The organism is Acrocarpospora catenulata (assembly GCF_018476525.1).
Taxonomy (GTDB): Bacteria; Actinomycetota; Actinomycetes; order Streptosporangiales; family Streptosporangiaceae; genus Acrocarpospora; species Acrocarpospora catenulata.
Window position 1 is genome coordinate 1 of record NZ_JAHCST010000072.1, and the last position, 45,721, is coordinate 45,721.

A 45,721-nucleotide genomic window follows, 5' to 3' on the forward strand; every position below is an offset into this window, starting at 1 on the left:
GCGGGTGGGTGGGAGAAGCACGGTAATGACGATCTCCTGTACGGGAAGTCGTCGGTACCCCCGCCGGAGCACCCGTGCATGAACGCGGAACGACCCACCCCAGCGGTAGCCGGGTCTGACCGAAGGCCGGAACGGGGGGTGGCGGGGGACAAGTACGGCAGTCGTGGCCAGCCTTGGTGCGGGGTGGGTTGGTGGGTGGGTGGGGTGGCTATTCTGCCGGGGGCGTTGATGGAGGGGGAGCCGATGAAAGTGGAGTTGGTTGGGACTGGGGGGCCGGCGGGGTGGCCGGAGGTGGGGTGTGGGTGTGCTTCCTGTGGACGGGTGGTTGCGGCGCGTAAGCCGTTTTCGGTGGTTGTTGATGACAATGTGTCGCTTGTGGGGCACAGGCTGAGTCGGCGGGAGGATGGGGACTCGGTTGTGGGGCCGGATGGGGGGAGTCTGCTGTTCGCCAATGGGGGGCCGGGGAGTGAGGATCGGGGGGATCCCTACGACATCGTGTTGATTGATGTGCTGGAGCGGCCGGATCGGCTGGGGGATCTGCGGAGGCGGGGGCTGGTGGGTGAGGGTACCCAGGTGGTCGCGGTCGGGCTTGACCATCGGGTTGCTTCGGAGAGGGAACTTGAACGGCGGTTGGCGTTCTGGGGGGCGGTGGCCGTGCCGGACGGAACTGTCCTGCGGACCGGCGGCGAGCATTCCGGTGACCGGCATTCAGACGACCGGCATTCAGACGACTGGGCGATCCGGCGCGTTCCGCCAAGGCGGACCCTTCTGCTTGGTGGCTCCCGTTCCGGTAAGTCCGCCGAGGCCGAACTTCGCGTGGCCGCCGAACCTGATGTGACGTACGTCGCCACCGGCCCTTCAAGGGACGACGACCCCGACTGGGCCGCCCGCGTCAAGGCCCACCAGACCCGCCGTCCCGCACATTGGCGGACCCTCGAAACCACCGATCTGGCCACCGTCCTCACCACGGAAACCGGCGTCCTGCTCATCGATGCCATAGGCACCTGGCTGACCGCCGTCATCGACGCCGCCAACGCCTGGCCACCGAGCACTCCCGACTCCCCCTCCGGATCCTCCGTGGAAGACCACGAAGCCGCCATCCAGGCTGTCCGTCGCGAATGCGACGCCCTGATCGATGCCTGGCGCCAGACGACAGCCCGAGCGGTGGTGGCCGTATCCGACGAAGTGGGCCTCGGCCTGATCCCCCCGACCCCCGGCGGCCGTCTCTTCCGCGACCTCCTGGGCGACCTCAACCAATCCCTGGCCACGCAGTCCGAAGACGCCGCCCTGGTCGTCACCTCCCGCGTCATCCCCCTCCCAGCCTGACCCCTCACCGTCTGAGGGCTCCGCAAAGCAGGGATCCGCAGAACAGGGATCCGCAGAACAGGGATCCGCAGAACAGAGAGCTGCCCACGACCTTCAACCGCGCATGGCCGCTGAAGGAAACAAACGACTCATTGAAAGCCACACTCACCCCTTCCGGGGCATCTGAACGCTATGAGCCCAGATGTCACAACGGTAGGGACCGCTGATCAAAACGGGCGACCTCCCGACCGGCATCCACAGCTTCAACGCCCGCGCCAGCAGCGCGAAGGAGGCGATGTAGCCGATCACCACCAGCACCGACCAGCCCTTGTGCGCGAACCCGTCGTCGGAGACCTCTGGTCGGTATCCGCCTACTTGCGGCTGCGCTCCCTGCCTCAGCCCGATGCACGTCCGGGCCTCCAGCCCCTGTCCACCGGCCAGGTCACCGTACGCAATCGTGGGGGAATGCGATTCAGAGGCGTGCTTCAAGAGGTCTGGGCGGGTTGGCGGCTGGCCGTGGGGTTCTTAAGTGTGTGGCCGGTCCGGGTGGAGCGGGTCGATCGCCGGGTCGCGGGATGGGCCATGGGGTTGGCTCCCCTGGTCGGGCTGGGGATGGGAGCGCTCGGGGCGGCGGTGTTGGCAGGTGGGCGGGCAACGCTGAACGGCGGTCTGCTGGCCGCCGTGGCGGCACTGGGGGTGCTGGCGCTGGCCAGCCGGGGATTGCACCTCGACGGGTTGGCGGATCTGGCGGACGGTCTGGGCAGCAGGAAGGAGGCGGCGCGGGCGCTTGAGGTGATGCGTCAGTCCGATGTGGGGCCGTTCGGGGTGGTCACCCTGGTGTTCGTGGTGTTGGCGCAGGTGGCGGCGTTGACGGAGTTGGCGGATGACGCCGCGATTGTGCTGGTCGCGGCATGCGTCACGGGCCGGCTCGCGGTGACCTGGGCTTGTGTAAAGGGAGTACCGGCGGCCCGGAACGAAGGGCTGGGCGCGCTGGTGGCCGGTAGTGTGAACACGGCGGGTGCGGTGACCGCGACCGGTATCGCCGTCGGACTGATCGGCATGTCACGGGAAGCGGGCTACCACCTCGTTCTTGCGGTCTTCGCAGGCCTGGCAGCAGCCTGGGCGATGCGTCGCCACGCCGTACGGCGGCTGGGTGGTATCACTGGAGACGTGCTCGGCGCGCTGGTCGAGACGGCCACCACCACGGTCCTGGTCACCGCCGCCATACTGCTTACCTGATGTTGGACAGCCCTCAGCCGATTGGTAGGACGAACCCTCGTTTATGCGTACCGTGAAAGCACAGCTAGCATCGGCTCACGTGACCACAGTGCGCGTCAATGCATCTGACCCGGTCTCCATCGAGACCAGTGCTCTCGTTATCGGGATATACGCCTCCGCCGACGGCCCACACCCCGGCCCGGGAGCGGAGGGCGTCGACCAAGCCCTAAGCGGGCGACTCGGCCCCACCCTGACCGCGATGGGTTTCACCGGCAAGCCGGAAGAGATCGCGAAGATCCCGACCTTCGGCGCGCTACCCGCGCCCATTGTCGTGGCCGTCGGGCTCGGTGACGCCCCCGAGGGTGACCAACCCCTGGGGACGGAGGCGCTGCGCCGCGCCGCCGGGGCCGCGTCGCGCGCGCTGGCCGGCACGAACGAGGCCGCCTTCGCCCTGCCCGCCACCACCATCGCCGAGGTCGAGGCGGTCGCCCTGGGCGCCCTGCTCGGCGCCTACAGCTTCAGCAAGTACCAGACCAACGGTCAGAAGCGCCCCCCGGTGGCCGAGGTGAGCGTGCTGACCGCCGCCGAGGGCGCCGAGGCCGCGAGCCTGCGGGCGACCACCCTGGCCGAGGCGGTGAACCTGGTCCGCGACCTGGTGAACACCCCGCCCTCCGACCTGTGGCCGGCCCGGCTGGCCGAGATCGCCGAGGAGGTCGGCGGCAAGGCGGGCCTGACCGTGGAGGTGCTGGACGAGGTCGCCCTGAAGGAGGCCGGTTACGGTGGCATCGTGGGCGTCGGCCAGGGTTCGAGCAACCCGCCGCGCCTGGTCCGCCTGGCCTATACCCACCCGGAGGCCGACCGCAGGATCGCCTTCGTGGGCAAGGGCATCACCTTCGACTCCGGCGGTCTGTCGCTCAAGCCGGCCGCCTCGATGGACTGGATGAAGTCCGACATGGGCGGCGCGGGCGCCGTACTGGGCGCGCTGCTGGCGGTGGCCAGGACCGGCCTGAAGGTGAACGCGGTGGGTTACCTCTGCCTGGCCGAGAACATGCCCTCCGGCACCGCGCAGCGCCCCTCCGACGTGCTGCACACCTACTCGGGCAAGACCGTGGAGGTGCTGGACACCGACGCCGAGGGCCGCCTGGTCCTGATCGACGGCATCGCCCGCGCGACCGAGGACAACCCGGATCTGATCATCGACGTGGCCACCCTGACCGGCGCGCAGATCGTCGCGCTCGGCTGGCGGACCTGCGGGATCATGTCCAACGACGACGAGTTGCGGGCCGAGCTGGTGGGCGTGGCGCAGGAGCAGGGTGAGGGCGCCTGGGGCATGCCGCTGCCGGAGGAGCTGCGCAAGGGGCTGGACTCGCCGATCGCCGACATCGCCAACCTGCACCCGGAGCGCTGGGGCGGCATGCTGGCGGCCGGGATTTTCCTGCGCGAGTTCGTTCCGGAAGGCGTTCGCTGGGCACACGTCGATATGGCGGGCCCGGCCTTCAACAAGGGCGAACCCCATGGTTACACCCCGAAGGGCGGAACAGGGGCGCTCACCCGGACGTTGTTCGGCATCGCGGAGCGATACGCACGGTAGCCCGCGTCTGAACCACGATCTTCAGTGACAAGTGAAAAGATGCCGTTCACAACGGCAGTGAAATTCATTAGGGAGCTTTCCAGTGGCTGATGGCAGCGGCCCCTTCGACATCGTCGTCCTAGGTGGCGGTAGTGGTGGTTACGCCTGTGCCCTGCGGGCGGCGGAGCTCGGCATGAGCGTGGCCCTGATCGAGAAGAACAAGGTCGGCGGCACCTGCCTGCACAACGGGTGCATCCCCACCAAGGCCCTGCTGCACGCGGCGGAGCTGGCCGACCAGGCCCGGGAGGGTGAGGCGTTCGGTGTCAAGACCCGGTTCGACGGGATCGACGTGCCGGGCGTGCTCGCCTACAAGGACAAGGTGATCAGCGGGCTCTGGAAGGGCCTGCAGGGCCTGATCAAGAGCAAGAAGATCACCACGATTGAGGGCTTCGGCCGGGTCACCGGGCCGAACGAGGTCACCGTGGACGGGCAGGTCATCCAGGGCAGGAACCTGGTTTTGGCCACCGGGTCGTACGCGAAGTCGCTGCCCGGCCTGGAGATCGACGGCACCAAGGTGATCACCAGTGACCACGCCCTGGTGCTCGACCGGGTGCCCAGCTCCGTGGTGGTCCTGGGCGGCGGCGTGATCGGCGTCGAGTTCGCCAGCGTGTGGCGCTCGTTCGGGGCCGAGGTGACCATCGTCGAGGCGCTGCCGCACCTGCTGCCGCTGGAGGACGAGTCCAACTCCAAGCTGCTGGAGCGCGCCTTCCGGCGCCGGGGCATCAAGTACGAGCTGGGCGCCAGGTTCGAGAGCGTCAAGACCACCGACACCGGCGTGGTCGTCTCGCTGGCCAACGGCAAGACGCTGGACGCCGAGCTCCTGCTGGTCGCGGTGGGCCGCGGCCCGGTCTCCGCCGACCTGGGCTTCGAGGCGGCGGGCGTGGCCGTGGAGCGCGGCTTCGTCAAGGTCAACGAGCTCTGCCAGACCTCCGCCCCGGGGGTGTACGCGGTGGGCGACCTGATCGCGACCCCGCAGCTGGCGCACGTGGGCTTCGCCGAGGGCATCCTGGTGGCCGAGCACATCGCCGGCCTCAACCCGGCGGCGATCGACTACGACGGCGTGCCGCGGATCACCTACTCCGAGCCGGAGGTGGCCGCGGTCGGCCTCAGCAGCGCGCAGGCGCGCGAGCGCGGCTACGACGTGGTTGAGTTGACCTATAACCTGGCCGGCAACGGCCGGAGCAAGATCTTGCAGACCCAGGGCGAGGTCAAGGTCGTGGCCGAGCGGGACGGCCGCGTCCTGGGCGTGCACATGGTCGGCAGCCGGGTCGGCGAGCTCATCGCGGAGGCCCAGCTGATCTACAACTGGGAGGCGACGGCGGGTGACGTGGCGCAGCTCATCCACCCGCACCCGACTCAGTCCGAGGCTCTCGGCGAGGCCATGCTCGCGCTGGCCGGCAAGCCGCTGCACGTCCACAACTGACCGCCCGCATAGGAAAGACACATCATGCCTGTCTCCGTAACCATGCCCCAGCTCGGCGAGAGCGTGACCGAGGGCACCGTCACCCGATGGCTGAAGAAGGAGGGCGACCACGTCGAGGCCGACGAGCCACTGCTCGAAGTCTCCACCGACAAGGTCGACACCGAGATCCCGTCGCCGTCCGCGGGGTACCTGACGAAGATCATCGTGGCGGAGGACGAGACGGTGGAGGTGGGCGCCGAGCTGGCGGTCATCGACTCGGCCGGCGCGGCCCCCGCCGAGGCGCCCGCCCCGGCCGCCCAGCCGCAGCCGCAGCCCGAGCCGGAGCCCGCCCCGGCCCCGCCGATCTCCTCGATCCCGCAGCCGTCGCCGCAGCCGGCTCCCCAGGCCCCGCCTGCTCCGCCGGCCCCGCCGGCCCCGCAGCCGGTGTTCCGCCCGCAGACGGTCCCGGTCCCGCAGCAGGCCCCGGCGCCCACGTACACGCCGTCGCCGATCGCGACGACCCCGGCCGCCGAGCCGGCCCCGCTGCCGTCCACCGGCGAGAGCCCGTACGTGACGCCGCTGGTCCGCAAGCTGGCCGTCGAGCACGGCGTGAACCTGGAGACCCTCTCCGGCACCGGGGTGGGCGGCAGGATCCGCAAGCAGGACGTCATCGAGGCGGCCCGGGTGCAGCGCGAGCAGGCAGCGGCGGCCGCCGCCGCGGCGCCACCCGCCGTCCAGCAGCCGGTGAGCCAGCCGGCGCCGCAGGCGGCCGCTCCGGTGGCGGCGCCCGAGCCGGTCCAGGTGGACACCACGCTGCGCGGCAAGACCGAGAAGATGTCCCGCCTGCGGAAGGTGATCGCCGACCGCATGATGGACTCGCTGCACACCACCGCGCAGCTGACCACGGTGGTCGAGGTCGACGTGACCAAGATCGCCCGGCTCCGCCAGCGGGCCAAGGCCGCCTTCGAGGCGCGGGAGGGCGTGAAGCTGTCGTTCATGCCGTTCTTCGCGCTCGCCGCGGTGGAGGCGCTGAAGGTGCATCCCAAGCTGAACGCGGTCATCAACGACCAGACCAACGAGGTCACCTACCACGATGTCGAGAACCTCGGCATCGCGGTGGACACCGAGAAGGGTCTGATCGTGCCGGTGGTCAAGGGCGCGGGCGACCTGAACATCGCCGGGCTGGCCCGGAAGATCGCCGACCTGGCGGAGCGCACCCGGACCAACAAGATCAGCCCCGACGATATCGCGGGGGGCACCTTCACGCTGACCAACACCGGCAGCCGGGGCGCCCTGTTCGACACGCCGATCCTGAACAAGCCGCAGGTCGGCATGCTCGGCACCGGCGCGGTGGTGAAGCGCCCGGTCGTGGTGGACACCCCGGAGGGCGAGGTCATCGCGGTCCGTTCGACGGTCTTCCTGGCGCTGACCTACGACCACCGCCTGGTGGACGGCGCCGACGCCGCGCGGTTCCTCACCACGGTGAAGCGCCGCCTGGAGGAGGGCCTCTTCGAGGGCCAGCTCGGCCTGTAGCAGTTCGGCAGCAGAGGAGCCCCCGCCGCACGCCGGCGGGGGCTCCTCGCCGTTTCGGGGGGCATCCTCCCCGGGAGCCGGAGCCGAAGGAACTAGCGTGGGTGACATGACGATCGTGGTGACGGGTTCCTCGGGTCTGCTCGGCTCGGCTCTGGTGCGGTCGCTCACCGCCGACGACCTCCCGGTCCTCAGGCTGGTACGGCGTGAGCCCACCGGCCCCGGTGAGGCCTCCTGGGACCCGGACAGGGGTGTTCTCGACCCGGCGGTGCTGGAGGGCGCCTCGGCCGTGGTGCACCTGGCGGGCGCGGGGATCGGCGACCGGCGGTGGTCGGAGTCGTACAAGCGGCAGATCCTGGAGAGCCGGACGCACGGGACCGGCACGCTGGCCGCCACCATCGCCAAGATGACCACGCCGCCCCCGGTGCTGCTGTCGGCCTCGGCGGTGGGGTTCTACGGCGACACCGGGGACCGCGCCGTGGACGAGAAGGACGCGCAGGGCAAGGGCTTCCTGGCCGATGTGGTGGCCCAGTGGGAGGGCGCGACCGGCCCGGCCGCCGCTGCGGGGGTGCGGGTGGTCCGGATGCGGTCGGGCGTGGTGCTGAGCAGGTCGGGCGGGGCGCTGGCCAAGGTGCTGCCGATCTTCCGCCTGGGCATGGGGGCGCCGCTCGGCTCCGGCCGCCAGTACTTCTCCTGGATCTCCCTCCCCGACTGGGTGGCCGCCGTCCGCTTCCTCCTCACAAGAGACGATATTTCGGGACCGGTGAATCTCACCTCGCCCCAGCCGGTGACCAACGCCGAGTACACCAAGGCCATCGGCAGGGCCCTGAAGCGCGCAACCATGCCGATCCCCACCCCGGGCTTCGCCCTCCGCCTGGCTCTGGGCGAGTTCGCCGACGAGGGCGTGCTGATCGGCCAGCGGGTGCTCCCCCGCGTGCTCCTCGACGCGGGTTTCCCGTTCACCCAGCCCGCCCTGGACGACGCCCTGGCGGCCACCCTCGCCGCCTGACCCCAGGTTGGTGCCCCGGCATTCAGGGGCCTCGGGGCGGGATAGCGGCCCGCGGAGGGCCGGTGGGGTCGTAGGCTTGGGCACTCTTCTTACCTTCTGACGCGGGGAGTGCACGATGGGGCGGAGTGGGCAGTCGCATATCGTGGCGATCGGTGGCGGTTCGTTCCGCCCGACCGACCGGTACGGGTTCTTCGAGGCGACCCCGCTGTTGCGGTACGTCCTTGACCTGACCGGCCAGGACCGCCCGAAGCTGGGCCTGCTGGCCACCGCCTCGGGCGACGACGCCGACTGGCTGCTCAAGATGTACGGCGCGTTCCGCGACTGGGACGTCGAACTGAGCCACCTGACGGTCTTCCCGATGCCGAACGTGGCCGACCCCCGGGCCTGGATCCTGGAGCAGGACGCGATCTACGTGAGCGGCGGCAGCGTGGCCAACCTGGCCGCGCTCTGGCGGCTGCACGGGTACGACGAGGCGCTGGAGGAGGCCTGGCAGGCGGGGGTGGTGCTGGCGGGCCAGAGCGCGGGGGCGCTGATCTGGCACGTGGGCGGCAACACCGACTCCTTCGGGCCGACGCTGCGGCCGTGGGCGGAGGGTCTCGGGCTGCTGCCGTACTCGTGCGGGGTGCACTACGACTCCGACGAGCAGCGGCGCGCGTTGCTGCACGAGTCGGTGGCCTCGGGCGAGCTGCCGGACGGGTACGCGGCCGACGAGGGGGTCGCGCTGCACTACGTGGGCACCGAGTTCATCCAGGCGGTGAGCGTGGAGCCGGCCGGATACGCGTACAAGGTGGAAAGAGATGGGGCGGGTGGGGTGAAGGAGTTCCGTATCGAACCCCGGCAGCTCGCGTCTACCCTGGACCTGTGAGCAGGCTGGCGATCGTCCGACTAGGTGTCGATGTCCCCTACGAGCAGGCCTGGGCCCTGCAGCGGCTGGCGCACCGGCGGCGGGTGAGCGGGGAGCTGGGCGATCTGTGCCTGGTCATGGAGCACGCGCCGGTCTACACGGCGGGTAAGCGTACCCGGGGGCCCGAGCGGCCGAGCGACGGCACGCCGGTGATCGACGTGGACCGGGGCGGCAAGGTCACCTGGCACGGGCCGGGACAGCTGGTGGTCTACCCGATCGTCGGGGTCTCCGACGTCACCGCGTACGTGCGGCTGCTTGAGGACGTGCTCGTCCACACCTGTGCCGACATGGGGGTGGTGGCCGGGCGGGTGCCGGGCAGCGGCGGGGCGTGGGCGCGGGGCGACGCCGCCCTCGGGCTGCCCGACCGGCGGCTCGGCGCGATCGGCATCCGGGTCCGCAACGGGGTGAGCATGCATGGCTTCGCCCTGAACTGCGCCAACGATCTGAGCTGGTACACCCGGATCATGTCCGCCACCGACACCGGCGTGACCTCCCTGTCGGCCGAGACCGGCCGCCGGATCACCGCCGAGGAGGTCATGCCGTACGCGGAGAAGCGCCTGGGCGAGGCGCTCGGCGCGCAGCTGTACGACCTGTACGAGGAGGACCTGCACCCCTAGGGCAGCACCGAGCCGGTGAGCCGGCCGGTGGGGTGGTAGACGGCGCACATCACGTCGCGGTCGCCGTCGGCCCAGGTCTCCGCGGTCGGCATGATCGGGTAGTAGGCCAGATCCCGGCGGCTGCCCCGCCACAGCTTCGTGTAGCGGTCGCCGCAGCTCCGCCAGGCGAACGTGGTCAGCGCCGCCGGGTCGTACGGGCCGTCGGGCACGTGGGTGAAGCCGTAGGACTGGTTGTCGGCGCCCAGGGCGCAGGGCGTGTAGCGCACCAGGCGCTCGCCCGCCTCCGGCGAGTACGCCGGGTCGCTGAAGCACTCGCCGCCCTCGATCAGCAGGATGCCGCTCGTCTGGGCGGTGATGAAGGTCTCCGTCTTGACCGTGGGCTGGACGGGCGGCACCACGAAGAGCGCGCCGAGCGCGGCGACGGCGGGGAGCAGGCTCAGCGGGCGGGCCGCCGCCCGCGGTGTCGTCGCCATCCGTCTGCCTTTCCCCAGTTCACACACGATCCGTGGCCGATAGTAAGCGGCTTTTACCAAACTCCAGGCAAACATGGGATGACCGGTACATTGACGATCATGAGTTCACCTTTCCGCAAGTCAGGGGACAGGTGATCGTCAATGTTGCGTGGGTGAATTCGATGGCGTCCGCCTTGCACTCGCAGTGGACGAGATCGTTTGCTTGGAGAGAACTAAAAGTGAATGAGCCCAGGAAGCCGTGGCCGATCAAGTCCCGGCAGGCCAAGTTCGGTGCGATCGGCGCAGGTGCGCTGCTGCTCGCCGGCCTGGTGGTAGCCCCCGCCGCCATCAGCGCCGCCGCGCCGCCGAAGTACCCGGCCGCCGAGGTGCACAAGCCGACCCCGATTCCCGACCGACTCATCCTCATCCCCACCGCCACCCCGGCCACCAGCCAGCGCGTGTCGTGGCGGGCCGAGGCAGCCCAGGTTGACGCCCAGGCCCAGATCCTGGAGGCGCCACGCGCGCTCGGCCAGGTCGTGCCGGCCGCCGGTGCGGTGGCCACCGTCCAGGCCATCGCGAGCGTCCCGGTGAACACCACGCTCGGGTACGCCTCGACCTACCACACCGTCGAGTTCACCGGGCTGAAGCCGAACACCCGCTACACCTACCGGGTCGGCGACGGCACCAACTGGAGCGAGTGGGTCGACTTCACCACGGCCGCCGCCGCTTTCGAGCCGTTCTCCTTCATCTACTACGGTGACGCGCAGAACTACATCGACTCGGCCGTGCCGCGCGTGTTCCGCCAGGCGTTCGCCGACCGGCCGCAGGCCAAGGCGATCGTCAACGCCGGTGACCTCATCGACTCCGCCAACAGCGAGGAGCAGTGGGGCCAGTGGTTCAAGGCCGGCGGCTTCATCGACGGCCAGGTCAACAACATCTCGATCCCGGGCAACCACGAGTACAGCGGCGGCCTGTCCAACTTCTGGCGGCCGCAGTTCCCGTACCCGGACAACGGGCCCGGCAACGCCGAGCTCAAGCAGACCGTCTACAGCGTTGACTACCAGGGCGTGCGGTTCATCGGCCTGGACAGCAACGTCCAGAGCAACGCCACGCTGATGGCCGCGCAGACCGCGTGGCTGGAGGGCCTGCTCAAGGACAACCCGAACAAGTGGACCGTGGTGACCTTCCACCACCCCGTGTACTCCACCACCGGCACCCGGAACAACCCGAACGTGCGCGCCCAGTGGGCGCCGCTGTTCGAGAAGTACGGCGTGGACCTGGTCCTGCAGGGCCACGACCACTCCTACGGCCGGGGCAACCAGGTCGCGGCCCGCCAGTCGGCCACGGTGCACAACGGCGTGGCGTACGTCGTGTCGGTCTCCGGCGGCAAGATGTACGCGCTCAACAACGGCGAGAACTGGACGGGCAACGGCGCCGAGGTCATCAGCAGCAGCCAGAACACCCAGCTCTACCAGCTCATCGACGTCACCAAGGACGCCGTCACGTTCGAGGCCCGGTACGCCAACGGCGAGCACCACGACGGGTTCGTGATCCGCAAGAACGACAAGGGCGAGCGGACCGTCAACGAGCTGCGCACCCCCGAGAACACCGTGGGCGAGCAGGTCATCGTCGACAAGACCGAGGCCTGGAAGCAGGCCGAGATCAAGGTCTCGGCGTACGGCTACGACCCGGGCGAGAAGGTGGCCGTCTGGTGGCGTAAGCAGGCCGACAGCACCGACCGCGGCAAGGACGAGCAGCTGATCGGCTACGTGAACGCCGATGAGCTGGGCCGGGTCGTGGAGACCATCCGCGTGCCCGCCGCCACGCAGAAGGGCGACAGCTACGTGGTCTACCTGGACAGCCAGAACCAGAAGATCACCAGCCCCGCCATCACCGTGAGCAAGTGAACCACCCCGGATCACCCCTGAGCAGGTGATCCACCCCGGGTGAGGCCGTACCCATCGGCCTCACCCGGGTCTTCGCACAGGAGCCACCCCTTGATCCGCCGCTTTCTCGCACGCCTCGCCGTGCTGTTCATTGCCTCTGTTTTCGCCATGGCGGTCCCCTTACCGGCCACAGCGCATCCGTTCGGGGACCCGTCCACGGCCAGGGTCGGCGCCCAGGGCTCCCGGGTGACCATCGTCTGGCTGGCCGCCGCGGACGACTGGGTGGCGCTCGGCCGCAGGCTCGGTGCGTTCGAGGACCCGGCCGCGGGCGTCGACACCTCACTGACCGGCGAGCAGAAGCTCGCCCGGTCCACGGCGGTGCGCGACTACCTGCTGTCCAAGGTCGGGGTGACCCAGGCCGGACGTCCGTGCGCGGGCGAACTGGCGCCGCTGGAGCAGATACTCGACCAGGGCGCCCGGTTCAGCTTCGCGTGCGCGGAGCCCGTGGTGGACGTGGATGTGCGGATCAGCCTGCTGACCGACATGCACGAGGCGTACCGCACCGCGCTCACCGCCGAGGCACCCGCCACGCCCGCGCAGGCGATGCTCACCGCAACGACCGACACCCAGCGCCTGCGCTTCGACTCGGCCACGGGCGGCCTGTCCCTCGCGGTGCCCGCCGTCGCGCTGGTGGGCGTGCTCGGCGCGCTGGGCCTGTTCCTGGTACGCCACCGGAAGGCGGGCGCGGGCGCATGAACGGGACCACCGAGCAGGAGAACTACCTGATCACGCTGTTCGACGGCGCGGGCGCCTTCTGGCTGATGATGGCCGTCGCGCTGGGGGTGGGCGCGCTGCACGCGGTCGCGCCCGGGCACGGCAAGAGCGTCACGGCGGCGTACCTGATCGGGACACACGGCCGCTATCGGGACGCGGTGCGCCTGGGTGTGGTGGTGGCGCTGATGCACACGGTGTCGGTGCTCGCGCTCGCGCTGGCCTGGGCGGGCCTGACCAGCGGAGTCGTCGGGACCAAGGCCGTCACCAGCTGGTTGCAGGTGCTCGCGGGCGCGGTCGTGATCGGCGTCGGCGCGCACCTGACGTACCGGCATCTCCGCGACCGCCGGGCGCACGGGCATGGACACGGGCACGGCCACGGCCACGGCCACGGACATGGGCACGGCCACGATGAGCTGGTGGATCCGTGGTCGCGGCGGGGGCTCATCGCGCTCGCGCTGTCCGGCGGGCTGGTCCCCTCGCCGTCGGCGTTCATCGTGCTGGTGAGCGGACTGCTCACCGGGCGGGCGCTGGACGCCGTCGTGCTGGTGCTGGTGTTCGGCGCCGGGATGGCGATCACGCTGACCGGTGTCGGGGTGGTGACCGTGCGCGGCGCCGCGCTGCTGAGCCGCCGTACCTGGGACCTGCCCCTGATCCGCGCGGCCGCGTCCTGGACGCCCGCGCTGGCGGGTGTCGCGGTGGCCGCCGGGGGGTGCCTCTACCTGGCCACCGCCGTCACAGCGCTGGCTACCTGAGGGCCGCCGAAACCGCCACAATGGCGAGATGTCCCCCCTCGCGAGGATCGCGGCCTATGTCATCGCGATCGCCGTACACGCCTTCACTCTCGCGTTCGCCGGAACGGGTCTGCTGCTCATCCTGCTCAACCCGGGCTTCCTCCCGTTCTGGCTGCTGGGCGCCCTGCTCATCGGCATCGGTGTGCTCCTGCGTCCCCGCACCGCCCGCCTCTCCCCCGGCGCCGAGATCCTCTCCCGGGAATCCGCCCCCGCCCTGTACCGCCTGGCCGACCAGGTGGCCGAGGCTACCGGCGTGCCGCGACCGGAGGCGGTGGCGGTGCTCGACCTCGGCCTGGGGGCGGACTTTCGGCGGACCGGGCTCGACCGGCGGCCGGTGCTGACCATCGGCGTGCCGCTCTGGCTGGCGCTCAGCCCCGCCCAGCGGGTCGCCCTGCTGGCGAGGGCCTGCGCGAGCACCCGGACGGATCTGGGCGTGATCGTCGGCGGGGCGCTCACCACGCTGGGCGAGGTACGGGCCGCGCTGTTCGGCGGCGGGGTGAACTCCTCCCGGCAGCGGGCACACGAGGACATGGCGCTGACCCTGGGCGCGTGGGCGCCGGAGACCACCTATGACGCGGCCGGGCAGATGGGCAGGGGGCTGGGACGGCTGATCGGCTGGCCGGCGCTGCTGGCCGAGTGGGCGCTGCGCCGGTTGACCCGGGGGCGGCTGGCCCAGGAGGCCGAGCTGGCACGCCAGGCCGCCGAGCGGGTGGCGGGCCAGGCCGCGGTGCGCGAGCTGACCGCGCTGCTGGAGTCCCGTCGCTACCTGGCCCCGCTCCAGGCCGCCGCGCTGCGCGGCGAGGACCTCACGGCCATCCGCCGGGCCGCGCTGGACCGCGCGGAACTCCGGGAGCTCGAACGGGTCCCCGCACGCCCGGACCCCGCTCCCGCGCTGCCGTCCGCCGCGGCCGAGTCCGCGCGGGTGGATCAGGAGCTCCAGGCTGTGTACGCCCGTGCCGTGCAAGGGCTGGGGCTGCTCTCGTGAGCTCCGGTGGTTGACATAAGCTGGCGGGGTGAGCGTCGCACCTGAAGGCCGCAAGCTCCTCCGCCTGGAGGTTCGCAACAGCCAGACCCCCATCGAACGTAAGCCGCCGTGGATCAAGACCCGGCTCAGGACCGGGCCGGAGTACACGGAGCTGAAATCCCTGGTCCGCCGGGAGGGGCTGCACACCGTCTGCGAAGAAGCCGGGTGTCCCAACATCTACGAATGCTGGGAGGACCGCGAGGCGACCTTCCTGATCGGGGGCGACCAGTGCACCCGGCGGTGTGACTTCTGCCAGATCGACACCGGCAAGCCCAAGGAGTACGACACCGACGAGCCGCGCCGGGTGGCCGAGTCGGTCCAGCAGATGGGCCTGCGGTACGCGACGGTCACCGGTGTGGCCCGCGACGACCTGCCCGACGGGGGCGCCTGGCTCTACGCCGAGACCGCCCGCCAGATCCACGCCCTGCTCCCCGGCTGCGGCGTGGAGCTCCTGGTTCCCGACTTCAACGGCGACCGCGCCCAGCTGGAGGAGGTCTTCTCCGCCCGCCCCGAGGTCTTCGCCCACAACATCGAGACCGTCCCCCGCATCTTCCGCAGCATCCGCCCCGCGTTCCGCTACGACCGCTCCCTGTCGGTCCTCACCACGGCCCGCGAGGCCGGTCTGGTCACCAAGTCCAACCTCATCCTCGGCATGGGCGAAACCCGCGAGGAGATCGTCCAGGCCATGCACGACCTCCACAACGCCGGCTGCGACCTCCTCACCATCACCCAGTACCTGCGCCCCACCCCCCGCCACCACCCCGTGGACCGCTGGGTCAAGCCAGAAGAGTTCGTCGAACTCCAATCCGAAGCCGAATCCATCGGCTTCGCCGGCGTCCTCTCCGGCCCCCTGGTCCGCTCCTCCTACCGCGCGGGCCGCCTCTACCAGCAGGCCATCCAGCGACGCGCGACCACCACGTCCTGAGCGGTCGGGGGAATCAGGCGCTCTGCCGTGCCGCGCCGGTTCTGATCTGCTGGATCCGCTGTTTGGTCAGTCCGAGGAGCTCGCCGATGTCGGCGTCGGACAGGCCAAGCGCGTGAAGTTGGCTGATGCGGGCCCTGGCGGTACGGGTGTAGTCGTCGGCGATCGCGGCGGCCCTTCGCTGAAGCTCGGCGAAGGCCGCCAGATCCGCCTCCGTCACTCCTGGCAACGTGTAGTGGAAGACCGGGGCCGGCGGTACTTCGCGGTCCGAGAACAGGAACGGCAGTCCTTCGGCGATGTCGCCGTGCAACTCCTTCAGAGAACGCGCGGACATCCCCCCTGCCACGCCCTCCAGGCTGGCCAGCCAGAGCGGCCCGTTCTTGGTCACGTGCACATCAACGCGATCATTGACGGCCATCAGCCCTCCAGCCAGTCGTCGCCGAACAGATGCGCCAGCCCCTGCTCAAGGGCGGACACCAGGTACGGAGTCTCGCCAGGATAGAGGGGGACGATCGCACGTGCGGCCACTCGACCCTCTGCGTCCCAAAGCAAGAGGAAGCGTTGCCGCTTACCGGTCTCAGCCCAGTCGCAGCGCAACCCCTTCGCTCGGGCGAGCGCGACGATCCGATCACGAATCCCCGCGTACGAGTCTCGTTCTACCACACGCGGCAGACTATATCCCTTGTCTAACACCGACAACAGCTATTGTCACCAGTTTGATATGGAGGATGCCGATATAGGCGAAAAGATCCGCGTCCAGGGAGTCAGCGCGGGCCGTCAGGCTGTCTTGATCGCTCCGCCGTCGATGATGTGGTCGGCTCCGGTGGTGCTTGCCGCGAGTGGTGAAGCGAGGTAGGCGACCAGGGTGGCGACCTCTGCGGGTTCCACGAGGCGTCCTGTGGTCATGCCCATCGTGGCGGGTAGTCCGGCCACCAGTTGCTCCCGTGTCAGCCCGAGTGAGGCGGCGAGTTGGGCGCCGTAGCCGTCGGGTGACTCCCACATGGCGGTGCGCACCGGGCCGGGGGACACGGTGTTGACGCGAACGCCCGCAGGTCCGAACTCCTCCGCGAGGGCCTTTCCGAACGCCGTCAGGGCCGCCTTCGCCGTTGTGTAGGGAACTGGGCCGGCGTGCGGGATCCGGGCGGCGTTCGAGGAGACGTTGACGATGGTGCCGCCGCGCCGCAGCAGACTGGGCAACGCGGCCCGGGTCGTGCGAACCGCCGCGAACAGGTTCAGGCCGTAGATCTCCGCCCACTGCTCGTCGTCGAAGGACAGAAACCCGCCCAGCGCGTCGCCGTCACCCCCGCCGACGTTGTTGACGAGCAGGTCCAGCTCACCCAGCTCCGCCAGTGCCGCCGCGACCAGCCGCTCCGGCCCGGCGGGCGCCCCCAGGTCCACCGGGATCGCGATCGCCCCCAGCTCCGCAAGCTCCGGCGTCACCGTCCGCGCGGCCGCGACCACGCGCATGCCCTCGCCGCGCAGCGCCGCGACGGTGGCGAGCCCGATCCCCCTGCTGGCCCCGGTGACCACGGCGGTCCGCCCGCTCAGCTGCAGGTCCATTTCGCGCCTCCTCATTGCATCGTTAACGACGCGAAAAGGCTATAACTTGCGACATTAATGTCGCAAGTTCTTGGGATGCAGCTATCTCGATGTAGTGTTTTCAGGTGACAGCGCAGCACGAACGCCTCCGCATCGGCGGCAAGCCACTCCGCGCCGACGCGGAACGGACGGTGCACACGATCCTGGAGGCCGCCGAACGCGTGCTCCTGGTCGATCCCACGGCCACCATGGAGCAGATCGCCGAGGCCGCAGGTGTCGCCCGCACCACCGTGCACCGGCGCTTCGCCACGCGCGAGGCGCTGATCGACGCCCTGACCCGGTGGGCGACCGCGCAGTTCGCCGCCGCCGTCGACGGCGCGGTGTCCGACGCCGTGCCGCCGCTGGTCGTCCTCTACCGGGTGACCGCGGACGTGCTCCGTGTCAAGATCGGCTGGGGCTTCGCCATGGACCGGGCCGGGAGCTCCGCGGATCCGGAGATCTCCCGGGTGCACGCGGAGGTGCTGGCGGAGTGCGATCGGTTCCTCCGCCGTGCGCAGGCCACCGGGCTCCTGCGGTCCGACGTCGACATCGTGTGGGCGCGGCGCTGCTACTACGCGCTCATCCACGAGGCGACCAAGGGCGGAACCGCCGACGCGGACATCGACACCCTGACCACCCTGATCGTCGACACGCTGCTGCGGGGGTTCGGTACCGCCGCAGCTCAGTCAACGGGGAGTTAGTTCGATATACGACACTCCTGGCATCGGGAGGGGGAAGGTGAGGGTCACCGTTTCCCCTTCGATCGTTTGCGGGGGCGTGTAGAGGTCGAGGGTGTTGGCCGCGTGCAGCTCCGCCCACTGGTCGCCGTCTGGCCACGGGGTGTCGGCTGCCCAGGTGGACTGGATGTTGGAGTGGGTGTGGTCGATGCGGTGGTGGGTGAGGGTGTAGGGCGGGGTCAGTCCGGTCAGGGTCAAGGTGATGTCGCGGGTGAGGGTGGGGACGCCGCCCGCTTGGGATTGGTTGAGGGTGGTGTTCCAGATGAGGAGGGAGAGGGTGCCGTCGGGGTGGCGGGTCGGCCAGATTTCGAGGGCGGCGAGGTCGCCGGTGAGGGTGTGGTGGAGTTCGTGGGGGCCCAGGCGGTTGGCCAGGGAGAGGGCGAAGTAGCGGGGTTTGCGGAGGTTGCCGACGGTGAGGAGGCCGAAGCCGCCGTGGAAGAGGGCCGGGGGGCGGCCAAGCTCCTCGAAGTGGTCGGAAGCGACCCAGTGGGAGAGGGCGTCCAGGCGGCCGGCGGCTGAGCGCATGCCGTGCAGCAGGAAGGTGGCGCCGAAGGGGCCGTCGCCGATGCCGTGGAAGTGGGTGGGGGTGGGGCCCCATTCGGTCCACCAGATGGGGGTGCCGGTGCGGTCGTGGCGGGCCAGGGCGGGGCGCCAGTCCAGCGGGGCGTTGCCGTAGGTGTGGGTGGAGAGGAAGTCGAGCGGAGCGCCGGACTTGTCCACATGGTCGAGGAGTTCCTGGACCCAGCCGTTGGCGGCCGAGGACGGGCCGCCGACGCGGAGGCCGGGATGCACGTCCTTGACGGCGGCGGCGGTGACGTCGTAGAGGCGGAAGAACTCCTCGGGGGTGCCGCTCCAGAAGACCTCCAGGTTGGGTTCGTTCCAGACCTCGAAGGCCCAGTTGTCGATCAGTTCCTGGAGTCCGTACCGGTCGGCGAGGTGCTGGGTGAGGGCCCGGACCAGGTCACCCCACCGGTCGTAGTCCCTGGGCGGGGAGATGATCGCCTGGTAGCCGAAGACCGTCCTGGCAGGATCGGCGGCCAGGTCGCGGGGCATGAAGGAGAGTTCCACGATCGGGCGCAGGCCGATGGACATGATCCGGTCGTAGACCTCCTCGACCTTCCGGAAGTCGTGCACGGGCTCGCCGTCCACCTCGCGGTAGACGCCGAGGTCGTCGCCGAGGATGGCGTGCGCGCGGACCGTGCGCACGCCGAGTTCCTCCCGGACCAGGCGGAGCGCCGTCAGCAGTTCCTCACCGATCGGCCGCCCGCCGACGGTGTCGGTGGAGAGCAGGTGGGACAGGTGCTCCGACCCGATCATGTACGCCCACGGCCGCCCGGCGGCCCCGCTCACCCGGTCGGCCCGCACCTCGACGGTGACCTGCCCGCTCGTGTCGCCAGGCGTGACCGGAACGGGTTCGCAGAACGGCCCGGCCGAGTCCATCGTCGTGATCGCCGCCACCCGGTACCAGGCGGCGGGGTCGCCGGTGTCCACGTACCGGGTGCCGGGAACGGCGGGCACGTCCACGTCGGGCTGCCCGATCCCCTGGTACGGCCCGGCCTGCGCCGCCGCACGCTCCACCAGGTACCCGATCGCCCCCGGGACGGGATCCCAGGTCAGCGTGGCGTGCCCACGCCCGGACCAGGCCCGCAACCCACCGGGCGCGGGCAGCGCGGGCACCGGGGCCCCCGCCACCTCCCCGGACGGCCGGTAGACGCGGTTCAGCCAGTCACGACGGGCGGACTCGGCCGTGCTCATGATGTTTCTCCCCGAGTTGGTCGACTTCAGTTGGCGGGTGGGATGACGTTCCAGGACTCCTCCGCCAGCAGCGGCGCCAGCGCGTCGCGCACCTGCGGTGAGGCGAAGTAGCCGCGCAGCGCGTCCCGGCTCAGCGCGTTGCCCAGGGCGATCATGATCATGCCCTGGTCCAGCGCCAGGTACTGCTTGGCGACCTGGCCGCTGCGCACCGCGACGGCGTCGTAGAAGCCGCCGGGGCCGTAGGCGTCGAAGTCCTTCTTGATGTTGGCGAGGTTGGCGAGGGCGTGCTCCGGCGCGTACCGCAGGGCCAGGAAGGACGCGTGGGGGGTGACCACGCCGTCGCCGTAGGCGGAGGGTTCCGGTTTGCCGGGGCGGCAGCCCTCGAAGCCGTAGTCGACCGAGGTGCGCTCCTGGTCGGAGGTGTAGCCGTCGGTGTCCATGCCGATGGCGTCCACGCCGTACTCCCGGTAGCCCCCGGCCGGGTTGTTGCTGGGCGAGAAGCCCCAGTAGCCGTATTTCGCGTCGTTCAGGCCGTGTTCCCGCTGGGCGGCGACGTACACCGGGTGGTTGCGGCCCCAGCTTCGCGCGCCCCAGGTGTCCTCGGGCACGAGCTGCGGCACCATCAGGGCTTCGAACATGCTGCCGCCCCAGGTGGGGACCAGGCGCATGCCGCGGTAGCCGTACGTGCCCTCGAAGACGTTCACGCCCTGGTGAGTCTCCCAGGTCCCGACCGGCTTCTGCTCCGGCCACGACCAGTCACACGTATCCGGAAATGTCCGCCACATGCCGAAATAGTGGTTCTTGGGGAGCTGGCCGAGGGCGATGCCGACGTAGGAGGTGATCCGGGTCTCGGTCAGCGCGCCGTAGTGGTGGCAGGTGGAGTAGACCGTGGTGCCGGAGCCGTTGTAGTCGCTCGGCACCGAGCAGCCGGAGGGTTGCGCGGGCCAGAAGCCGCCGCGGAGCAGGCCGGTGTCCGGCTTGCCGGCCGGGTCGTAGTAGGAGCGGAAGTCCATGCTCGTGACCAGCGCGTTCGCCCGCGCGGCCACCTCGGGGACGGCCTTGCGGAGCATCATCAGGGCCGCCGCCAGCCAGCCGTTGTCCACGCTGGAGGCGAACGGCTCCACCGGGCTGCCGCTCTCCGGCCAGACCCGGACCAGGGCGAGGGTGTGCGGGTCGTACCAGTTGTAGAACTGGCCGGTCGGCGCGTGCCGCTCCAATCGCGAGACCGCGTCGAGCGCCCGGGTCACCCGGCTCAGCGCCTCCGGCCGCCGGATCAGCCCGATGTCGCGGGCGGCCACCGTGCTCCACAGGTAACTGGCGATGTTGGTGGGCGAGGTGACCTCGGCCCGGGTCCCGGGAGCCAGGGTGCCCTCGATCTTGTCGGCGGGGATGCCGGTGGCGGGGTCCACCATCGCGGTCATCGACCGCCAGGCGTCCTTTGCGTACGTCTCAAGGGTCTTCTTGGCAGGCGGCGCGGCGGCGGCCGGCTGGACGGGGAGCAGGGCGAAGGTGGCGGCCACGGCCGCCGCTAAACACTTGCGCATGATGGGTGTCCTGTTACTTGAGACCGGTGAAAGTGGTGCTCTGGACGAAGTAGCGCTGCAGGAACAGGAAGAGCACGAGGATCGGCGCCACGACCACCACGGCGCCCGCGATGAGCAGCCCGTACTGCGTGGCCTGGGCGTTGCTGAAGATCGCCAGGGCGACCGGCAGCGTGTACATGTCCTCGCTCTGCGCCACCACGGCCGGCCAGATGAACGCGTTCCACGAGGTGAAGAACGTGATCAGGCCGAGCGTGGCCAGCGCGGGCTTGCAGAGCGGCAGGACGATCTGGAAGAAGATCCGGAACTCCCGCGCGCCGTCCACCCGGGCGGCGTGCAGGAGCTCGTCCGGGATGTCGGCCATGAACTGGCGCATGAGGAAGATCCCCAGCGGCGTCACGATGGTCGGCAGGATGATCCCCAGGAACGTGTTGACCAGCCCGAACTTCGCGATCAGTACGAACTGCGGGATCATCACCACGATCGCCGGCACCATCAGCTGCACCAGCACCAGGGCGAACAGCACGTTCCGCCCCCGGAACCGCAGCTTGGCGAAGGCGTACCCGACCATCGAGCAGAAGAGCAGGTTGCCCGCCACGGCGGCCAGCGCGACCACCGCGCTGTTGAAGAACGCGGCGTCCATCTGGGTGCGCTCGAACAGCCCGGCGTAGTTGCCCAGCGTCCACTGCTCGGGCAGCAGGGTGGGCGGGTCGCGCCGGATCTCGCCCTCCGGCTTGAACGAGGCCAGCAGGGTCCACCCGAACGGGAACACCACCAGCACCAGACCGGCGGCCAGCCCGGCGTAGGTCCACATCCGGCGCGTCATCGCGACCTCCCCAGGCGGAACTGCAGGAAGGCCAGCGCCGCGATCACCGTGAACAGCACGGTGGCGGCCGCCCCGGCATACCCGAAATTTCCGGACCCGAACTGGTTGTAGATGGCCAGCGAGGCCGAGGTGGTCGCCCCCGCGGGACCACCTCGGGTCATCACCAGCGGTTCCTCCATGAACTGGGTGAACCCGATGGAGCTGTACACGGTGCAGAACAGCAGGGCGGGCCGGAGCATCGGCACGGTGACCCAGCGGAACCGCGCCCACCGCCCGGCGCCGTCCACCTCGGCCGCCTCGTACAGCTCCTTCGGGATGCCCTGCAGCGCGGCCAGCAGGATGATCATGTCGAAGCCGAAGCTGCGCCAGGCCGTCATCACGATGATCACCGGCAGCGCCAGCGTCTCGTCGGCCAGCCAGGAGGGCCCGTCCACGCCGACGGCCGCCAGCAGCTGGTTGACCGGCCCGGCCTCAGGATCGAGCAGGAAACGCCAGGCCACCGCGATGCCGATGATGCTCGTCACGTACGGCAGGTAGTAGCCCAGCCGGAAGAAGGCGGCCGGCAGCCGGGCGATGCCCGAGTTGAGGGCCACCGCCGCCGCCAGGCCGAGGCCGATGGTGAGCGGCAGCGTGGTCACCACGAACACCAGCGTGTTGACCGCCGCCCTGCGCATCAGCTCGTCGTCGAAGAGCCGCAGATAGTTGCGGAGCCCGACCAGCTCCACGCCCAGCGGGTTCCGCACGTCGGTGCTGCGCATGTCGGTGAAGCTCATGCCGAGCCCCACCAGCAGCGGCCCCGCCCAGAACACCGCGAAGACCACCACGAACGGCGTCACGAACAGCCAGCCGATCCCGGTCCCGCGGAGCGGCCGGGGCACCGTCCCCGCCGCCCGCCGCACTCCGGTCTCCGCGGTGGCCACCATCGTCAGGCCCCGGTCCCGATCGCCTCGGCCTGCGCCTGCATGGCCTTGGCCGCCTCCTGCGCCGTCTGCTTGCCCAGCGCGAGCTTCTCGATCTCGGTCTCCATCACCTTGGCCACCTGCTCCCAGGTCGGTACGGCAGGCGCCGACCTGGCGTCCTTGAGCTGCTCGCCGAAGACCTTCACCCGCTCGTCGGCGGTGAGCGCGGGCTCCTGCCAGGCCGCCTGCACGCTGGGCAGCGCGGCCACCTGCCCGAACCACTTGGCCTGCACCTTCGGGTCGGTCAGCCACTGGAGGAACTTCCAGGCCGCCTCCCGGTTCCTGGCGTTCTTGAAGACCACCATGTTGCTGCCGCCGATCAGGCTGGTCCCCCCGGCGGAGCCCTTCGGGTACGGCGCGACGGCGAACTTCTCCGCGAAGCCGTCCCCGCCCTCCTTCTCCATCGTGGAGATCATCCACGGGCCGGAGTAGAAGGCCCCGACCTCGCCCTTCACGAAGGTCTGCGGGAAGGCCCCGGTGGGCTGGTCGGTGGCGGCCAGGCCGTCCTTGAAGAAGGACGCGTAGTGGGTGAGCGCGGTCACCATCTCGGGGGTGTCCAGCGTCCACTTGCCGTCCGCGGCGATGTCGCCGCCGGCCTGCCAGACCAGGGGCGCCACCTCCTGCCAGGAGCCCTGCTTGAAGTTCTGCTCCACGCCGAGTCCGGCGCCCGCGCGGTCCTTCAGGGCCTGGACGAAGGAGGTGACCTCGTCCCAGGTGGCGGGGGCCTGGACGCCGGCCTTCTCGGCCAGGTCGGTGCGGTAGTAGAAGGCGCGGGTCTCCACGTACCAGGGCACGCCGTACGCGGTGCCGTCCACCTCGCCGGTGGCCCAGGCGCCGGGGAAGAAGGCGGCGCGGTCGATGAGGTTGCCGGGGGTGGGTTCCAGGGCGCCGGTCTTGGCCATCTCGCCCATCCAGGTGCTGCCCAGCATGGAGACGTCCGGGGTGGCGTTCCCGGCGATCGCGGCGGTGATCTTGTCGTGCGCGACGTCCCAGCCCAGCGGGGTCACCTTGACGGTGACGCCGGGGTTGGCCGCCTCGAACTCCTTGGCGAAGGCGCCGAGCGCCTCCCCCTCGGCGCCCATCGCCCAGACGGTGACCTCGCCGGACGCCTTGTTCAGATCCACGTCGGTGGCCTGCTCCGCGGGGCCCGCGGCGTCCCGGCCGCAGGCGGCGGCGAGCAGGCCCAGGGCGGTCAGGCCGATGACGAACCTCTTCACGCTTCCTCCAGGGGGTGCGAACCGCAGCTCGCCCGTACGACGAGCTCGGTGGGAATGACCTGCGAGCTTGGGGTGTCCCGGACGCCGTTGATCAGCTCGTCCAGGGCACGGGCCGCGCGGGCGCCGAGGTCGCGCATCGGCTGGCGCACGGTGGTCAGGGCCGGGCGGGCGTGCCGGGCGGCCATGATGTCGTCCCATCCGGTGACGGCCACGTCACCCGGGATGGACAGGCCGCGCTCCTCGGCGGCCAGGATCACGCCCAGCGCGACCTGGTCGTCGGCGCAGACGATGACGTCGGGGCGCGGGCCGGAGTGGTGGTGGGCAGAGAGCAGGTAGCGCCCGAGCGCGTAGCCGCCGTCCACGGTGAACTCGCACGGGGACGGCTCCGGCGGGGTGATGCCGTGCTCGGCCAGGACCCGGCCGATGGAGGTCCAGCGCTGGCTGATGTCGCCCTGGTCGTGGCCGCCGGCCAGGGCGAAGTTCCGGTAGCCGTGGCCGAGCAGGTGGGTGGCCAGCCGGGCGGCCGACTCGGTGTTCTCGCTGGCCACCACGTCGGCTCCGGCCACCGCGTCGCCCCGGGCGATCATGACCAGCGGCATGCCGGAGGCGGCGATCTCGGCCACCACCTCGTCCCGTACCGTCTGGCCGAAGATGACCATGCCGTCCACCCGGCCGGCCAGGTCCCGTACCAGGTCGGGGACGGCGGCGCGGCCCCGGGTGGACAGGACGATCACCGAACGGCCCAGCTCGGAGGCGACCTCCTCGTAGCCGAGCAGCACCTCCGCGAAGTACGGCCCCGACAGGTCGGGGAAGACGATGCCGTTGGCGGCGTGCCGCCCGGAGGCGAGCGAGACGCCCAGGCGGCTGGGGGTGAAACGCAGCTCCTCGACGGCGCGGAGCACCCGCTCCCGGGTCTTGGCGGCCACCGGCCCGGTGCCGCGCAGCGCCCGCGACACGGTGGCGATGGAGACCCCGGCCCGCTGCGCGACCTCGTAGATGGTCGCGCTCTCGTCACTGTTGGCCACGCTCGTCCGTCCTCCGGTCTGCCTATCGTGAGGGTGTAAGCGCTTCCACTCATCCCCGCCGGAAGTGGAAGCGCTTACACCATGGGATGCCCCCGAGTGTTACACCCCGGTTGCGCCGCTGTAAAGACCCGTCCTGGCGGCTGCCCCTACCCCGAACCAGGTCTCGTTTTCACGAATTGACCGAGGGATTTGTATCCTTCACGTCATGGCGAAAGACCCGGCGAACCCAGGCCGCATCAAGCAGATCCGGATGGTCGCGCAGATCATCAAGAAGGCCAATCCCAAGGGGATGCCGATCGTCTACGGGTCGGTCGTCGGCGTGCTCGTGCTCGCCGTGGTGCTCGGCCTGCTCCTCAACAGCGTGGTGTACGCGGTGATCCTGGGGATCCCGGTGGCCCTGCTGGTCGGCATGATCGTATTTGGCCAGCTGGCCCAGAAGGCGCAGTTCTCGCTGCTGCACGGCCAGCCCGGCGCCACCTACGCCATCCTCCAGGGCATGCGCGGGAACTGGTACGTCGAGGAGAAACCGGTCGCCGTCAACCGGGAACAGGACCTCGTCTTCCGGGTGGTGGGCTTCCCTGGCGTCATCCTCGTCTCCGAGGGGCCGGGCAACCGGGTGCAGCGCATGCTGGTGGCCGAGAAGAAGCGGGTCCAGCGGGTGGCCATCGACGTGCCCGTCTACGACGTCCAGTGCGGCGACGGGGAGGGTCAGGTCCCGATCGCCAAGCTCCAGCGGCACCTGATGAAGCTGCCGCGCAACCTCAAGAAGCCCGCCGTGTCGGAGATCAACAACCGCATGCGCGCGCTCACCCCGTCCATCCCGATGCCGAAGGGCCCGATGCCCAAGGGGGCGCGGATGCCCAAGACGCCCAAGGCGCCCAAGGCTCGCTGAGGCGTGTACCGGACCGAGGTCTCCCGAACCGAGACCGCCAGGGCCAACCGCGGCTGGTGGGACGGCGCCGCCGACGAGTACCAGGCCGAGCACGGCGCGTTCCTCCGTGACGACGGCTTCGTCTGGGGCCCCGAGGGGCTGGACGAGGCCGACGCCCGGCTGCTCGGCGAGGTCCGGGGGCGGCGGGTGCTGGAGGTGGGCGGCGGGGCCGGGCAGTGCGGGCGGTGGCTGACCGGGCAGGGCGCCCAGGTGGTGTCGGTGGATCTGTCCTTCCGGCAGTTGCAGCACGCCCGGCGGATCGATCAGGATTCCGCGGCTCCGCTGCCGCTGATACAGGCGGATGCCGAATATTTGCCGTTTTTGGCGGAAACTTTTGATCTGGCGTGTTCGGCGTACGGGGCGCTGCCGTTCGTCGCCGACGCGGGCGCCGTGCTGGGCGAGGTCGCGCGGGTGCTGCGGCCGGGCGGGCGCTTCGTCTTCTCGGTCAGCCATCCGGTGCGGTGGGCGTTTCCCGATGATCCGGGGCCGGCGGGGCTGACCGCCGACCGTTCCTACTTCGACCGCAGGCCGTACGTGGAGATGACGGGCGGGCAGGTGTCGTACGTGGAGCACCACCGCACGCTCGGGGACTGGGTCGGGCTGATCGTCGCGGCCGGGCTGCGGCTCACCGCGCTGACCGAGCCGGAGTGGCCGGCGGGCCACGACGGGATCTGGGGCGGCTGGAGCCCGCTGCGCGGCCGCCATCTGCCGGGCACGGCCGTCTTCTCCTGCGTCAGAGCCTGACCGCGACCGTCCCGGCCGCGCGGTCGTGCAGGCCCCGCTGGTCCCGGTCCCAGATCAGCGCCGGTACGGCCAGGCAGAGCAGGAACGTGCGGATCAGCACGGAGATCAGGGGCGGCTGCCGCCCGTCCAGCATGGCGATCCGGAAGCCGAACAGGCGCATGCCCAGGGTCGAGCCGAGCGTGCCGACCAGCAGCAGGTAGGCGCCGGCGAAGACCGCCAGGCCGACCCAGGACGCGTCCTGCGCGCTGACCCGGAACAGGCCCTGGGCGATCGCCCAAGTGCAGATCAGCCAGTCCACCACCAGCGCCCCGATACGGCGGCCGAACCGGGCCACCGAGCCGGCGCCCTCCTGCGGCAACCCCAGCCGCTGCCCGGGATAGCCCAGGTCAACTCCCGCGTACCGGGCTGCGTCCCGGGCCCCGCCAAGCCAGGTCTGCGTCCAACGTGGTTGCCGATCGTTCATACACTCAACGGTATCGGGAGCGGGCTCCGCCCTCTCCGGCGGGGAAAGTTCCGGTCAAAGTGTGCCGGAGGAACATCCGCGTGGATGGTGTCACTTCCCCGTCACGGTTAGCGTTGGACCGCTGTTCCCTTAACACGTGCGAAACAAACGAGACATGGCGCGGAAACGCCCAAGTCCTATTTTCAGTCTGCCAAGCCCATGCCCCTGGGAGGTTCGAGAGAGTGTTTAACTCCGCCGACGACGTCCTGAATTTCATCCGGGACGAAGGGGTGCAGTTCGTCGACGTCAGGTTCACCGACCTGCCGGGCACGACGCACCACTTCACCTTTCCCGTCGAAAACTTCGGCCCGAACGTCTTCTCCGACGGCCTCATGTTCGACGGCTCGTCCATCCGCGGTTTCCAGGCCATCCACGAGTCGGACATGCTGCTGCTGCCCGACCCGACCACGGCCGTCATCGACCCGTTCCGCAAGCACAAGACGCTGAACATCAACTTCTTCGTGCACGACCCGCTCACCGGCGAGGCCTACAGCCGCGACCCGCGTAACGTCGCGCGCAAGGCGGAGGAGTACCTCAAGGGCACCGGGATCGCGGACACGGTGTACTTCGGCCCCGAGGCCGAGTTCTACATCTTCGACGACGTGCGGTTCCAGACCAACCAGCACTCCAGCTTCTACTACATCGACTCGATCGAGGGCGCCTGGAACACCGGCACCGCGACCGAGGGGGGCAACCTCGGTTACAAGCCGCGGTACAAGGGCGGCTACTTCCCGGTCCCGCCGATGGACCACTTCACCGACCTGCGCTCGGAGATGGTCCGGCGGCTCATCGACGCCGGCATCGAGACCGAGATGCAGCACCACGAGGTGGGCACCGCCGGCCAGGCCGAGATCGACTTCAGGTTCGGCACGCTGCTGCAGACCGCCGACAAGCTGATGCTCTACAAGTACATCATCAAGAGCACGGCCCTGGAGTTCGGCCACACGGTCACCTTCATGCCCAAGCCGATCTTCGGTGACAACGGCTCGGGCATGCACTGCCACCAGTCGCTCTGGAAGGACGGCGAGCCGCTCTTCTACGACGAGGTCGGCTACGCGGGCCTGTCCGACATCGCCCGCTACTACATCGGCGGCCTGCTCAAGCACGCGCCGTCGCTGCTGGCCTTCACCAACCCGACGGTGAACTCCTACCACCGCCTGGTGCCCGGGTACGAGGCGCCGGTCAACCTGGTCTACTCGCAGCGGAACCGGTCGGCCTGCGTGCGCATCCCGATCACCGGCTCCAACCCGAAGGCCAAGCGCCTGGAGTTCCGGGTTCCGGACCCGTCCTGCAACCCGTACTTCGCCTTCGCGGCGCAGCTGATGGCGGGTCTGGACGGCATCCGCAACAAGATCGAGCCGCCGGAGCCGGTCGACAAGGACCTCTACGAGCTGCCGCCCGAGGAGGCCCGCCAGGTGCCGCAGGTGCCCGGCTCGCTGAGCGCGGTCCTGGACGCGCTGGAGGCCGACCACGACTACCTGCTCGAAGGCGGCGTCTTCACGCCGGACCTCATCGAGACGTGGATCGACTACAAGCGCACCAACGAGATCGACCCGATCCGGCTGCGCCCGCACCCGCACGAGTTCGAGCTCTACTACGACGTGTAACAGCGGGGTTTTCCGGCCTCGGCGATCTTCTCGTAGATGGGCGCTGACCTGGGGAAACCTTGTGGTTGGTTGTCGTTGTTTGTAGTTGCTGCGCAACGTCAACCGGAACAAGACCGGAACAGAACGGCCCGGCATCAAGACCGATGCCGGGCCGTTCTGCGCTGGTGGCGCCGCTGACAGCGCTTCCGCGATCGTCAGCTCACTGCCTGCCGAGCCAGTCGCCGCGCTCTGACGCCTCGGCACACGGTCTCGCACACGGGATGTCCCTACGGTCATGAGGCCCCGGCGAATGCCGGGTCTCATGCGCATCCAGAGGAACACCTGTGAGAAAATCCATCGTCCTGGTGGCCGCGCTGCTCGGCTCCCTGCTGACCATGACCCCGGCGCACGCCGTGGTCCCGCCGCCGAGCGACCCCCTGACGGCCAACACCGCGTCCGCCCAGCAGGTCGCGCTCTACTGGCTCCGCAGCAACGGCGCCATGATGCTGCAGGCCACCCCTTACGCCTTCCGCTCCACGGTCAACGGCGCCCGCCTCGCCGACAACCCGAGCACCCAGCCCGCCGGGAACCAACTCTCCGGCATGGGCCGGGTGTTCTTCATCGGCGCCGACAACCTGCCCCACTGGTGCACCGGCACCGCCGTCCAGAGCCAGTACCACAACGCCGTGCTCACGGCCGCCCACTGCCTGTACGACGCCGAGACCTCCGCCCTCCTCCTGCGGAACTGGGCCTTCGTCCCCGGCTACAGCGACGGTTCGGCGCCGAGCGGGTTGTACGTCGGCAAGTACGCCACCACCGTGGGCAATTTCCGTACCCTGCCGGACATCCGCTTCGACTACGCGTTCGCCAACGTCTACAACGGTGTGACCCAGGTACTGCCCGGCAAGCTCGTCGACCGGGGCCGTCTGGGCGCCAACATGCCGACCAGCGGGCTCGTGCTGGACCAGGGGTCCTACAAGACGGTCCGGATCTTCGGCTATCCGGCCGGCCCGCACCCCGACGGGAGCACCCCTTACGACGGCAAGACCCTCCAGGTCTCCATGGCCACCGAGGTCGGCTTCCACCGGATCGGCGCCGGCGGAATCGAGCTGCTGGGCGCCGACTCCCCGTTCACGGCACTGGGCTCGCCCGGCTCGCCGTGGGTGGAGGGTTATGACCCCGCCACGCGGACCGGCAGCGTGGCCGGCCTGACCTCGGCCGTCTCCAACACCGACGGCGACGGCCGCTACGACACCGCCGTGAGCCCCTTCTTCGACGGGACGACATGGGAGGTGTTCGAGAAGGCTTCAAACAACTGGAGCGGCACTATCGCCAACTGGCCGTAACGCGCGATCAAGGAATCGCCAGGTCAATGAGCCCGATAGATCACGTCTTTGTGGCCGCCGTCCCCGATTCGGGGGCGGCGGTTTCACATTTCTGGAATTGCCGGGGTTTTGGGGTAGGAATTCTCCGGCAGGTGGACGATTCTCAGGAATTCCGGGAGGAGCCAGAGGCGGGGGCCGCGGGCGGTGATCTTGCCGGTGAGGGCGGCGCGGAGTTTGCTGATTCGGCCGAAGAGCATCAGGTTGAGGGTGGGCGGGTCGAAGGAGAGGCGCACGTCGGCGCCCTGGCCGGTGTCCTCCAGGGTGACCCTGCGGTCGCGGAGGACGAAGGTGACCGGGGTGGTGTGCCTGGAGTGGAACTCGACCGCGATGCGACGGCCGGGGCGTTGCGGGCCCAGCAGCCCGCCCTGCTGCCGGCGGATCAGGCCGACCAGGAACAGCTCGAAGAAGAGCGCCGCGTCCGGGGCCGGAAGCTGCCAGCGGGCCTTGACGGCGCGGGCGATGTCCCAGCCGTGGATGAGCAGCTCGTTGACCAGATGGGCGAGCACTCCCGCGACGGGGACCTGCGAGCCGCCCAGCCACGGGATCGGGGAGGCGGGATCGGCCTGCTCGGTGACCTCCAGGATGCAGTCGACGTCGTCGGCCAGCATCTTGGTGAGCACCCGGGGGTCCCGCTCGGTGAACTGGCGGAGCATCAGCTCGTTCATCTCCGCGACGGTGTCCACGGTGGCGTTGTCGATCTGGCTCTCGGCCCTGGGGAACGGGTGGGGCACCTGGCCCGGTTGCAGGAGGGCGGTGTAGAGCGTGGCGATCGAGCGTACGTGGGCGACGGTGTCGGCGACGGTCCACTCCCGGGTGGCCGGCCGCCGGTCGGCGTCGGGCACCGAGGTGACGAGGTCGAGGAACCGGGCGGAGGTTCTCCGCAACGCGTCCCGGCTCTGCTGCCACTGGCCGACCGTGATCGTCCCCACCACGACGCACCTCCAGAAGTCCGCCTGACTGCTGAATGTTAACAATCTTCACTTAAGGCGGCATTACTGGAAAGTGCGGTTGAACAGGAGCAACAGCTCAGCGGTGAAGGTTTCAGAAACTTCTTGCAGGGCTATTTGGTGGCGGAGGTGGAGGTACGGGAGCGCAGGCCGGTTATGCGGCGGAACATGTCCCACCAGAAGGGGGCGCCGAAGAGGAGGGCCACCAGGGTGAGGAGGAAGCCCGGCCAGTGGCTGGGAGACCTCAGGCGATCCCACCAGTCACCGCCGGTCCAGGCCCAGGAGGGGCTGCCGGAGGCGGGGATGGTGGCGCTCACGGGGGCGTGACTGAAGATCTTGACGAAAGCGGGGGTGCTGAGGACCTCGGTCACGCAGGCATAGGTGTCCTGCTCGGGCGCGCACTGCTCCTTGAGGGGAGCCAGCGCCTGTTCCCCCTGATCCGCGAAGGCCGCGACCGCGCTGCGATAGGCGTTGTCGTTCAGCAGCGTCTTGCCGTACTCGAGGGCGTCCATGCTGAACAGCAGGGTGACGACCAGGCTGAGAATCCCCACCGCCCACCGGACGTACCGCCGGTAGAGCAACGTCAGCCGGGTCATCTCCCCGTCGAACCACGCCTCCATTCCCCTGCGGAACGCCTCCATGTCAACGGACGCGAGCCCCTGAGCACCCACGGCCACTGGGGCTTCTCCCTGGGCGGGTGCGGCGGGCTGAGCGGGGGCCGCCTGCGGCTGCGGCGGCAGGGTCCCGGCGTCCGGAAGGCTCGCTGGGGCTTCGGGTAGCGAGCCGCCGGACTTCTCCCAGACGGCGGCCATTGGCCGATACAGCGGGCTCTTGAGTGTCTGCAGGTCGCGGAGGAGCGGTTCCACCCCGCCGCGCTCGGTCGCGATCTCCAGCAGAGCCACCGAGAACCGCGACGGAGGGATCTCCGAGATGGTCGTCTTGCCCAGCTTGGACTCGTCGATCTCCTGAAGCCGTTCATGCAGCAGATCGGTGAGCGATTTTCCGTGGTCCCCGGAGTCCGCCTGCTCGGCCCCATGCGCCGGATCACTGATCGGCGCTTCTCCCCCGGCCAGCTCCCCCGCGGTGGGCTCGGACACTTCCGAGACGACCGTTCCGGACCCGCTTTCCGCGGCCTTCGCAGAGCCGGTCCCCGCTCTGGCGAATCCGACATCTGCCGGATCAACCCCCGCGGGCAACTGCTCCGGCACGAACACCGGCCGCTCATCGGTCGAGTCCGCCTCCCCGGTAGCCGAATCAGCGCTCTCCGGACTGCTCTCAGCGCCCGTCTCCCCGGTAGCCGTGCCTTCGGCGGGTGCGCCGATCGGTTCCGCTAGGGGGATGTTGGCGGGAAGTACGGAGTCGACCGGCTGGCCCGAAGCCACGGCCGTCTTGACCTCGGCGGCGATGACGGAATCGGGCGCCGCCGCAAGGGGCGGGCTGGTGACCGGCGCCGGATGCGGGCTGAACGCGGGACGTGGATCCTTGCCGAAGGGCAGCTTGGCGAAGACGCCCAGGAGGGTCGCGGGCAACCGGGAGCGCACGTTCTTGGGCGGCGGCAGCAGATCCGCCAGCGCACTGCGCAACCGGCGCCCCAGCCGCGACACCCCCTTCAACCTGGTGTCCAGCCACCCCAGCACGGCGGGCACCTTGTCGATGACCTCACCGCCGTCGAGGGTGTCCCGCAGGTACGCCCAAAGGAATTTGCTGCGAATGCCCAGCAACCGGACCAGGCCCTCGTTGAGCCCGCTGACCAGAAGCGACAGCAGCAGAAAAGCCAGCACAAGACCTATGGCAAGGTCGACATAATACGAGACCACAGAGATCACCCGGGTCGTTGATACACCGTCCCCGTAGCCGGCGCAACGAATTCGACAATTCACGCACTCATAAATCGCTCGAACTACTTAGAACGGTGTAAATCCCCACACCGCACATGAGCCAAGTGGTCAGTCCTCGTAGAAGACCCGCTCCACGACGGCCCGGGCGCGGCGGGTGACCCGGCGGTAGTCGTCGACGAAGTCCTCCGAGCCGTCCGGCGGGTAGCCGAGCGTACGGGAGATCAGCGCGCGCTCCTTGACCAGCCCGGGGATGCTGTCCGCGGCCCGTCCGCGGACCAGCATGATGGCGTCCCTGACCCGGGAGGCGAACCGCCAGGCCTCGGTGAGCATGGCCTCGTCCCCGTCGTCCAGCAGCCCTTCGGCGACGGCGGCCCGCAGCGTGGTCACCGTGGCCGTCGTCCGCAGGGCGGGCAGCCGCCCGGCGTGCCGGAGCTGGAGGAGCTGGGCCACCCACTCCACGTCGGCCAGCCCGCCCCGCCCCAGCTTGGTGTGCAGGGTGGGGTCGGCGCCGCGCGGCAGCCGTTCGGCCTCCATCCGGGCCTTGAGCTTGCGGATCTGGAGCACGGCCTCGGCGCCGATGCCGCCCTCCGGGTACCTGAGCGGGTCGATGAGCTCGACGAACTCGACGCCGAGTGCGTGGTCGCCGGCGCAGAACCGGGCGCGCAGCAGCGCCTGCGCCTCCCAGTGCGAGGACCAGCGCTCGTAGTAGGCCCGGTAGGAGGAGATGGTCCGCACCAGCGGCCCCTGCCGACCCTCCGGCCGGAGCCCGGCGTCCACCCCGAGGGGCGGGTCGGGGGCGGGCAGCGAGAGCAGCCGTCGCATCTCCTCGGCGACCGCGTGGGCGGCGTCGGTGGCGTCCTTCTCCTCGGCGCCGGGCAGCGGCGAGTGCACGAACATGACGTCGGCGTCGCTGCTGTAGGAGCATTCGAAGCCGCCGAGGCGGCCCATCGCGATGACCGCGATCCGGGTCGGGAACTCGCCCCGGCGTTCCGCCGAGACCTTGTTGATGGCCGCGTCCAGGGCGCCCTGGAGGGTGACGTCGTTGAGCGCCGACAGCGCCTGGCCGACCGTCTCGATGTCGATGTAACCGGCCAGGTCGGCGCAGGCCGTACGGAACAGCTCGCGGCGGCGCAGGCCGCGGATGGTGGCGACGGCGGTCTCGGCCTCCGGGCCGTGCCGGTTGACGGCGGCGGCGGCCTCGGCGAGCAGCGCCTCCACCGGGCGGACGGCCAGGTCGGTGGAGGAGCCGAGCATGGCCACCGCGTCGGGCGCGTGCAGCAGCAGGCCGGTGATGTAGCGGCTGGTGCCCAGGAGCTTGGCCAGCTGCTCGGCGACGGCGGTCTCGTCCCTGAGCAGGCGCAGATACCACGGGGTGGCGCCCAGCTTGTCGCTGATCTGGCGGAAGCCGAGCAGGCCGGCGTCCGGGTCGGGCGCGTTGGCGAACCAGCCGAGCATGACCGGCAGCAGGGTGCGCTGGATCGCGGCCCGGCGGGAGACGCCGCTGGTCAGCGCGCTGATGTGGCGGAGCGCGCCGGACGGGTCTGCGTACCCGAGCGCCTCCAGGCGGGCCTGGGCGGCGCTGGTGGACAGCCGGGTCTCCTCGGAGGGCAGCCGGGCGGCGGCCTGCAGCAGCGGGCGGTAGAAGAGCTTCTCGTGCAGCCGCCGTACCTCCAGGGCGTGCCGCTTCCAGGTGGTGGTGAACTGGCCGACGGGGTCGGCGGTCATGCCCAGGCCGCGCCCGATCCGGCGCAGGTCGGCGGTGTCGGAGGGCACCACGTGGGTGCGGCGCAGCCGGTGCAGCTGGATCAGGTGCTCCACCTGCCGCAGGAACGTGTACGCCTCGGCCAGCGCCTTGGCGTCCTCCCGGCCCACGTACCCGCCACGGGAGAGCGCGGCCAGCGCGGACAGGGTGGCCTTGCGCCGCAGCAGCGGGTCGGAGCGGCCGTGCACCAGTTGGAGCAGCTGCACCGCGAACTCGATGTCCCGCAGCCCGCCGGGGCCGAGCTTGATCTGGCGTTCCGCCTCGCTCGCCCGGACGTGCGCCTCCACCCGGCGGCGCATGGCCTGCACGTCCTCGACGAAGTTCTCCCTGGCGGCGGCCTGCCAGACCATGGCGTTGACGGCCTCCACGTACGCGCCGCCGAGTTCCAGGTCGCCGGCGACCGGGCGGGCCTTCAGCAGGGCCTGGAACTCCCAGGTCTTGGCCCAGCGGCGGTAGTAGGCGAGGTGGCTGTCGAGGGTGCGGACCAGCGGGCCCATCTTGCCCTCGGGGCGCAGGCCGGCGTCCACCTCCCAGAGGGCGCCTTCCGGGGTGCTGGTGGAGCAGGCCCGCATCATGGCCTGGGCCAGCCGGGTGGCCACGCGCAGCGCGTGGCTCTCCTCGACGCCGTCCTTCGGCTCGGCGACGAAGACCACGTCCACGTCGGAGATGTAGTTGAGCTCGCGGGCCCCGCACTTGCCCATGCCGATCACCGCCAGCCGCACGTCGCAGGCGTCGGCGACCTCGGCGCGGGCGATGGCCAGCGCGGCCTCCAGCGCGGCCCCGGCCAGCTCGGCCAGCTCGGCGGCGGTCTCGGCGAGCGTGGTCGCGCCGAGCACGTCCCGGCCCGCCAGGTGGAGCAGGCGACCCCGGTAGGCGGCGCGCAGCGCGTCCATGGCGGCGGGCACCGAGAGGGTGGCCACCGGCTCCGGGCGCATCGGGTCGGCGCCGACCGCGAAGAGCAGTTCGTCCCTGGCGGCCGGGCGGTCGTCGGGGTCGGCGGAGCGTACGTGGTCCGGGTGCCGGACCGCGTGGTCGCCGAGGGCGACGGAGAGGCCGAATACGGCGATCATGCGGCGGCGCAGCTCGGGGTCGGCGCGGAACGCGCCGAGCACGCTCGGATCGCGCTCGACCAGGCGGTTCAGCGAGATCAGCGCCAGGTCGGGATCGGCCGCGGCGAGCAGGTCCGCGAGCAGGTCGAGATCGCCGACCGCCTCGGGGCCGAGTTCGTCCAGCAGCCGTTCGGCCCTGGCACCGTCGGCGAAGCCGAGTCGGGCCAGGCGCCCGGCGGTGGTCTGCATCCGGGACGCGGCGTTCACCGCCCCTTCCTCTACCTCGATGTCCGCGACGTCAACTCGCACTAATCTTCCTTCTCGGAGAGGAACCACACCAACATGGCACGCCGCCCTCAGGGCTTCTCGTTAAGGCCATGTCGTTAACTTCGCACACGGTAACTCGCTGTCTTGTGCGCGTCGTTAGCGGTTTCTGTCCGTAATCAGGCCATCACGCGGTTTGGCCACGCACCCGAGTGGTGTACTCCACCACAACGGCGGCAAAAGCCTCCGCCAGCGGACGCCAATTTCTTTCGAACGCGCCTCGCGACGCCCCGACCTCGACGTTCAACTCATGAGTCGGATAATCCGTCAAACCCGTGGTCCACTCGGCGAAAATCTCCGGCGTGGCCTCCGGATGAAATTGCACCGCCCACGCGTTATCCCCCAGCCGATAAGCCTGATTAGGGTAAGGACTTCCGGTCGCCAGCGGCACGGCCTCCGGCGGCAGCCCGGTCATCACGTCGTAGTGGTACTGCACGGCCACCGGCCGCGCATCCGGCACGCCGCGCAGCAGCGGGTCCCCGGCCGCGGCCGGAAGCAGTTCCACGGTTCTCGCGCCGATCTCCAGACCGTGCTCCCCGCGGACCACCACGCCGCCACAGGCCAGGGTCATCAGCTGGGCCCCCAGGCAGATGCCCAGCACCGGTAAACGCTCCGCCACCGAGGCCCGGATCAGCTCGCGGGTCGCGGGCAGCCACGGGTACTCCGCGTCCTCCCAGGCGGCGGCCGCGCCACCGAGCACCAGCAGGCCGTCCCCCGCCCGCTCCGGCACGGCCTCCCCCAGGTACGGCCGGACGACGTCGAGCTCAAGCCCGGCCAGCCAGCCACCGAAGTACCCCAGCCCGGCCTCGGCCTCGTGCTCGATCACCACAACGCGCGCGCTCATGGTCCTGAGCATAGGGAACCCGCCCTTCCAGTCCCACGGCGCGTCCGGATATCGTCAAGGAAGATCGATCGCCAGGAGAACCTCGATGGAGTACGACGACGTCCCCGTGCCCGGCGGCGACCTGCGGATCGTGCGGTACGGCCAGGGCCCCCGCCTGATCATCGCGGTGCACGGGATCACCGCCTCGCTGATGGCCTGGCAGAAGATCGGCACCTCGCTCCCGCCCGGCTGGACCCTGGTCGCCATGGACCTGCGCGGCCGCGGCCACTCCGCCCACCTGCCCGGCCCGTACGGCCTGCGCCGCCACGCCGAGGACGTCGAGCGGGTGGCCGCCCACGTGGGCGCCGACGCCACCTCCGTGCTGACCGGCCACTCGATGGGCGCCTACGTGGCCGTCCTGCACGCCGCCGACCGCGAGTACGCCCGCACGGTGCTGATCGACGGCGGCCTGCCGCTGCCGGCCCCGCAGGGCATGTCCGCCGACACGGCGCTGGAGCTCAGCCTGGGCCCCGCCATCGCCCGCCTCAGCCAGAGGTTCGCCGACGAGGACGCGTACGTGGCGTTCTTCCGTGCCCATCCCGCGCTGGCCGACTGGTCGCCGGCGATCGAGGACTACGTGCGCTACGACGCGCTGCCGGTCGAGGGCGGGGTGCGTTCCCGGGTGCGCGAGGACGCGGTCCGGCAGGACGGCCGGGAGCTGCTCACCGAGGGCGAGGCCCTCGGGGCCGCGCTCGGCGCGAGCAGGTCCCCGCTGACGCTGCTGCGGGCGCCGCGCGGCCTGCTCAACCAGGAGACCGGCATGCTGCCCGACGAGCTGACCGCGGTCTGGACGGCGAAGGTGCCCGGCCTGCGGGACGAGCTGGTCCCGGACTGCAACCACTACACGATCGCCTTCGACGACCGCTGCGCCGCGCTGGTGGCCGAGCGCCTGACCTACCAGCCCTGATGGCCGAAAGCCCCCCAGAGGACCGGGTCGGTCAGGTCTGTGTCCGGCATTTCGGGCAACGGGCGGCGGTGGGGGTCGAGCATCCAGAGCTGGGCCCGGTGCAGCGCCTCGCCCGCGCGTCCTGACTCGTCGAGGAAGGTGTGGAAGGCGGCCAGCATGGCGGCGGCCCCCGGCTGGTCGGCGATCGCCCAGCGCGGGGCGACCACGGCGGCCGCGCCCCGGGCCATCAGCGCCGACGCGTACGTGCCCGCCTCGTCGTAGCCGGCGGGACCGGGGTCGCAGGTGGCGAGCACGGCGAGGGCGCCCGGCGGCCACGTGGCACGGGCCTCCGGATCGGTGACCACGACCGGGTCTCCGGCCCGGCCCACGGCGGCGATGAACTCCGACGCCGATGCCGCGTAGGAGAACCGGGCCAGCTCGCAGGCGTACCTGCCGCCGATTCGGGCCGCATGCCACGGCACCCGCCCCAACGACCCCCATGGCACGACGACGAGCGAGATCTCCTGATCGGCCTTCCGCTGCGGGGTGATCGCGGCGAGCAGTGGAGCCACCACCGACCCCGCCCAGCCGCACAGCTCCCCGAACGCCTTCCGCCACTCCCCGCCGGAGGCCGCCAGGTACGCCGCCAGCCGCACGTCGGGCGCGGGCAACGTGGGCAGGCTCACGCCCCCGTTCGGGCGCACCACGACGGTCTGCCCGGTGGGGGTCAGATAGACGAACGCGTCCGCCCCGGCCGTCCGGAGCGCGGTGGCGATCTCGTGCGTGGTGGGCGGCGAAAGCAGCGGCACGGACGGGGCGCCGAGGTGACGGAGGAGGCGATGGGGCAGGGCGGGCGAGAAGCTCCGGTAGGTGACCAGCGCGGTCAGGTCATGCTCACGGTCGGGGGCCGGGGCGTGGTCCCGCACGGTCGCCCACTCGGTCGCCAGGTTGTCCTCCCCGGCGGCTGTGAGCACGTCCAGGACGTCCAGCGTGGAGGTGGCCTGGTGCAGGAGCAGTCCGCGCCCGAGTTCCAGCGCCTCCACCGCGCGCTCCGGCAGCCCGTCGTCCAGCGCCCAGCCCGCGATCTCCAGGGCCTCGGCGGCGAGCAGCCGCGCCACCACCCGGGAGCGCCCGGTGCCGCTCAGTAGCAGCACCTGCCCGGCCCGCTCGCGCAGCGCCGCCAGCCCCGTCCGTACGGCTTTCGCCGCGTGCCCGCGCTGCCGGTGGGCCAGGGCGAGCCAGCCGAGCGCGGCCCCGGCGAACGGGTGCGCGGGCTGCCCGGAGAGCTCGTCGGCGACGCTCTCCAGATGCCCGATCGCCTCGTCCAGGTCCCGGCGCCGCCCGCTGATCCCGGCGCGGCGGGCCAGCCCCAGGCCCAGGATCAGCTCGGCCGGGGAGAACCCGGACAGCGACGGAGTGCGCAGCGCGACCCGGAGCAGGTCGAGCCCGTGGTCGAGGTCGGTGAGCGACTCGGCGCGCAGCCCGCGCTCCACGGACCCGATGGCCTCCCGCTCCAGCCGCAGCCGCCGCTGTCCCGCCGCGCGGCTGCCCACCAGCACCGCGGCCACCGCGGGCCGGAGCCGGTGGCCTTCCGGCAGCTCGGAGACGGCGCGTTCCAGCCGGGCGATCTGGTCCTCGGCGTCGTCGGTGGGCTCGATGACCGGCCAGCCGATGCGGCCGAGGGCGTGCCGTACCGCGACCAGGGCCGCCCGCTTCGCGTCGTCCGGGGACAGGGCGGCGACGGCGGCGTCCAGCCGGCGGTAGGACTCCGTCGCGGGCGCCGACTGGGCGCCGCCGGCCAGCATGGCCAGGTTGAGCAGGGTGACCGCGTCCGCCCGCCGGGGATCCAGCAGCACCGCCTCGGTGAGGTGCTCGATGGCCTCCCCGACGTACGCGTCGACCAGCGGCGTCATCCGCTCCACCAGCCCGTACGCCATCGGGTCGGCGGCGCGGAAGACCACCGGCAGGGACAGGTTGAGCAGCGCGTCGGCGAAGCGCAGGTGACAGTCGGCCCGCGGCTCGCCGCCGGCCAGCGCCGTCCTCAGATATCGAATGGATCGTTCCAGGTCGGCAGGGGTCTCGGTGTTCTCGAACCGGATGAAGAGCAGTTCCCCGAGCGCCCAGAGCCGCCGCCCGGCGAGCCCGTCCGCCTCGGCCCGTTCGTACGCGCCGATGGCCGCGTCCAGGTCGGCGAGCCGGCCGGTGGCTTCGAACCGGGCACGGTGGAACGTCGCACTCAAATAGCTGTATTCCGGTGTACGGTTCCGCTGGAGCAGGAATTCCGTGTGGTCGATTCCCTCGTTTATGACGTCCGTTATGGCATCCGCCGGCAGGCCGGACTTTCCCCGCCGATCCACCTGCTCGGCCAGCAGAAATGCCAGGTCACGGCGGTGACCCGCCTCCCATTCCGTGCCGATGACCTGGGGCAACCTGGCGCGGCCCGCGGCGACCCGTGCCTCGATGCCAATGCCCTCGTCCATGCCGCCACCTATAGTCAGCAGAGTCAGCATTTTCCGCCCCTATACTCCAATGTTTATCTGATATAAGTCCTCATGTCGTCGGATTCCAGCAAATGAGGCGAGGATGGCGGACCTTGATGATTTCCACCAGACCGTCAACCGGCTACTCACCACGGACAACGATCCCCCGACGGCCACCTGCGACTGGTGGCTGACCCCGATCGCCTGTCTGGGCGCCCGGCCGGTGGACCTGCTCACCCGCCCCTGCGAACGGGACCTCATCCACGCCACCCGCACCCTCATCGAGGCGGTCTGACCCCCATCGGCCAGGCGACCGGCTCGGCGGGCCCTCGGGCACGTACCACCAGAAACGTGGGTAACTAAAACTGACCAACCTGCTATATGTCACTAATCGGGACTTATATTGCGTCCGGTTGGAAAATTGCTGACACTTGCTCGTGGCGTCCACTCCAGCAAAGGATCAGGGCCGGCATGCTGCCAGAGCACGACCTGGAAGACAGCTTGCGACCAGGGCTCCCTCAGGAGCCGGATCAGCCACCCCCGGACGCCGGCGCCCTCGACCGGCTGGCCGGGCAGATCGCCAGGGAGCACGAACGCGCCGCGCACCGTGAACTGATCATCGACCGGCTGCACGCCGAGAACCAGGAGCTCCGCCGCGGCCTGCTGCACGAGGCCATGACCCCGGTCAGGAGCGGCCTCTACCGCCTGTACGACACCGTCCGCCGCGAGGCGGCCAGGCTGGACGGCGACGGCGGACAGGGCCACCTCGCCCCCCTGCTGGACGCGATCGCCGAGGAGGTGGCCGAGGTGCTGGCCAGGACCGGCGCCGAACGCCTGGAGGTCGGCCCCGGCGACCGGTACGACCCGGCCCTGCACCGCCCGGTCCGTACCGAACCGGGCCCCGAGGGCGTGATCACCGCGGTCCTCCAGGACGGCTTCCGCCTGGCCGAGCAGGACCGGATCCTTCGTAAGGCCCAGGTGGCCGTGGGCAGGGACAGAACAGAGGAGAGCGACTGATGGCTGTCTACGGCATCGACCTGGGCACCACCTACTCCTGCATCGCCAGCGTCGACGAGGTGAGCCGCCCGACGGTGCACCGCAACCAGGAGGACACCGACACCACCCCCTCAGTGGTCTTCTTCGAGACGCCCGACAACGTGGTGGTCGGCCAGACGGCCAAGGACAGCGCCGTCATCGAGCCCGACCTGGTGGTGAGCCGGATCAAGCGCGACATGGGCCACGAGGTGACCCGGACCATGCACGGCCGGCCGTACACCCCGGAGGAGATCTCCGCGTTCGTGCTGCGCAAGCTGGCCGCCGACGCCCAGACGGCCACCGGCCAGGAGGTGACGGACGTGGTGATCACCGTCCCGGCCTACTTCGGCGCGGCCGAGCGGGACGCCACCCGCAAGGCCGGGCGGATCGCCGGGCTGAACGTGATCGACATCATCTCCGAGCCGATCGCCGCGGCCATCACCTACGGCGTGCTCAACCCCGACAGGGACGCCCGCATCCTCGTGTACGACCTGGGCGGCGGCACCTTCGACACCACGGTGATCGTGCTGCGCGGCGGGGACATCGAGGTGGTCTGCACCGACGGCGACCACGAGCTGGGCGGCGCCGACTGGGACGACCGGCTGGTGGAGCACCTGGCCGAGCGGTTCCGCCAGGAGCATCCGGACGTCGGGGACCCGCTGGAGGACCGGCAGACCGAGCAGCAGCTGCGCCGGGACGCCGAGGAGCTGAAGAAGACGCTCACCACCCGGACCCGGCACGTGGTCCGGGTGATGCACGAGGGCCGGGTGGCCAAGGCGGAGGTGACCAGGACCGACTTCGAGGCGCTCACCCGCGACCTGCTCGACCGCACCGTCGACATCACCCGCAAGACCCTCCAGGTGGCCAGGGCCAAGGGCGTGGACGGGTTCGACCACCTGGTGCTGGTGGGCGGCTCGGCCAAGATGCCGGCGGTGACCGAGGCGCTGGGCAAGGAGCTGGGGGTGACCCCCCGGCTCCAGGACCCCGACCTGGCGGTGGCCAAGGGCGCCGCGCTGTACGCCTTCGAGGAGACCTACCGCCGCCTGCTCAGCGCGGGCGACCGGGAGACCGCCGAGGAGATGGCGGCCAGGGCGGGCCTCTCGGACGGCGAGCGGCGGCAGATCGCCGGGCGCACCATCCGCACGGTGGCCTCCCGGGCGTTCGGCATCAAGGCGACCGCCAGCAACACCCGCCGCGAGTACGTGGCCCACCTGGTGCAGGCCAACGACGCGCTGCCGATCGAGGTCACCGAGGGCTTCGCCACCCTGGACGACTTCCAGACCCGGGTCTCCATCGAGGTGATGGAGCAGGCGGGCGCGGTCGCCTCGGAGGAACTGGCCGACAACAACCTCATCGCCGAGGGCGACCTGCGCATCCCGCCGGGCAAACCGGCCGGGTTCCCGATCGAGGTCACCTTCGCGCTGGACGCCTCCGGCCTGCTGCACGTCACCGCCAGGGAGGACGAGACCGGGGAGCGCCTGGAGCTGAACGTGCGGATCGGCGGCATGTCCGAGGAGGAAGTGGCGGAGTCGCGGGCGGCGCTGGCCCGCGTACAGGTGAGCTGATGCCCTCCCTGCCGCCCTTCGACGAGGAGGGCTACGTCAGGGAGGTGCTCGACCCCGCCCGCCAGGCGGGCGCGCCCCCGGAGGACCTGCGGGCGCGCTACCGGCTCCACCCGGACATGGCCCCGGCCGAGGTGGCGGAGACGGTCCGGCTGGTCCGGCACTGCTGGCGGCGCCAGCGGCAGCTGCTGAAGTACCGGAAGCTGGTGGACCGGCTGGAGGCCGACCACGCCGGCTACGCGCCGATCTTCGAGGCGGCGGCGGCCGGGGACACCGGGCCGCTGCTGGCGGCCTTGCGGCAGGCCGGGGAGCGGGACCGGCGACGGGTGGCGCAGGCGCGGCAGCGGCTGGACGACGCGGCGGGGTGGCTGCGGCTGCTGGCCCCCGACGTGCTGGCGGGCATCGCCCGCTCGGCGGGGGTGGACCAGCGGGAGGCCGCCGAACTGGCCGCCGGTCTCGGCATCGAGGTGCGGGAGCCCGACCAGCTCCCCGAAATGCCGCCCTACCCGGGGTACGGCCGGGCCAGGGAGGCGCTGGACACGCTGCGCAAGCGGCATCTGGCGGAGTTCCTGGAGGAGGACCGGGTCAGCCTGTTCGGGCCGATGCCGGAGCTGGCGGAGCGGGTCAGGGACGTGGAGGCCGACTGGCAGCGCCGTACCCGGGGGCCGTGGACGATCTCGGCGGACACCGTGCTGGCCGCGCTGCGCGGCGCCGGGGACCCGGCCGAACTGGTCCGCTACGACCTGGTGGCCCGGTTGCGGGAGCGGGTGCGCGAGCACCCGTCGGACGAGACGCTCTACCGGCACGCGACGGCCGAGCTGGGGCTGACCCAGCAGGACGCGCGGCGGGCGGTGTTCGCGGTGCGCCGGGAGGGCGGCGGGCCGAGCGGGCCCAGGGCCAGGCTGCGCGAACTGGTGGACGCGGGCGAGATCCAGGCGGCGGCCGACCTGGCCGCCACCCTGCCGCCGGGCGACGAACTGGCCGCCGAGATCGCGGCCCGGCTCGCGGCCGCGGTCCGGCTCCGGGACCAGGCGCTGACCGCGACCGACCCGGACGAGGCCTGGCTGCTGCTGGCGGACGCGCTGCGCCGGGTGCCCGACCTGCCGGGCGCGGCGGGGCTGCTGGCCCGGCTGGCCCCGCATCCGGCCCGCGAGGTGCGCGCCGAGGCCAGGGACGCCACGGTGACCGTCACCTGGCGGCCCTCCCCCTCCAGGGCGGGCGAGATCGACTACGAGGTGCGCAGGGACGGCGTCCCGTTCCCGGTGGCCGAGGCCGGTCCCGGCCGGGCCGTGGACGGCGCGCCCCCGGTCAACGTGCCGGTCCGCTACACCGTGCTGGCCCGCCGCGGCGAGGCCACCGCCGCCCCGGCCGCCGCCGAACCCCTGACGGTACGGCCCGAGCCCCGCGACCTGCGCCTGACGGCCGGGGACGGGGTGGTCACCGGCCGCTGGACCACCCCGCCGGAGGCGATCGGCGTGGTGGTGCTCCGCGACGGCGTCCCGGTGCCGGTGGAGGGCTCGGGGTTCCGCGACCGGAACGTCCGCAACGGCACCGGCCACCGCTACCTGGTCTACGCGGTCTACCCGACCCCGGATGGCAGCGGGGTGAGCACCCCCGGCCTGCACCGCACGGTCACCCCGATGGCCCGCCCGGAGCCGGTGCCCGAGCTAACCGTCTCCCCCGCCCCGGACGGCCGCCTGCTGCTGCGCTGCGCCGAGCCGCGCACCGGGCTGCTGGAGTTCCGCCTGCTGCCCGGGCCCCCGCCGTGGCCGCCGGGCACCACGCTGTCGCCGGTCGAGGCGCGCGGGGTGGGGCGGGCGCTGGCGGCCACGCCGGTGCCCGAGGGCCACCTGATCCGGCCGGAGACCGGGGTGGTGCTGGCGCTGACCGTCTCCGGGGAGCTGGTCACGGTCGGCGCGCACCGCCAGTACGTGCACCTGACCGCCCCGGCGGTGACCGCGGAACGCCGGGGGCCCGCCGTGCTGGTCGGCCTGGACTGGCCCGCCGAGGTGCCCGAGGTGGAGGTCGGCTGGGGCGCCGGACGGCTGCTGGTGACGGCCGCCGCCTACCGCGCCCAGGGCGGCATCCGGCTGGACCTGCCCGAGGACGAGCCGGTCACCGTGGAGGTGGTGCCCACCGCGCTGGTACACGGCGAACGCCTGCGCGGCCCGGCCGTCACCGCCCACGTCCCGGCCGTCCAGCCGGTCAGGTACGACCTGCGCACCGAGGGCCCGGTCTGGAAACGCGCCCTGCTGGTGGAGGTGACGGCGGACCGGCCCGCCCGGCTGGCCCGGCTCACCCTGGTGCTCAAACCGGGCCCGATCCAGCCGCTCACCGCCGACGACGGCCGGGTGCTGGGCGAGTGGACCGAGCTCACCACCCCGGTACGGCTCTCGCTGCCCGTGCCCAAGCAGGCCAGGCCGTACTGGCTGCGCTGTTTCGCCGAGGGCGACGTCACCCTGCTCGACCCGCCGGTCCGCCGCATGAAGATGGGGTAAACCTTGATCACCTGCCCGTACTGCTTCGCCCGCCTCGCCGAGAGCCGTGTCGCCTTCCGGTGCTCGGGCGGGCGGGGCGGGTGCGCGCCGCGGGCGGACGAGGTGCTCGGCCGGTTCCGCGGCGGCCTGCCGCCCGAACTGCCGCCGGTCTTCTCGGTGAAGCGACCGGGGCGCCGGGCGGGCTGCCCGGAGTGCGGGCAGGGGGCC

Annotated in this window: 39 protein-coding genes and 1 pseudogene; 25 read left to right on the top strand and 15 right to left on the bottom strand. The window is 71.0% G+C overall.

Translation table 11 applies throughout. The features are described 5' to 3' along the window. Window positions 1–555 precede the first annotated feature (555 nt). The 8 genes from KIP79_RS40215 to lipB all read left to right on the top strand — a co-directional run bounded on the left by KIP79_RS40215 (window position 556) and on the right by lipB (window position 9,615). Entirely contained in the window at window positions 556–1,326 is a 771-nt protein-coding gene (locus KIP79_RS40215) for a bifunctional adenosylcobinamide kinase/adenosylcobinamide-phosphate guanylyltransferase (protein ID WP_308170144.1), read from the top strand. 444 nt (window positions 1,327–1,770) lie between these two features. After that, window positions 1,771–2,544, top strand: coding sequence for an adenosylcobinamide-GDP ribazoletransferase (locus tag KIP79_RS40220; protein WP_214110284.1), 774 nt, complete (start codon window positions 1,771–1,773; stop codon window positions 2,542–2,544). A 43-nt stretch (window positions 2,545–2,587) separates the two neighbouring features. Further along, window positions 2,588–4,114, top strand: a complete 1,527-nt coding sequence (locus tag KIP79_RS40225; protein WP_214110285.1) for a leucyl aminopeptidase — start codon at window positions 2,588–2,590, stop codon at window positions 4,112–4,114. A gap of 82 nt (window positions 4,115–4,196) precedes the next feature. After that, the gene (gene lpdA, locus KIP79_RS40230; RefSeq protein ID WP_214110286.1) at window positions 4,197–5,576 is read left to right on the top strand and encodes a dihydrolipoyl dehydrogenase; all 1,380 of its coding nucleotides are present in this window, start codon (window positions 4,197–4,199) and stop codon (window positions 5,574–5,576) included. Between the two features lie 24 nt (window positions 5,577–5,600). Beyond that, the gene (sucB, locus tag KIP79_RS40235) at window positions 5,601–7,088 is read left to right on the top strand and encodes a 2-oxoglutarate dehydrogenase, E2 component, dihydrolipoamide succinyltransferase (protein ID WP_214110287.1); all 1,488 of its coding nucleotides are present in this window, start codon (window positions 5,601–5,603) and stop codon (window positions 7,086–7,088) included. Between the two features lie 106 nt (window positions 7,089–7,194). Beyond that, window positions 7,195–8,094 carry a TIGR01777 family oxidoreductase gene (locus KIP79_RS40240; protein ID WP_214110317.1) on the top strand — a complete coding sequence of 300 codons (900 nt, stop codon included), beginning with the start codon at window positions 7,195–7,197 and terminating at the stop codon, window positions 8,092–8,094. 115 nt (window positions 8,095–8,209) lie between these two features. Next, window positions 8,210–8,959, top strand: coding sequence for a Type 1 glutamine amidotransferase-like domain-containing protein (locus KIP79_RS40245; RefSeq protein WP_214110288.1), 750 nt, complete (start codon window positions 8,210–8,212; stop codon window positions 8,957–8,959). Beyond that, complete coding sequence (lipB, locus tag KIP79_RS40250; RefSeq protein ID WP_214110289.1) at window positions 8,956–9,615, top strand: lipoyl(octanoyl) transferase LipB; 660 nt, start codon at window positions 8,956–8,958, stop codon at window positions 9,613–9,615. The genes KIP79_RS40245 and lipB overlap by 4 nt, the downstream gene beginning before the upstream one ends. Here lipB and KIP79_RS40255 read toward each other — a convergent pair. Continuing rightward, the gene (locus KIP79_RS40255; RefSeq protein WP_214110290.1) at window positions 9,612–10,088 is read right to left on the bottom strand and encodes a hypothetical protein; all 477 of its coding nucleotides are present in this window, start codon (window positions 10,086–10,088) and stop codon (window positions 9,612–9,614) included. The genes lipB and KIP79_RS40255 overlap by 4 nt on opposite strands. Window positions 10,089–10,306: 218 nt before the next feature. On the opposite strand from KIP79_RS40255, the gene KIP79_RS40260 reads away from it, so the two are divergent. The 5 genes from KIP79_RS40260 to lipA all read left to right on the top strand — a co-directional run bounded on the left by KIP79_RS40260 (window position 10,307) and on the right by lipA (window position 15,467). Further along, window positions 10,307–11,974, top strand: a complete 1,668-nt coding sequence (locus KIP79_RS40260; protein WP_214110291.1) for a purple acid phosphatase family protein — start codon at window positions 10,307–10,309, stop codon at window positions 11,972–11,974. A gap of 147 nt (window positions 11,975–12,121) precedes the next feature. Further along, on the top strand, window positions 12,122–12,709 hold the full coding sequence (locus KIP79_RS40265; RefSeq protein WP_214110292.1) for a hypothetical protein: 588 nt from the start codon (window positions 12,122–12,124) through the stop codon (window positions 12,707–12,709). Then, window positions 12,706–13,479 carry a nickel/cobalt transporter gene (locus KIP79_RS40270; protein WP_214110293.1) on the top strand — a complete coding sequence of 258 codons (774 nt, stop codon included), beginning with the start codon at window positions 12,706–12,708 and terminating at the stop codon, window positions 13,477–13,479. Before KIP79_RS40265 ends, KIP79_RS40270 begins: the two co-directional genes overlap by 4 nt. A gap of 28 nt (window positions 13,480–13,507) precedes the next feature. Then, the gene (locus KIP79_RS40275; protein ID WP_214110294.1) at window positions 13,508–14,503 is read left to right on the top strand and encodes a M48 family metallopeptidase; all 996 of its coding nucleotides are present in this window, start codon (window positions 13,508–13,510) and stop codon (window positions 14,501–14,503) included. Window positions 14,504–14,531: 28 nt separating this feature from the next. After that, complete coding sequence (lipA, locus tag KIP79_RS40280) at window positions 14,532–15,467, top strand: lipoyl synthase (protein ID WP_214110295.1); 936 nt, start codon at window positions 14,532–14,534, stop codon at window positions 15,465–15,467. 13 nt (window positions 15,468–15,480) lie between these two features. Here the strand turns inward: lipA and KIP79_RS40285 are convergent, their stop codons facing one another. Beyond that, window positions 15,481–15,882 carry a hypothetical protein gene (locus KIP79_RS40285; RefSeq protein ID WP_214110296.1) on the bottom strand — a complete coding sequence of 134 codons (402 nt, stop codon included), beginning with the start codon at window positions 15,880–15,882 and terminating at the stop codon, window positions 15,481–15,483. Window positions 15,883–16,241: 359 nt separating this feature from the next. After that, on the bottom strand, window positions 16,242–17,024 hold the full coding sequence (locus KIP79_RS40290) for an SDR family oxidoreductase (RefSeq protein WP_214110297.1): 783 nt from the start codon (window positions 17,022–17,024) through the stop codon (window positions 16,242–16,244). A gap of 104 nt (window positions 17,025–17,128) precedes the next feature. Here KIP79_RS40290 and KIP79_RS40295 point away from each other — a divergent pair, with 104 nt between their 5' ends. Continuing rightward, window positions 17,129–17,743 (top strand): TetR/AcrR family transcriptional regulator, encoded by a 615-nt coding sequence (locus tag KIP79_RS40295; protein ID WP_308170146.1) that lies wholly within the window; start codon window positions 17,129–17,131, stop codon window positions 17,741–17,743. On the opposite strand, the gene KIP79_RS40300 is transcribed toward KIP79_RS40295, so the two are convergent. Genes KIP79_RS40300 through KIP79_RS40325 form a run of 6 tightly spaced genes read right to left on the bottom strand, consistent with a single transcriptional unit; the run spans window position 17,729 to window position 25,102 of the window. After that, window positions 17,729–19,534 carry a GH39 family glycosyl hydrolase gene (locus KIP79_RS40300; RefSeq protein ID WP_214110298.1) on the bottom strand — a complete coding sequence of 602 codons (1,806 nt, stop codon included), beginning with the start codon at window positions 19,532–19,534 and terminating at the stop codon, window positions 17,729–17,731. The genes KIP79_RS40295 and KIP79_RS40300 overlap by 15 nt on opposite strands. A gap of 26 nt (window positions 19,535–19,560) precedes the next feature. After that, the gene (locus tag KIP79_RS40305; RefSeq protein WP_214110299.1) at window positions 19,561–21,078 is read right to left on the bottom strand and encodes a glucoamylase family protein; all 1,518 of its coding nucleotides are present in this window, start codon (window positions 21,076–21,078) and stop codon (window positions 19,561–19,563) included. Window positions 21,079–21,091: 13 nt separating this feature from the next. Then, on the bottom strand, window positions 21,092–21,901 hold the full coding sequence (locus tag KIP79_RS40310) for a carbohydrate ABC transporter permease (RefSeq protein ID WP_214110300.1): 810 nt from the start codon (window positions 21,899–21,901) through the stop codon (window positions 21,092–21,094). Further along, window positions 21,898–22,824: a carbohydrate ABC transporter permease gene (locus KIP79_RS40315; protein ID WP_214110301.1), complete on the bottom strand. Its 927-nt coding sequence runs from the start codon at window positions 22,822–22,824 to the stop codon at window positions 21,898–21,900. Before KIP79_RS40315 ends, KIP79_RS40310 begins: the two co-directional genes overlap by 4 nt. Before the next feature lie 2 nt (window positions 22,825–22,826). Beyond that, window positions 22,827–24,077 (bottom strand): sugar ABC transporter substrate-binding protein, encoded by a 1,251-nt coding sequence (locus KIP79_RS40320; RefSeq protein ID WP_214110302.1) that lies wholly within the window; start codon window positions 24,075–24,077, stop codon window positions 22,827–22,829. After that, window positions 24,074–25,102: a LacI family DNA-binding transcriptional regulator gene (locus KIP79_RS40325; RefSeq protein WP_214110303.1), complete on the bottom strand. Its 1,029-nt coding sequence runs from the start codon at window positions 25,100–25,102 to the stop codon at window positions 24,074–24,076. The genes KIP79_RS40320 and KIP79_RS40325 overlap by 4 nt, the downstream gene beginning before the upstream one ends. Window positions 25,103–25,307: 205 nt before the next feature. On the opposite strand from KIP79_RS40325, the gene KIP79_RS40330 reads away from it, so the two are divergent. Continuing rightward, a complete protein-coding gene (locus KIP79_RS40330; protein ID WP_214110304.1) occupies window positions 25,308–25,994 on the top strand; it encodes a DUF4191 domain-containing protein in 687 nt (228 codons plus the stop codon). Between the two features lie 3 nt (window positions 25,995–25,997). After that, complete coding sequence (locus KIP79_RS40335) at window positions 25,998–26,777, top strand: class I SAM-dependent methyltransferase (RefSeq protein WP_214110305.1); 780 nt, start codon at window positions 25,998–26,000, stop codon at window positions 26,775–26,777. Here KIP79_RS40335 and KIP79_RS40340 read toward each other — a convergent pair. After that, window positions 26,767–27,240, bottom strand: coding sequence for an RDD family protein (locus KIP79_RS40340; RefSeq protein ID WP_214110306.1), 474 nt, complete (start codon window positions 27,238–27,240; stop codon window positions 26,767–26,769). The genes KIP79_RS40335 and KIP79_RS40340 overlap by 11 nt on opposite strands. Before the next feature lie 221 nt (window positions 27,241–27,461). On the opposite strand from KIP79_RS40340, the gene glnA reads away from it, so the two are divergent. The 3 genes from glnA (at window position 27,462) to KIP79_RS40355 (ending at window position 30,211) form a co-directional block, all read left to right on the top strand. Then, window positions 27,462–28,886, top strand: coding sequence for a type I glutamate--ammonia ligase (glnA, locus tag KIP79_RS40345; RefSeq protein WP_214110307.1), 1,425 nt, complete (start codon window positions 27,462–27,464; stop codon window positions 28,884–28,886). Window positions 28,887–28,971: 85 nt separating this feature from the next. Continuing rightward, on the top strand, window positions 28,972–29,118 hold the full coding sequence (locus KIP79_RS40350; protein ID WP_214110308.1) for a hypothetical protein: 147 nt from the start codon (window positions 28,972–28,974) through the stop codon (window positions 29,116–29,118). Window positions 29,119–29,209: 91 nt separating this feature from the next. Next, complete coding sequence (locus tag KIP79_RS40355) at window positions 29,210–30,211, top strand: trypsin-like serine peptidase (RefSeq protein ID WP_214110309.1); 1,002 nt, start codon at window positions 29,210–29,212, stop codon at window positions 30,209–30,211. An 83-nt stretch (window positions 30,212–30,294) separates the two neighbouring features. Here the strand turns inward: KIP79_RS40355 and KIP79_RS40360 are convergent, their stop codons facing one another. The 4 genes from KIP79_RS40360 to KIP79_RS40375 form a co-directional block, all read right to left on the bottom strand. Then, window positions 30,295–31,179, bottom strand: a complete 885-nt coding sequence (locus KIP79_RS40360) for a maleylpyruvate isomerase family mycothiol-dependent enzyme (protein ID WP_308170147.1) — start codon at window positions 31,177–31,179, stop codon at window positions 30,295–30,297. Window positions 31,180–31,310: 131 nt separating this feature from the next. After that, window positions 31,311–32,978: a hypothetical protein gene (locus KIP79_RS40365; protein ID WP_214110321.1), complete on the bottom strand. Its 1,668-nt coding sequence runs from the start codon at window positions 32,976–32,978 to the stop codon at window positions 31,311–31,313. Between the two features lie 165 nt (window positions 32,979–33,143). Then, entirely contained in the window at window positions 33,144–36,095 is a 2,952-nt protein-coding gene (locus KIP79_RS40370; protein ID WP_214110320.1) for a bifunctional [glutamine synthetase] adenylyltransferase/[glutamine synthetase]-adenylyl-L-tyrosine phosphorylase, read from the bottom strand. A gap of 202 nt (window positions 36,096–36,297) precedes the next feature. Then, window positions 36,298–37,014: a type 1 glutamine amidotransferase gene (locus KIP79_RS40375; protein ID WP_214110310.1), complete on the bottom strand. Its 717-nt coding sequence runs from the start codon at window positions 37,012–37,014 to the stop codon at window positions 36,298–36,300. An 85-nt stretch (window positions 37,015–37,099) separates the two neighbouring features. Between KIP79_RS40375 and KIP79_RS40380 the strand changes: the two genes are divergently transcribed. Continuing rightward, entirely contained in the window at window positions 37,100–37,960 is an 861-nt protein-coding gene (locus KIP79_RS40380; RefSeq protein ID WP_214110311.1) for an alpha/beta hydrolase, read from the top strand. On the opposite strand, the gene KIP79_RS40385 is transcribed toward KIP79_RS40380, so the two are convergent. Next, window positions 37,948–40,419 carry a CHAT domain-containing protein gene (locus tag KIP79_RS40385; RefSeq protein WP_214110312.1) on the bottom strand — a complete coding sequence of 824 codons (2,472 nt, stop codon included), beginning with the start codon at window positions 40,417–40,419 and terminating at the stop codon, window positions 37,948–37,950. The two genes, KIP79_RS40380 and KIP79_RS40385, sit on opposite strands and share 13 nt — an antisense overlap. A 103-nt stretch (window positions 40,420–40,522) precedes the next feature. Here KIP79_RS40385 and KIP79_RS40390 point away from each other — a divergent pair, with 103 nt between their 5' ends. The 5 genes and pseudogenes from KIP79_RS40390 to KIP79_RS40410 all read left to right on the top strand — a co-directional run. Continuing rightward, the gene (locus KIP79_RS40390) at window positions 40,523–40,714 is read left to right on the top strand and encodes a hypothetical protein (RefSeq protein WP_214110313.1); all 192 of its coding nucleotides are present in this window, start codon (window positions 40,523–40,525) and stop codon (window positions 40,712–40,714) included. 176 nt (window positions 40,715–40,890) lie between these two features. Next, window positions 40,891–41,436, top strand: a complete 546-nt coding sequence (locus KIP79_RS40395; RefSeq protein ID WP_214110314.1) for a nucleotide exchange factor GrpE — start codon at window positions 40,891–40,893, stop codon at window positions 41,434–41,436. Then, the gene (locus tag KIP79_RS40400) at window positions 41,436–43,019 is read left to right on the top strand and encodes an Hsp70 family protein (RefSeq protein WP_214110315.1); all 1,584 of its coding nucleotides are present in this window, start codon (window positions 41,436–41,438) and stop codon (window positions 43,017–43,019) included. Before KIP79_RS40395 ends, KIP79_RS40400 begins: the two co-directional genes overlap by 1 nt. Beyond that, window positions 43,019–45,514 (top strand): hypothetical protein, encoded by a 2,496-nt coding sequence (locus KIP79_RS49060; protein ID WP_214110316.1) that lies wholly within the window; start codon window positions 43,019–43,021, stop codon window positions 45,512–45,514. Before KIP79_RS40400 ends, KIP79_RS49060 begins: the two co-directional genes overlap by 1 nt. Window positions 45,515–45,517: 3 nt before the next feature. Beyond that, a pseudogene (locus KIP79_RS40410) lies at window positions 45,518–45,721 on the top strand (TRAFAC clade GTPase domain-containing protein); the annotation flags it as partial.

What these genes read in the sequence shown, in the direction of transcription:
- KIP79_RS40270 (WP_214110293.1), top strand. Translation starts at nt 12,706, where the DNA reads ATGAACGGGACCACCGAGCAGGAGAACTACCTGATCACGCTGTTCGAC.
- KIP79_RS40310 (WP_214110300.1), bottom strand. Translation starts at nt 21,901, where the DNA reads ATGACGCGCCGGATGTGGACCTACGCCGGGCTGGCCGCCGGTCTGGTG.
- KIP79_RS40300 (WP_214110298.1), bottom strand. Translation starts at nt 19,534, where the DNA reads ATGAGCACGGCCGAGTCCGCCCGTCGTGACTGGCTGAACCGCGTCTAC.
- KIP79_RS40245 (WP_214110288.1), top strand. Translation starts at nt 8,210, where the DNA reads ATGGGGCGGAGTGGGCAGTCGCATATCGTGGCGATCGGTGGCGGTTCG.
- KIP79_RS40285 (WP_214110296.1), bottom strand. Translation starts at nt 15,882, where the DNA reads ATGGCCGTCAATGATCGCGTTGATGTGCACGTGACCAAGAACGGGCCG.
- KIP79_RS40265 (WP_214110292.1), top strand. Translation starts at nt 12,122, where the DNA reads ATGGCGGTCCCCTTACCGGCCACAGCGCATCCGTTCGGGGACCCGTCC.
- KIP79_RS40290 (WP_214110297.1), bottom strand. Translation starts at nt 17,024, where the DNA reads ATGGACCTGCAGCTGAGCGGGCGGACCGCCGTGGTCACCGGGGCCAGC.
- KIP79_RS49060 (WP_214110316.1), top strand. Translation starts at nt 43,019, where the DNA reads ATGCCCTCCCTGCCGCCCTTCGACGAGGAGGGCTACGTCAGGGAGGTG.
- KIP79_RS40275 (WP_214110294.1), top strand. Translation starts at nt 13,508, where the DNA reads ATGTCCCCCCTCGCGAGGATCGCGGCCTATGTCATCGCGATCGCCGTA.
- KIP79_RS40375 (WP_214110310.1), bottom strand. Translation starts at nt 37,014, where the DNA reads ATGAGCGCGCGCGTTGTGGTGATCGAGCACGAGGCCGAGGCCGGGCTG.
- KIP79_RS40330 (WP_214110304.1), top strand. Translation starts at nt 25,308, where the DNA reads ATGGCGAAAGACCCGGCGAACCCAGGCCGCATCAAGCAGATCCGGATG.
- KIP79_RS40315 (WP_214110301.1), bottom strand. Translation starts at nt 22,824, where the DNA reads ATGGTGGCCACCGCGGAGACCGGAGTGCGGCGGGCGGCGGGGACGGTG.
- KIP79_RS40240 (WP_214110317.1), top strand. Translation starts at nt 7,195, where the DNA reads ATGACGATCGTGGTGACGGGTTCCTCGGGTCTGCTCGGCTCGGCTCTG.
- KIP79_RS40340 (WP_214110306.1), bottom strand. Translation starts at nt 27,240, where the DNA reads ATGAACGATCGGCAACCACGTTGGACGCAGACCTGGCTTGGCGGGGCC.
- sucB (WP_214110287.1), top strand. Translation starts at nt 5,601, where the DNA reads ATGCCTGTCTCCGTAACCATGCCCCAGCTCGGCGAGAGCGTGACCGAG.
- KIP79_RS40400 (WP_214110315.1), top strand. Translation starts at nt 41,436, where the DNA reads ATGGCTGTCTACGGCATCGACCTGGGCACCACCTACTCCTGCATCGCC.
- KIP79_RS40370 (WP_214110320.1), bottom strand. Translation starts at nt 36,095, where the DNA reads ATGCAGACCACCGCCGGGCGCCTGGCCCGACTCGGCTTCGCCGACGGT.
- KIP79_RS40305 (WP_214110299.1), bottom strand. Translation starts at nt 21,078, where the DNA reads ATGCGCAAGTGTTTAGCGGCGGCCGTGGCCGCCACCTTCGCCCTGCTC.
- KIP79_RS40220 (WP_214110284.1), top strand. Translation starts at nt 1,771, where the DNA reads ATGCGATTCAGAGGCGTGCTTCAAGAGGTCTGGGCGGGTTGGCGGCTG.
- KIP79_RS40255 (WP_214110290.1), bottom strand. Translation starts at nt 10,088, where the DNA reads ATGGCGACGACACCGCGGGCGGCGGCCCGCCCGCTGAGCCTGCTCCCC.
- KIP79_RS40380 (WP_214110311.1), top strand. Translation starts at nt 37,100, where the DNA reads ATGGAGTACGACGACGTCCCCGTGCCCGGCGGCGACCTGCGGATCGTG.
- KIP79_RS40395 (WP_214110314.1), top strand. Translation starts at nt 40,891, where the DNA reads ATGCTGCCAGAGCACGACCTGGAAGACAGCTTGCGACCAGGGCTCCCT.
- KIP79_RS40225 (WP_214110285.1), top strand. Translation starts at nt 2,588, where the DNA reads ATGCGTACCGTGAAAGCACAGCTAGCATCGGCTCACGTGACCACAGTG.
- KIP79_RS40390 (WP_214110313.1), top strand. Translation starts at nt 40,523, where the DNA reads ATGGCGGACCTTGATGATTTCCACCAGACCGTCAACCGGCTACTCACC.
- KIP79_RS40385 (WP_214110312.1), bottom strand. Translation starts at nt 40,419, where the DNA reads ATGGACGAGGGCATTGGCATCGAGGCACGGGTCGCCGCGGGCCGCGCC.